Annotated in this window: 60 protein-coding genes (1 of these 60 only partly in view); 16 read left to right on the forward strand and 44 right to left on the reverse strand. The window is 73.6% G+C overall.

From position 1 onward, the window contains the following. The 17 genes from rplP to QWY28_RS12805 form a co-directional block, all read right to left on the reverse strand. Window positions 1–167, reverse strand: the beginning of a protein-coding gene (gene rplP, locus QWY28_RS12725; protein WP_137065147.1) for a 50S ribosomal protein L16. Its footprint begins 253 nt before the window's first position; only the first 167 of its 420 coding nucleotides appear in the window; it begins with the start codon at window positions 165–167; its stop codon lies beyond the left edge, outside the window. 4 nt (window positions 168–171) lie between these two features. Next, window positions 172–1011, reverse strand: a complete 840-nt coding sequence (gene rpsC, locus QWY28_RS12730; RefSeq protein WP_300952927.1) for a 30S ribosomal protein S3 — start codon at window positions 1009–1011, stop codon at window positions 172–174. Next, window positions 1011–1451, reverse strand: a complete 441-nt coding sequence (rplV, locus tag QWY28_RS12735) for a 50S ribosomal protein L22 (RefSeq protein ID WP_300952928.1) — start codon at window positions 1449–1451, stop codon at window positions 1011–1013. The genes rpsC and rplV overlap by 1 nt, the downstream gene beginning before the upstream one ends. Further along, window positions 1448–1729 carry a 30S ribosomal protein S19 gene (gene rpsS, locus QWY28_RS12740; protein ID WP_154615500.1) on the reverse strand — a complete coding sequence of 94 codons (282 nt, stop codon included), beginning with the start codon at window positions 1727–1729 and terminating at the stop codon, window positions 1448–1450. The genes rplV and rpsS overlap by 4 nt, the downstream gene beginning before the upstream one ends. A gap of 5 nt (window positions 1730–1734) precedes the next feature. After that, window positions 1735–2571, reverse strand: coding sequence for a 50S ribosomal protein L2 (gene rplB, locus QWY28_RS12745; RefSeq protein ID WP_300952929.1), 837 nt, complete (start codon window positions 2569–2571; stop codon window positions 1735–1737). A gap of 31 nt (window positions 2572–2602) precedes the next feature. Then, on the reverse strand, window positions 2603–2908 hold the full coding sequence (rplW, locus tag QWY28_RS12750) for a 50S ribosomal protein L23 (RefSeq protein WP_171896989.1): 306 nt from the start codon (window positions 2906–2908) through the stop codon (window positions 2603–2605). Continuing rightward, entirely contained in the window at window positions 2905–3576 is a 672-nt protein-coding gene (gene rplD, locus QWY28_RS12755) for a 50S ribosomal protein L4 (RefSeq protein ID WP_300952930.1), read from the reverse strand. The genes rplW and rplD overlap by 4 nt, the downstream gene beginning before the upstream one ends. A gap of 2 nt (window positions 3577–3578) precedes the next feature. Further along, a complete protein-coding gene (rplC, locus tag QWY28_RS12760) occupies window positions 3579–4253 on the reverse strand; it encodes a 50S ribosomal protein L3 (RefSeq protein WP_300952931.1) in 675 nt (224 codons plus the stop codon). Window positions 4254–4264: 11 nt separating this feature from the next. Then, a complete protein-coding gene (gene rpsJ, locus QWY28_RS12765) occupies window positions 4265–4573 on the reverse strand; it encodes a 30S ribosomal protein S10 (protein WP_154615492.1) in 309 nt (102 codons plus the stop codon). Window positions 4574–4982: 409 nt separating this feature from the next. Continuing rightward, a complete protein-coding gene (gene trmB, locus QWY28_RS12770; RefSeq protein WP_300952932.1) occupies window positions 4983–5705 on the reverse strand; it encodes a tRNA (guanosine(46)-N7)-methyltransferase TrmB in 723 nt (240 codons plus the stop codon). A 114-nt stretch (window positions 5706–5819) separates the two neighbouring features. Further along, window positions 5820–7013: an elongation factor Tu gene (gene tuf / locus QWY28_RS12775; RefSeq protein ID WP_300952933.1), complete on the reverse strand. Its 1194-nt coding sequence runs from the start codon at window positions 7011–7013 to the stop codon at window positions 5820–5822. Window positions 7014–7111: 98 nt separating this feature from the next. Next, window positions 7112–9223 (reverse strand): elongation factor G, encoded by a 2112-nt coding sequence (fusA, locus tag QWY28_RS12780; protein WP_300952934.1) that lies wholly within the window; start codon window positions 9221–9223, stop codon window positions 7112–7114. 75 nt (window positions 9224–9298) lie between these two features. Next, window positions 9299–9769 (reverse strand): 30S ribosomal protein S7, encoded by a 471-nt coding sequence (gene rpsG, locus QWY28_RS12785; RefSeq protein ID WP_300952935.1) that lies wholly within the window; start codon window positions 9767–9769, stop codon window positions 9299–9301. A 1-nt stretch (window position 9770) separates the two neighbouring features. After that, complete coding sequence (gene rpsL / locus QWY28_RS12790) at window positions 9771–10145, reverse strand: 30S ribosomal protein S12 (RefSeq protein WP_011757353.1); 375 nt, start codon at window positions 10143–10145, stop codon at window positions 9771–9773. Window positions 10146–10337: 192 nt separating this feature from the next. After that, window positions 10338–11642 carry an MFS transporter gene (locus tag QWY28_RS12795; RefSeq protein ID WP_300952936.1) on the reverse strand — a complete coding sequence of 435 codons (1305 nt, stop codon included), beginning with the start codon at window positions 11640–11642 and terminating at the stop codon, window positions 10338–10340. After that, window positions 11639–12085, reverse strand: a complete 447-nt coding sequence (locus QWY28_RS12800) for a MarR family winged helix-turn-helix transcriptional regulator (protein ID WP_300952937.1) — start codon at window positions 12083–12085, stop codon at window positions 11639–11641. The genes QWY28_RS12795 and QWY28_RS12800 overlap by 4 nt, the downstream gene beginning before the upstream one ends. Window positions 12086–12193: 108 nt before the next feature. Continuing rightward, complete coding sequence (locus QWY28_RS12805; protein WP_300952938.1) at window positions 12194–13630, reverse strand: NCS2 family permease; 1437 nt, start codon at window positions 13628–13630, stop codon at window positions 12194–12196. A gap of 48 nt (window positions 13631–13678) precedes the next feature. Here QWY28_RS12805 and QWY28_RS12810 point away from each other — a divergent pair, with 48 nt between their 5' ends. Beyond that, the gene (locus QWY28_RS12810) at window positions 13679–13972 is read left to right on the forward strand and encodes a DUF2530 domain-containing protein (protein WP_300952939.1); all 294 of its coding nucleotides are present in this window, start codon (window positions 13679–13681) and stop codon (window positions 13970–13972) included. Further along, window positions 13965–14573 carry a class I SAM-dependent methyltransferase gene (locus QWY28_RS12815; protein ID WP_300952940.1) on the forward strand — a complete coding sequence of 203 codons (609 nt, stop codon included), beginning with the start codon at window positions 13965–13967 and terminating at the stop codon, window positions 14571–14573. Before QWY28_RS12810 ends, QWY28_RS12815 begins: the two co-directional genes overlap by 8 nt. 9 nt (window positions 14574–14582) lie before the next feature. On the opposite strand, the gene QWY28_RS12820 is transcribed toward QWY28_RS12815, so the two are convergent. Next, window positions 14583–15395 (reverse strand): DUF3027 domain-containing protein, encoded by an 813-nt coding sequence (locus tag QWY28_RS12820; protein WP_439117253.1) that lies wholly within the window; start codon window positions 15393–15395, stop codon window positions 14583–14585. A 53-nt stretch (window positions 15396–15448) separates the two neighbouring features. Between QWY28_RS12820 and QWY28_RS12825 the strand changes: the two genes are divergently transcribed. After that, entirely contained in the window at window positions 15449–17017 is a 1569-nt protein-coding gene (locus QWY28_RS12825) for an MFS transporter (protein ID WP_300952942.1), read from the forward strand. Between the two features lie 12 nt (window positions 17018–17029). Here QWY28_RS12825 and QWY28_RS12830 read toward each other — a convergent pair whose 3' ends face one another. Both QWY28_RS12830 and QWY28_RS12835 read right to left on the reverse strand, forming a co-directional pair. After that, window positions 17030–17425 carry a cold-shock protein gene (locus QWY28_RS12830; RefSeq protein ID WP_300952943.1) on the reverse strand — a complete coding sequence of 132 codons (396 nt, stop codon included), beginning with the start codon at window positions 17423–17425 and terminating at the stop codon, window positions 17030–17032. Between the two features lie 103 nt (window positions 17426–17528). Continuing rightward, on the reverse strand, window positions 17529–18164 hold the full coding sequence (locus QWY28_RS12835; protein ID WP_300952944.1) for an HAD family hydrolase: 636 nt from the start codon (window positions 18162–18164) through the stop codon (window positions 17529–17531). 99 nt (window positions 18165–18263) lie between these two features. Between QWY28_RS12835 and QWY28_RS12840 the strand changes: the two genes are divergently transcribed. Further along, complete coding sequence (locus QWY28_RS12840; RefSeq protein WP_300952945.1) at window positions 18264–20414, forward strand: S8 family serine peptidase; 2151 nt, start codon at window positions 18264–18266, stop codon at window positions 20412–20414. Here QWY28_RS12840 and QWY28_RS12845 read toward each other — a convergent pair whose 3' ends face one another. From QWY28_RS12845 to QWY28_RS12865, 5 genes are read right to left on the reverse strand one after another with little or no spacing between them, the layout of a single operon-like run. Next, window positions 20415–20822 carry an SRPBCC family protein gene (locus tag QWY28_RS12845; protein ID WP_300952946.1) on the reverse strand — a complete coding sequence of 136 codons (408 nt, stop codon included), beginning with the start codon at window positions 20820–20822 and terminating at the stop codon, window positions 20415–20417. It abuts the gene before it with no gap. A 10-nt stretch (window positions 20823–20832) separates the two neighbouring features. Further along, entirely contained in the window at window positions 20833–21447 is a 615-nt protein-coding gene (locus QWY28_RS12850; RefSeq protein WP_300952947.1) for a histone deacetylase, read from the reverse strand. 3 nt (window positions 21448–21450) lie between these two features. Then, entirely contained in the window at window positions 21451–22725 is a 1275-nt protein-coding gene (locus QWY28_RS12855) for an RDD family protein (protein WP_300952948.1), read from the reverse strand. Further along, window positions 22725–23936 carry an FHA domain-containing protein gene (locus QWY28_RS12860; protein ID WP_300952949.1) on the reverse strand — a complete coding sequence of 404 codons (1212 nt, stop codon included), beginning with the start codon at window positions 23934–23936 and terminating at the stop codon, window positions 22725–22727. The genes QWY28_RS12855 and QWY28_RS12860 overlap by 1 nt, the downstream gene beginning before the upstream one ends. Next, window positions 23933–24754 carry a PP2C family protein-serine/threonine phosphatase gene (locus QWY28_RS12865; RefSeq protein WP_300952950.1) on the reverse strand — a complete coding sequence of 274 codons (822 nt, stop codon included), beginning with the start codon at window positions 24752–24754 and terminating at the stop codon, window positions 23933–23935. Before QWY28_RS12865 ends, QWY28_RS12860 begins: the two co-directional genes overlap by 4 nt. 24 nt (window positions 24755–24778) lie before the next feature. Here QWY28_RS12865 and QWY28_RS12870 point away from each other — a divergent pair, with 24 nt between their 5' ends. The 4 genes from QWY28_RS12870 to serA all read left to right on the forward strand — a co-directional run bounded on the left by QWY28_RS12870 (window position 24779) and on the right by serA (window position 30648). Beyond that, window positions 24779–27064, forward strand: coding sequence for a helicase C-terminal domain-containing protein (locus QWY28_RS12870; RefSeq protein WP_300952951.1), 2286 nt, complete (start codon window positions 24779–24781; stop codon window positions 27062–27064). A 9-nt stretch (window positions 27065–27073) separates the two neighbouring features. Beyond that, entirely contained in the window at window positions 27074–27598 is a 525-nt protein-coding gene (locus QWY28_RS12875; protein WP_300952952.1) for a CGNR zinc finger domain-containing protein, read from the forward strand. Between the two features lie 7 nt (window positions 27599–27605). Next, window positions 27606–29246, forward strand: coding sequence for a DNA repair helicase XPB (locus QWY28_RS12880; RefSeq protein ID WP_300952953.1), 1641 nt, complete (start codon window positions 27606–27608; stop codon window positions 29244–29246). Window positions 29247–29448: 202 nt separating this feature from the next. After that, window positions 29449–30648, forward strand: a complete 1200-nt coding sequence (serA, locus tag QWY28_RS12885; protein ID WP_300952955.1) for a phosphoglycerate dehydrogenase — start codon at window positions 29449–29451, stop codon at window positions 30646–30648. Between the two features lie 51 nt (window positions 30649–30699). Here serA and QWY28_RS12890 read toward each other — a convergent pair whose 3' ends face one another. The 3 genes from QWY28_RS12890 to QWY28_RS12900 all read right to left on the reverse strand — a co-directional run bounded on the left by QWY28_RS12890 (window position 30700) and on the right by QWY28_RS12900 (window position 32755). Then, on the reverse strand, window positions 30700–31143 hold the full coding sequence (locus QWY28_RS12890; RefSeq protein ID WP_300952956.1) for a rhodanese-like domain-containing protein: 444 nt from the start codon (window positions 31141–31143) through the stop codon (window positions 30700–30702). Beyond that, on the reverse strand, window positions 31140–31694 hold the full coding sequence (locus QWY28_RS12895; RefSeq protein WP_300952957.1) for a hypothetical protein: 555 nt from the start codon (window positions 31692–31694) through the stop codon (window positions 31140–31142). The genes QWY28_RS12890 and QWY28_RS12895 overlap by 4 nt, the downstream gene beginning before the upstream one ends. 176 nt (window positions 31695–31870) lie before the next feature. Next, window positions 31871–32755 carry an aldo/keto reductase gene (locus QWY28_RS12900; protein WP_300952958.1) on the reverse strand — a complete coding sequence of 295 codons (885 nt, stop codon included), beginning with the start codon at window positions 32753–32755 and terminating at the stop codon, window positions 31871–31873. A 97-nt stretch (window positions 32756–32852) separates the two neighbouring features. Here QWY28_RS12900 and QWY28_RS12905 point away from each other — a divergent pair, with 97 nt between their 5' ends. Next, entirely contained in the window at window positions 32853–34022 is a 1170-nt protein-coding gene (locus QWY28_RS12905; RefSeq protein WP_300952959.1) for an RtcB family protein, read from the forward strand. A 72-nt stretch (window positions 34023–34094) separates the two neighbouring features. Here QWY28_RS12905 and QWY28_RS12910 read toward each other — a convergent pair whose 3' ends face one another. Both QWY28_RS12910 and QWY28_RS12915 read right to left on the reverse strand, forming a co-directional pair. Then, complete coding sequence (locus tag QWY28_RS12910; RefSeq protein ID WP_300952960.1) at window positions 34095–34850, reverse strand: hypothetical protein; 756 nt, start codon at window positions 34848–34850, stop codon at window positions 34095–34097. Beyond that, window positions 34850–35326, reverse strand: coding sequence for a sigma-70 family RNA polymerase sigma factor (locus QWY28_RS12915; protein ID WP_300952961.1), 477 nt, complete (start codon window positions 35324–35326; stop codon window positions 34850–34852). Before QWY28_RS12915 ends, QWY28_RS12910 begins: the two co-directional genes overlap by 1 nt. 136 nt (window positions 35327–35462) lie before the next feature. Here QWY28_RS12915 and QWY28_RS12920 point away from each other — a divergent pair, with 136 nt between their 5' ends. Next, window positions 35463–36338: an oxygenase MpaB family protein gene (locus tag QWY28_RS12920; RefSeq protein WP_300952962.1), complete on the forward strand. Its 876-nt coding sequence runs from the start codon at window positions 35463–35465 to the stop codon at window positions 36336–36338. 56 nt (window positions 36339–36394) lie between these two features. Then, the gene (locus tag QWY28_RS12925; protein WP_300952963.1) at window positions 36395–37645 is read left to right on the forward strand and encodes a carboxypeptidase-like regulatory domain-containing protein; all 1251 of its coding nucleotides are present in this window, start codon (window positions 36395–36397) and stop codon (window positions 37643–37645) included. A 29-nt stretch (window positions 37646–37674) separates the two neighbouring features. On the opposite strand, the gene QWY28_RS12930 is transcribed toward QWY28_RS12925, so the two are convergent. Further along, window positions 37675–38049 (reverse strand): nuclear transport factor 2 family protein, encoded by a 375-nt coding sequence (locus tag QWY28_RS12930; RefSeq protein ID WP_300952964.1) that lies wholly within the window; start codon window positions 38047–38049, stop codon window positions 37675–37677. 35 nt (window positions 38050–38084) lie between these two features. Here QWY28_RS12930 and QWY28_RS12935 point away from each other — a divergent pair, with 35 nt between their 5' ends. After that, window positions 38085–38708: an HD domain-containing protein gene (locus QWY28_RS12935; RefSeq protein ID WP_300952965.1), complete on the forward strand. Its 624-nt coding sequence runs from the start codon at window positions 38085–38087 to the stop codon at window positions 38706–38708. Here the strand turns inward: QWY28_RS12935 and QWY28_RS12940 are convergent. Genes QWY28_RS12940 through QWY28_RS12960 form a run of 5 tightly spaced genes read right to left on the reverse strand, consistent with a single transcriptional unit; the run spans window position 38705 to window position 40962 of the window. Next, window positions 38705–38965 (reverse strand): DUF4031 domain-containing protein, encoded by a 261-nt coding sequence (locus QWY28_RS12940; RefSeq protein WP_300952966.1) that lies wholly within the window; start codon window positions 38963–38965, stop codon window positions 38705–38707. The genes QWY28_RS12935 and QWY28_RS12940 overlap by 4 nt on opposite strands. A 10-nt stretch (window positions 38966–38975) precedes the next feature. Beyond that, entirely contained in the window at window positions 38976–39689 is a 714-nt protein-coding gene (locus QWY28_RS12945) for a copper homeostasis protein CutC (protein ID WP_300952967.1), read from the reverse strand. A 9-nt stretch (window positions 39690–39698) separates the two neighbouring features. Next, window positions 39699–39923 (reverse strand): hypothetical protein, encoded by a 225-nt coding sequence (locus QWY28_RS12950; protein WP_300952968.1) that lies wholly within the window; start codon window positions 39921–39923, stop codon window positions 39699–39701. Next, the gene (locus tag QWY28_RS12955; protein WP_300952969.1) at window positions 39920–40639 is read right to left on the reverse strand and encodes a hypothetical protein; all 720 of its coding nucleotides are present in this window, start codon (window positions 40637–40639) and stop codon (window positions 39920–39922) included. Before QWY28_RS12955 ends, QWY28_RS12950 begins: the two co-directional genes overlap by 4 nt. Continuing rightward, window positions 40639–40962 (reverse strand): hypothetical protein, encoded by a 324-nt coding sequence (locus QWY28_RS12960; protein ID WP_300952970.1) that lies wholly within the window; start codon window positions 40960–40962, stop codon window positions 40639–40641. Before QWY28_RS12960 ends, QWY28_RS12955 begins: the two co-directional genes overlap by 1 nt. A gap of 94 nt (window positions 40963–41056) precedes the next feature. On the opposite strand from QWY28_RS12960, the gene QWY28_RS12965 reads away from it, so the two are divergent. Then, window positions 41057–41398 (forward strand): DUF8819 family protein, encoded by a 342-nt coding sequence (locus tag QWY28_RS12965; RefSeq protein WP_300952971.1) that lies wholly within the window; start codon window positions 41057–41059, stop codon window positions 41396–41398. 66 nt (window positions 41399–41464) lie between these two features. Here QWY28_RS12965 and QWY28_RS12970 read toward each other — a convergent pair whose 3' ends face one another. The 4 genes from QWY28_RS12970 to QWY28_RS12985 all read right to left on the reverse strand — a co-directional run bounded on the left by QWY28_RS12970 (window position 41465) and on the right by QWY28_RS12985 (window position 45990). Beyond that, the gene (locus QWY28_RS12970) at window positions 41465–41851 is read right to left on the reverse strand and encodes a DUF4287 domain-containing protein (protein ID WP_300952972.1); all 387 of its coding nucleotides are present in this window, start codon (window positions 41849–41851) and stop codon (window positions 41465–41467) included. 29 nt (window positions 41852–41880) lie between these two features. Continuing rightward, window positions 41881–42585: a GntR family transcriptional regulator gene (locus QWY28_RS12975; RefSeq protein WP_300952973.1), complete on the reverse strand. Its 705-nt coding sequence runs from the start codon at window positions 42583–42585 to the stop codon at window positions 41881–41883. Window positions 42586–42706: 121 nt separating this feature from the next. Continuing rightward, window positions 42707–45244, reverse strand: a complete 2538-nt coding sequence (locus QWY28_RS12980) for an ABC transporter permease (protein ID WP_300952974.1) — start codon at window positions 45242–45244, stop codon at window positions 42707–42709. Continuing rightward, the gene (locus QWY28_RS12985) at window positions 45241–45990 is read right to left on the reverse strand and encodes an ABC transporter ATP-binding protein (protein ID WP_300952975.1); all 750 of its coding nucleotides are present in this window, start codon (window positions 45988–45990) and stop codon (window positions 45241–45243) included. The genes QWY28_RS12980 and QWY28_RS12985 overlap by 4 nt, the downstream gene beginning before the upstream one ends. A 96-nt stretch (window positions 45991–46086) precedes the next feature. Between QWY28_RS12985 and QWY28_RS12990 the strand changes: the two genes are divergently transcribed. Beyond that, the gene (locus QWY28_RS12990) at window positions 46087–46725 is read left to right on the forward strand and encodes an alpha-ketoglutarate-dependent dioxygenase AlkB (protein WP_439117252.1); all 639 of its coding nucleotides are present in this window, start codon (window positions 46087–46089) and stop codon (window positions 46723–46725) included. A 60-nt stretch (window positions 46726–46785) separates the two neighbouring features. Continuing rightward, on the forward strand, window positions 46786–48147 hold the full coding sequence (locus tag QWY28_RS12995; RefSeq protein ID WP_300952976.1) for an MFS transporter: 1362 nt from the start codon (window positions 46786–46788) through the stop codon (window positions 48145–48147). Here QWY28_RS12995 and QWY28_RS13000 read toward each other — a convergent pair. From QWY28_RS13000 to QWY28_RS13015, 4 genes are read right to left on the reverse strand one after another with little or no spacing between them, the layout of a single operon-like run. Then, the gene (locus tag QWY28_RS13000; RefSeq protein WP_300952977.1) at window positions 48125–48898 is read right to left on the reverse strand and encodes an SRPBCC family protein; all 774 of its coding nucleotides are present in this window, start codon (window positions 48896–48898) and stop codon (window positions 48125–48127) included. The genes QWY28_RS12995 and QWY28_RS13000 overlap by 23 nt on opposite strands. Further along, entirely contained in the window at window positions 48898–49758 is an 861-nt protein-coding gene (locus QWY28_RS13005; protein ID WP_300952978.1) for an FAD binding domain-containing protein, read from the reverse strand. The genes QWY28_RS13000 and QWY28_RS13005 overlap by 1 nt, the downstream gene beginning before the upstream one ends. Continuing rightward, window positions 49755–52247 carry a xanthine dehydrogenase family protein molybdopterin-binding subunit gene (locus QWY28_RS13010; RefSeq protein WP_300952979.1) on the reverse strand — a complete coding sequence of 831 codons (2493 nt, stop codon included), beginning with the start codon at window positions 52245–52247 and terminating at the stop codon, window positions 49755–49757. Before QWY28_RS13010 ends, QWY28_RS13005 begins: the two co-directional genes overlap by 4 nt. Further along, the gene (locus tag QWY28_RS13015) at window positions 52244–52714 is read right to left on the reverse strand and encodes a (2Fe-2S)-binding protein (RefSeq protein WP_300952980.1); all 471 of its coding nucleotides are present in this window, start codon (window positions 52712–52714) and stop codon (window positions 52244–52246) included. The genes QWY28_RS13010 and QWY28_RS13015 overlap by 4 nt, the downstream gene beginning before the upstream one ends. Window positions 52715–53384: 670 nt before the next feature. On the opposite strand from QWY28_RS13015, the gene QWY28_RS13020 reads away from it, so the two are divergent. Continuing rightward, a partial coding sequence (locus tag QWY28_RS13020; RefSeq protein WP_300952981.1) for a hypothetical protein occupies window positions 53385–53567 on the forward strand: 183 nt, incomplete at its 3' end.

Here is a 53567-nt window from a genome sequence, read left to right on the forward strand (position 1 = left end):
CGGGTCATCGCGATACGCGCCGACTCGATCTGGCGGTTGGTCACGTAGTGACCCTCGACCGCCTGGATGCCGAAGTCGCCGAAGGCGAGCTTCGTGCCACCCTTCGCGACACCGGTCCGCTTGGGGTGGTGCTGCTTGCGGTGCTTGACACGACGGGGCATCAGCATGAGGTCAGCCCTCCTGGGTCTCGGCCGGGGTCGTGGCCTGGGCGGTGTCGCCGCCGGCCGGCGCCTCGGTCACGGCCGGGGCGTCGCCGCCACGGTCGGCACGGGTAGGACGGTCACCGCGCGAGCCACGGCTCGGGCGCTCGCCGCCACGGGACGGACGGCCGCCGCGGCCGGGGACACCGGCGCGGGCAGCGGCCTGGGCCTGGCGCTCGGCACGGCTGCCGGAGACCTCGCCCTTGTAGATCCAGACCTTGACGCCGATGCGGCCGAAGGTCGTGCGGGCCTCGTAGAAGCCGTAGTCGATGTCCGCGCGCAGGGTGTGCAGCGGGACGCGACCCTCGCGGTAGAACTCGGTCCGCGACATCTCGGCGCCGTTGAGGCGGCCCGAGCACTGGATCCGGATGCCCTTGGCACCCGAGCGCATGGTCGTCTGCATCGCCTTGCGCATCGCGCGGCGGAACTGCACACGGCCCGAGAGCTGCTCGGCGACGCCCTGGGCGACCAGCTGCGCGTCGACCTCGGGGCTCTTGACCTCGAGGATGTTCAGCTGCACCTGCTTGCCGGTGAGCTTCTCCAGCTCGCCGCGGATGCGGTCGGCCTCGGCGCCACGGCGACCGATGACGATGCCCGGACGCGCGGTGTGGATGTCGACGCGGACCCGGTCACGGGTGCGCTCGATCTCGACCTTGGAGATGCCGGCCCGCTCCATGCCCTTGGAGAGCAGCTTGCGGATCGCGACGTCCTCGCCGACGTAGGACTTGTACAGCTTGTCGGCGTACCAGCGCGACTTGTGGTCGGTGGAGATGCCGAGGCGGAAGCCGTTCGGGTTGATCTTCTGGCCCATCAGGCACTCTTTCCGTTCTTCCGGGCGGTCTTCTTCGCCGCGACCACGGCAGCCGGCTGGACGACCAGCGTGATGTGGCTCGTGCGCTTGTTGATGCGCGTCGCACGACCCTGGGCGCGGGGGCGCCACCGCTTCATCGTCGGACCCTCGTCGACCTGCGCGACCGAGACGACCAGGTCGGCCCGCTCGAGGCCCTCGGTGGTCTCGGCGTTCGCGACGGCGCTCTCGAGGACCTTGTAGACGGTCTCGGAGGCGGCCTGGGGCGCGAACTGGAGCAGGGCGAGCGCCTCATCGACGCCCATGCCGCGGACCATGTCCACGACACGACGCGCCTTCATCGGCGTGATCCGCGTGAAGCGGGCGCTGGCGAACGCGCCCGGCTGGTCGCCGAGGAGCGACTCGCGGCGCGCGCTCGTGCGCTGACGTTCGGTGACACTCATCGACGGCGTCCCTTCCGGTCTTCCTTGACGTGCCCGCGGTACGTGCGGGTCGGGGCGAACTCGCCGAGCTTGTGGCCGACCATCGAGTCGGTCACGAAGACCGGCACGTGCTTGCGGCCGTCGTGGACGGCGATCGTGTGGCCGATCATCGCCGGGACGATCATCGAGCGGCGCGACCAGGTCTTGATGACGTTGTGGGTGCCCTTGTCGTTCTCGGCGTCCACCTTCTTCATCAGGTGGTCGTCGACGAAGGGGCCCTTCTTCAGGCTGCGAGGCATGTCAGTTACTTCCTACCCTTGCCGGACTTGCGGCGACGAATGATCTGGGAGTCGGACGCCTTGCGCTTGCGCGTGCGGCCCTCCGGCTTGCCCCAGGGGGACACCGGGTGACGACCACCCGAGGTCTTGCCCTCGCCACCACCGTGCGGGTGGTCGACCGGGTTCATGACGACACCGCGGACGGTCGGGCGCTTGCCCTTCCAGCGCATGCGGCCGGCCTTGCCCCAGTTGATGTTCGACTGCTCGGCGTTGCCGACCTCGCCGACCGTGGCGCGGCAGCGCACGTCGACGAAGCGCATCTCGCCCGACGGCATGCGCAGCGTGGCGCGGCTGCCCTCACGGGCGACCAGCTGGGCGCTGTTGCCGGCGGAGCGGGCGATCTTGGCACCGCCGCCGGGCCGGAGCTCGACGCAGTGGATCGTCGAGCCGACCGGGATGTTGCGCAGCGGCAGGTTGTTGCCGGGCTTGATGTCGGCGTTCGGGCCGGACTCGACCGCGGTGCCCTGCGTCAGGCCCTTCGGCGCGATGATGTAGCGCTTCTCGCCGTCGGCGTAGTGGAGCAGCGCGATGCGCGCGGTGCGGTTGGGGTCGTACTCGATGTGAGCGACCTTGGCCGGGACGCCGTCCTTGTCGTAGCGACGGAAGTCGATGACGCGGTAGGCACGCTTGTGACCGCCGCCCTGGTGCCGGGTGGTGATCCGGCCCTGGTTGTTGCGGCCGCCCTTCTTGGGCAGCGGGCGCGTCAGCGACTTCTCCGGCGTCGTCCGGGTGATCTCGACGAAGTCGGCGACCGACGAGCCACGACGGCCCGGGGTGGTCGGCTTGTACTTGCGGATAGCCATTTAGCTCAGTCCTCTAGTCCTGGGTGCCCGGTCAGGAGACCGGACCTCCGAAGATGTCGATGCGGTGGCCCTCGGCGAGGCTGACGATCGCGCGCTTGGTGTCCTTGCGCTTGCCGGTGCCCGTGCGGGTGCGGCGCGTCTTGCCGGGGCGGTTGATCGTGTTCACGGAGGTGACCTTGACGCCGAAGACCTTCTCGACCGCGATCTTGATCTCGGTCTTGTTGGCGTCGGGGCGCACCAGGAACGTGTACTTGTTCGCGTCGAGGAGCCCGTAGCTCTTCTCCGAGACGACCGGCGCGAGCAGGATGTCGCGGTGGTCCTTGTGCAGGGTGCTCACTGGGAGACCTCCTCGTTCTGCGCGTCGGCGGCCGGGGCCTCGACGATGGTGGCCTTGCGCTCGGAGGCGCGGGCGGCACCGGTGACGAACGCGTCGTACGCGCCCTGGGTGAAGACCACGTCGTCGGCGGCCAGCACGTCGTAGGTGTTGAGCTGGTCGACGGCGACGATGTGCACCTCGGGGACGTTGCGCAGCGACAGCCAGGTGAGGGTGTCGGCGCGCTCGAGGACCACGAGGAAGCGGCGGCGCGTGCTCAGGCCGGTCAGCGCGGCGAGGGCGGCCTTGGTGGAGGGCTTGGCGCCCTCGACGATGCCCTCGACGACGTGGATGCGGTCGTTGCGTGCCCGGTCGGAGAGGGCACCGCGCAGGGCGGCGGCCTTCATCTTCTTGGGGGTGCGCTGGTCGTAGCTGCGCGGCTGCGGGCCGTGGACGGTGCCACCGCCGGCGAACTGCGGAGCGCGGGTCGAGCCCTGACGGGCGCGGCCGGTGCCCTTCTGCTTGTAGGGCTTGCGGCCACCACCGCGGACCTCGCCGCGGGTCTTGGTGGCGTGCGTGCCCTGGCGGGCAGCGGCCTGCTGGGCGACGACGACCTGGTGGATCAGCGGGACGTTGACGGCAACGTCGAAGATCTCGGCAGGAAGGTCGACCTTGACGGTCTTGGCGGCCATGCTCAGGCCTCCTTGCCAGTAGAGAGAGCAGAGTTCTTGGCGGCCGAGCGGAGGACCACGAGGCCACCCTTCGGGCCGGGGACGGCGCCCTTGAGGAGGATCAGGCCCTTCTCGACGTCGACGGCGTGGATGGTGACGCCCTGGGTGGTGACGGTGTCGTTACCCATGCGGCCCGACATCCGGGTGCCCTTGAACACGTGGCCCGGCGTGGCGCAGGCGCCGATCGAGCCGGGCTTGCGGTGGTTGCGGTGGGCACCGTGCGAGGCGGAGACACCGGAGAAGCCGTGACGCTTCATCGTGCCGGCGAAGCCCTTGCCCTTGCTCGTGCCCGTCACGTCGATCTCCTCGCCGGCGGCGAAGGTGTCGACGGAGAGCTCCTGGCCCACGGTGTACGACGTGGCGTCGGCCGTGCGGATCTCGAGCAGGTGGCGGCGGGGAGTCGTGCCGGCCTTGGCGAAGTGCCCGGCCTGCGGCTTGGTGACCTTGCGGCCCTCGATCTCGCCGAAGCCGACCTGGACGGCGTTGTAGCCGTCGGTCTCGGGGGTGCGGACCTGGGTCACGACGTTGGTCGCGGCAGCGACCACGGTGACGGGGACGACGCGGTTGTTCTCGTCCCAGAGCTGGGTCATGCCGAGCTTGGTGCCCAGCAGGCCCTTCACGTTGCGTTCGATAGTCATCTCGTCAGACCTCAGAGCTTGATCTCGATGTCGACGCCGGCCGGGAGGTCGAGGCGCATGAGCGAGTCGACGGTCTTCGGCGTGGGGTCGATGATGTCGATGAGGCGCTTGTGCGTGCGCATCTCGAAGTGCTCGCGGGAGTCCTTGTACTTGTGCGGCGAGCGGATGACGACGAAGACGTTCTTCTCCGTCGGCAGCGGCACCGGGCCGGCCACGCGGGCGCCCGTGCGGGTCACCGTGTCAACGATCTTCCGCGCCGAGGTGTCGATCACCTCGTGGTCATAGGCCTTGAGCCTGATGCGGATCTTCTGTCCCGCCATAGGTCTCTCTCGTCCTTACTTCTCATCTGCCGCGTGCATGTCCCGGGACGTCCCCCGGTTTGGGTCGGTCCCGCCCTGGCCCCACCATCCTCGACCCCGGCCCCCGCGGTCGGGCGTGTCGCGACCTCTGGACGTGACACAGGACCGGGATCCTGCTGGGTTTCGGTGCTGGCACCCGACGGTTCGTCGGGCTGATCGGGTCTCCTGGTCCGGTGCGGCGCACAGCCGACCACCGAAGCTCGTTCCGACCCGGCGGACCGGGGATGAGGAGACGCGATTCAGAAGTCAAGATGTGCCGCACCCCGGCGACCCGCCGGAGCAACCGGACCATCTTGGCAGAGATCGGGGACGGGACCAAATCGCCCGGGCACTACCCGGTGCCGCACTCCGACGGCGTACGACACGCCGGTCAGGTCCGCCGGTAGCACAGGTCGGTGATCGTCCGCCCCGCCTCGACGCCCTTGCGCTCGAAGCGGGTGACCGGGCGGTCGGCCCACCGCTCGACGACGCCGCCCTCGAGCGACGGCTCCGCGCCGAGCACCTCGATCATCTGCTCGGCGTAGTCGGCCCAGTCGGTGGCCAGGCGCCAGATCGCTCCGGGCCGCAGCCGGCTGGCGGCCAGCCGCGCGAAGTCGGCCGACACCAGGCGACGCTTGTGGTGGCGCGCCTTGCGCCACGGGTCGGGGAAGAACGTCCACAGCTCCTCGACGCTCCCCTCCCCCAGCAGGTGCTCCATCGACCAGACCGCGTCGACCCCGCAGAGCCGGACGTTGTCGGCGCCGGCGTCGGCGAGCTTCCAGAGCGTGTCGGCCACGCCGGGGCGCCAGACCTCGAAGGCGAGCACGTCGTGAGCCGGTCGGGCGGCCGCCAGCGCGGCGGTCGCCTCACCGACGCCCGACCCGATCTCGACGACCAGCGGGGCGCGGCGGCCGAACCACCGCTCGAGGGAGAAGCCGGGGCGGTCGACCGCCTCGTCGGGGATCACCCACCGCTCCTGGTGCGCCGCCCACGCCTCGGCCTGCCGGGGGGTGAACCGGCTTCCCCGGCGGGAGTAGCTGAGCACCTCGCGCATCCGCCGACCGTCCTCGGTCAGCTTGTGGTGCGGGCGGGCGGGGGTGACGGGGCGCTCCATGGTTCCTTCCGGGGCGGGGCTGGGCGGGGAGGGCTGTCGGGAAAGCAGATCGGCCCCGGACCACAGGGTCCGGGGCCGATCTGGTGTGTCAGGTGCGGTCAGCGACCGCGGGGATCACTTGGTGATCTTGGTGACCCGGCCGGCGCCGACGGTGCGGCCACCCTCACGGATCGCGAACCGCAGGCCCTCGTCCATCGCGATGGGCTGGATGAGCTCGACCGACATCTCGGTGTTGTCACCCGGCATGACCATCTCGGTGCCCTCGGGAAGGGTCACGACGCCGGTCACGTCCGTCGTGCGGAAGTAGAACTGCGGGCGGTAGTTGTTGAAGAACGGCGTGTGGCGGCCGCCCTCCTCCTTCGAGAGGATGTAGACCGAGGCCTCGAAGTTGGTGTGCGGGGTCGTGGTGCCCGGCTTGATGACGACCATGCCGCGCTCGACGTCCTCGCGCTTGGTGCCACGGAGGAGCAGACCGACGTTCTCACCGGCCTGGCCCTCGTCGAGCAGCTTGCGGAACATCTCGACGCCGGTGACCGTGGACTTCATCGAGCCCTCGCGGATGCCGACGATCTCGACCTCCTCGTTCACCTTGACGATGCCGCGCTCGATGCGACCGGTGATGACGGTGCCACGACCGGTGATCGTGAAGACGTCCTCGACGGGCATGAGGAACGGCTTGTCGGTCTCACGCTCGGGGGTCGGGATGTAGTCGTCGACCGCCTGCATGAGCTCGGCGATCGAGTCGCCCCACTTGGCGTCGCCCTGGAGAGCCGGGAACGCCGCGACGCGCACGACCGGGATGTCGTCGCCCGGGAACTCGTACTCGCTGAGGAGCTCGCGCACCTCCATCTCGACGAGCTCGATGAGCTCCTCGTCGTCGACCATGTCGCACTTGTTGAGCGCGACCACCAGGGCGGGGACGCCGACCTGGCGCGCGAGCAGCACGTGCTCGCGGGTCTGCGGCATCGGGCCGTCGGTGGCGGCGACCACGAGGATCGCGCCGTCCATCTGGGCCGCGCCGGTGATCATGTTCTTGATGTAGTCGGCGTGACCCGGGCAGTCGACGTGCGCGTAGTGACGCGACTCGGTCTGGTACTCGACGTGCGCGATCGAGATCGTGATGCCGCGCTGACGCTCCTCGGGAGCCTTGTCGATGTCCTCGAACGCCGAGGCGGCGTTCAGGTCCGGGTGCTTGTCGTGCAGGACCTTGGTGATCGCCGCGGTCAGCGTGGTCTTGCCGTGGTCGATGTGACCGATCGTGCCGATGTTGACGTGCGGCTTGGTCCGCTCGAACTTCGCCTTAGCCACGGTGGGCTCCTCCTGGTGTGGTTGTTACCTGACTCGTACTAGCTGGGTGGTGCCGAGGGTCCGGCCCCCGGACGATGTCGCCCGGGGACCGGCGAGGATCACTCGCCGCGGACCTTCTTGATGATCTCGTCGGCGATGTTCGTGGGAACCTCGGCGTACGAGTCGAACTCCATCGAGTACGACGCCTGGCCAGAGGTCTTGGACCTCAGGTCGCCAACGTACCCGAACATCTCGGAGAGCGGCACGAGGGCGTTGACGACGATGTCGCCGTGACGCTCCTCCTGCGCTCGGATCTGGCCCCGTCGGCTGTTGATGTCGCCGATGACCGTGCCGAGGAAGTTCTCCGGCGTGGTCACCTCCACGGCGAACATCGGCTCGAGCAGGACCGGCTTCGCCATGCGGGCGGCCTCCTTGAAGGCCTGGTTGCCGGCGATCTTGAAGGCCAGCTCGGAGGAGTCGACGTCGTGGTAGGCGCCGTCCTCGAGCGAGAACTTCACGTCGACCATGGGGAAGCCGGCGAGGATGCCGAACTCCATGGCCTCCTGGCCACCCTGGTCGACCGAGGGGATGTACTCCTTCGGCACGCGTCCACCGGACACGTTGTTCACGAACTCGTAACCCGCACCGGTGCCGGTCTCGGGGTCGATGTTCGGGCCGAGGGAGACGACGACCTTCGCGAACTGACCCGAACCACCGGTCTGCTTCTTGTGGGTGTAGCTGTGGTTCGCGACGTCCTTGCGGAGGGTCTCGCGGTAGGCGACCTGCGGCTTGCCGACGGTCGCCTCGACGCGGAACTCGCGCTTCATCCGGTCGACGAGGATCTCCAGGTGGAGCTCGCCCATGCCGGCGATGATCGTCTGGCCGGTCTCCTCGTCGGTCTTGACCGTGAAGGTCGGGTCCTCGTCGGAGAGGCGCTGGATCGCGAGCCCGAGCTTCTCCTGGTCGGACTTGGTCTTGGGCTCGATCGCGACCTCGATCACCGGGGCCGGGAAGGTCATCGACTCGAGCACGACCTGGTTCTGCGGGTCGCAGAGGGTGTGCCCGGTCTTGGTGTCCTTCAGACCCATGACGGCGACGATCTGCCCGGCGCCGACCGACGCGATCTCCTCACGCTTGTTCGCGTGCATCTGGTAGACCTTGCCGATCCGCTCCTTCTTGCCGTTGACCGAGTTCACCACGGTCGAACCGGCCTCGAGCTTGCCCGAGTAGACGCGGACGTAGATCAGCTTGCCCAGGTGCGGGTCGGAGGCGATCTTGTAGGCGAGGCCGGAGAACGGCTCGTCGTCGGAGGGCTTCCGCGCGATCTCGACCGCCTCGTCCTTGGGCGAGTGGCCGATGATCGCCTCGATGTCGAGCGGCGAGGGCAGGTACTTCACGACGGCGTCGAGCAGGGGCTGCACGCCCTTGTTCTTGAACGCGGTGCCGCACAGGACCGGGTTGACCTTGTCGGCCAGGGTCGCGCGGCGGATCGCGGCCTCGAGCTCCTCGACGGAGAGCTCCTCGCCCTCGAGGTACTTCTCCATGACGGCGTCGTCGGCCTCGGAGAGGGTCTCGAGGAACTTCTCGCGGTACTCGGCGGCCAGGTCGGCCATCTCCGCGGGGATCTCCTCGACCGAGTAGTCCTCACCCATCTTGGTCTCGCCGCGCCAGGTCAGGGCACGCATGCCGACCAGGTCGACGACGCCGAGGAAGTCGCTCTCGGCACCGATGGGGAGCTGCAGGACCAGCGGGGTGGAGTTCAGGCGCTCGACCATCATGTCGACGCAGCGGAAGAAGTCCGCACCGGTGCGGTCGAGCTTGTTGACGAAGCACATGCGCGGGACGGAGTACTTGTTCGCCTGACGCCACACGGTCATCGTCTGCGGCTCGACACCGGCGACACCGTCGAACACCGCGACGGCGCCGTCGAGGACGCGCAGCGAGCGCTCGACCTCGGCGGTGAAGTCCACGTGGCCGGGGGTGTCGATGATGTTGATCTGGTGGTTCTTCCACCAGCAGGTCGTCGCGGCGGACGTGATGGTGATGCCGCGCTCCTGCTCCTGCTCCATCCAGTCCATCGTGGCAGCGCCCTCGTGGACCTCACCGATCTTGTAGGTGATGCCGGTGTAGAACAGGATGCGCTCGGTGGTGGTGGTCTTGCCGGCGTCGATGTGCGCCATGATGCCGATGTTGCGGACCTTGTTCAGGTCCGTCGTGATGTCGACTGCCACGTTAGTCAGCGTCCCTTGAAAGAAGTGGGTGGTTGCGGGTGGAGCGGGGGCGACCTGCGCCGCCCCCGCCCGAGGTCACCAGCGGTAGTGCGCGAAGGCCTTGTTCGACTCGGCCATCTTGTGGGTGTCCTCACGCTTCTTCACCGCGGCACCGAGGCCGTTGGAGGCGTCGAGGATCTCGTTCATCAGGCGCTCGGACATCGTCTTCTCGCGACGGTCCTGCGCGTAGCCGACGAGCCAGCGCAGCGCGAGCGTGGTGCCGCGCGTGCCCTTGACCTCGATCGGGACCTGGTAGGTCGCGCCACCGACACGGCGGGACTTGACCTCGATGGCCGGCTTGACGTTGTCCATCGCGCGCTTGAGCGTCACGACGGGGTCGGTGCCGGTCTTCTCGCGGCAGCCCTCGAGCGCCGAGTAGACGATGCGCTGCGCGACCTGCTTCTTGCCGTCCTGCAGCACCTTGGAGACGAGCTGGGAGACCAGCTGCGACCCGTAGACCGGGTCGACGTCGATCGGCCGCTTCGGGGCCGGACCCTTGCGCGGCATGTCAGCTCTTCTCCTTCTTCGCGCCGTAACGGCTGCGGGCCTGCTTGCGGTTCTTCACGCCCTGGGTGTCGAGCGTGCCGCGGATGATCTTGTAGCGGACACCGGGGAGGTCCTTCACCCGGCCGCCGCGCACGAGCACGATCGAGTGCTCCTGCAGGTTGTGACCCACGCCCGGGATGTACGCCGTGACCTCGACGCCGCTGGACAGGCGCACGCGGGCGACCTTGCGGAGGGCGGAGTTCGGCTTCTTCGGGGTGGTCGTGTAGACGCGCGTGCAGACGCCTCGGCGCTGCGGCGAGCCCTTCAGGGCAGGCGTCTTGTTCTTCGACACCTTGTCCTGGCGGCCCTTGCGGACCAGCTGCTGAATGGTGGGCACCGGGTGGTTCCCCTTCTTTGTCGGCTCTCAGTACGCGGCACGGTGCTGCGCACGATGTCCTGCTGGTGTGCCGGGTGGTGCTACCAACCGGCGCTGCTCGCCCCCGAGGTCGGGCGTGTCGCCCGGCACACGCCACCACCGAGGCGGTGGCGGGAGCATGCGCACCGGAGTCCGACGGTCCGTTCCCGCCGACTACTTCCGAGCACGCGCAACGGCCTGGTTGTCCCAGACACGAGGACCGAGGTTACCCGCCGCCCCTACGGGGGTCAAAACGCGCGAGAGGCCTCCGGAGCGGGCCGCGTACCACAGCACCGCGAGCCCCACGCCCAGCAGGGTGATCCCCCCTCCCCCGACCAGGGTCCAGCGGGCACCGAAGGTCTCGCCGACCCAGCCGACGACCGGCGCACCGAGCGGCGTCCCGCCCATGAAGATCATCAGGTACAGCGCCATCACCCGGCCCCGCAGCGCCGGCGCGGTCGAGACCTGCATCAGGGTGTTGGCGGCGGTGATCATCGTCAGCGCCGACAGGCCGAGCAGGGGCATCCACACCGCGAACGCGACGTACGTCGGCAGCAGCCCGGCGACGATCTCCGCGAGGCCGAAGAGCACCGCCGCGCCGACCACGAGCCGCAGCCGCACGACGGGGCGCCGGGCCGCGAGCAGGGCACCGGTGAGCGAGCCGACCGCCATGTAGGTGCCCAGCAGGCCGTAGTCGGTCGCTCCCCTGCCGAACACGTCGGTGGCCATCAACGCGGAGGTCATCTGGAAGTTCAGGCCGAAGGTGCCGACGACGAAGACGACGATGAGGACCAGCACCAGGTCGGGCCGCCCGGCGACGTACCGCACCCCCTCGCGGACCATGCCGGGGTGGCGCCGCTGCACGGGCGCCGGGGTCAGCCGGCGCGGGTCCATGCCACGCAGGGCCAGGATCGGCGCGAGGTAGCTGACCGCGTTGGCCATGATCACCCAGCCGGTCGCCTCCGTCCCGCCGCCGAGCGCGCCGATGAGCACGCCGGCGAGCGCCGGCCCGACGACGCGGGCGGCGTTGAAGGACGCGGAGTTGAGCCCGACGGCGTTGGTGAGGTCGTCGGGCGTGACGATCTCGCTCACGAAGGACTGGCGCGCCGGGGCGTCCATCGCGGTGCCGATGCCGAAGACGAGGGCCAGCACGTAGACGTGCCAGACCTCTGCGGCACCGGTCGCGGCGAGCAGGCCGAGGACGAAGGCCGGCACCGCCATCATCACCTGGGTGACCTGGAGCAGCTGGCGCTTGGGGAACCGGTCGGCGACGACGCCGGCGAAGGGCGAGAGGAGCAGGGCGGGCAGGAACTGCAGACCGGTCGTGATGCCGACGGCGGTGCCGCCGTTGGTGGCCAGGTGCAGCACCAACCAGTCCTGGGCCACGCGCTGCATCCAGGTGCCGGTGTTCGAGACGACGGCGCCGGTCGCGTAGAGGCGGTAGTTGGGGTTGGCGAGGGAGCGGAAGGTGGGACTCAAGCGTTGGCCAGTCTTTCCAGGATCGGGGCGGCCCGGCGCAGGACCGCACGTTCGTGGGGGGTGAGCTCGCGCAGCCGCTGGGCCAACCACTCGTCGCGGCGCCGGCGATCGGCGAGGACGGTGGCGCGGCCCTTCTCGGACAGCTCCACCACGACCTGGCGGCCGTCGGTCTCGTGCGGGCGCCGCGTGACGTAGCCGCGCTCCTCGAGGCCGTTGACCGTGCGGGTCATGCTCGGCGGCTGCACCCGCTCGGCGGCGGCGAGCTCGCCGAGGGTGAGGCCGTCCGTGCGGTGCAGGCAGCCGAGGACGCCCATGTGGGCGATCGACAGCTCGTTGTCGGGGTGCCGCTCGCTCGCCAGCCGGCGGCGCAGGCGCATCACCGACAGGCGGAGCTCCGACGCCAGGCCGGCGTCGGTGCGGGCGATCTTCTCCACGGTGGGCATGTCGTTAGCCTAACTCATTACTCACGCTAACTATTCCACCGACGAGAGGCCCTCCCCCGGTACGGGAGAGGGCCTCTCGTGCCTCCCGGCGCCGGCCGGTGTGGCTGCTCAGGTGAGCCAGTCGGTCAGCGGGTCGATGGCGAAGTAGATGACGAACAGCAGGCCGACCACCGCCATCAGCGGGTGGATGTCGCGGGTCCTGCCCACGACGAGCTTGATGAGCAGGAAGGCCAGGAACCCCGCGCCGATGCCCGCGGTGATCGAGTAGGTGAAGGGCATCAGCACGATGGTGAGGAACGCCGGGATCGCGATCTCCGGGTCCGCCCAGCGGATCTCGGTCACCTGCTGCATCATCAAGAAGCCCACCAGCACGAGCGCCGGCACGGCCGCCTCCGACGGGATGACCCGCACGATCGGCGTGAAGAACGTCGCCAGCAGGAACAGCACGCCGGTGACGACCGAGGCCAGGCCGGTGCGCGCGCCCTCGCCGACGCCGGAGGCCGACTCGATGTAGGAGGTGTTCGACGAGACGCCGGCCAGGCCGCCGGCCGCCGCGGCGACCGAGTCGACGACCAGGATCCGCTCGGCGTTCGGCGGGACGCCCTCGGCGTCGTTGAGCCCGGCCTCGGCGCCGATGGCGGTCATCGTGCCCATCGTGTCGAAGAAGTCGGCCAGCAGCAGCGAGAAGACCAGCAGGATCGCGGCCACCACGCCGATCGAGGAGAAGGCGCCGAAGAGCGAGAACTCCCCCAGGGTGCCGAAGTCGGGCACGTCGACGATGCCGTCGAAGTGGGGCACGGTCAGCGACCAGCCACCGGGGTTCTCGGCCGACCGGCCGCCGAGGTCGAGGATCGCGTCCAGCACGAACGCCAGGACGGTCGCGGCGACGATCGCGATGAGGATCGCGCCCTTCACGCGGCGTACCCACAGGGCGACGAGGAGCAGCAGGCCGACGACGAAGACGAGGACCGGCCAGCCCTCGAGCTGCCCGCCGGTGCCGAGCTGGACCGGGACGGTGCTGTTGCTGGCGTCGGGGATGCGGCTGACGAAGCCGGCGTCGACGAAGCCGATGAGGGCGATGAACAGGCCGATGCCGACGCTGATCGCGACCTTGAGCTGGGTCGGGACGGCGTGGAAGACCGCCTGCCGGAAGCCGGTGAGCACCAGCACGAGGATCACGAGGCCCTCGAGGACGACCAGGCCCATCGCGTCGGCCCAGGTCGACTGCGTCGCGATCGCCACCGCCACGAAGGCGTTGAGGCCGAGGCCGGCGGCGAGCGCCAGCGGGAAGTTCGCGACGGCGCCCATGAGGATGGTCAGCACGCCGGCCACCAGGGCCGTGCCGGCCGCGATCGCCGGGAGGTTGGAGCCGTCGCCGGCGCCGCCGGCGAGGAAGTTCCCCTCGGAGTCGGGGATGTAGCCGAGGATGAGCGGGTTCAGGACGATGATGTAGGCCATCGTCAGGAAGGTCACGACGCCGCCGCGGACCTCCTGGCCGATCGTCGAACCGCGCTCGCTGATGCGGAAGTAGGAGTCGATGCTCACGGGCGGTCAGCATGTCAGAACCGGCGGGCCCCGAGTACGTTGTCTCGCGTGGAGCTCCGCGACGACCAGCCGACGCAGCACGAGTTCGGCAAGCGCACCTTCCTCGTCGCCGACGTCGCCCCGCTGGACGTCGACGGCGTCCGCACGGTCGAGGTCGGCGTGGCCCTGTGGCTCGTCGGCTTCCTCGCCCTGCTCCCCTTCTACGGCCGGCTCGCCGACGAGGGCCGCACCTGGTGGCTGTGGACCTGCCTGGCGGGCTTCGGGCTGGGCCTGTTCGGCCTGGAGTACTGCCGCCGCCGGCGCCGTGCACGGCTCGCCCGCGACGAGCAGCGGGATGGCTGAGGCGCCGCCGCCCACCCGCTGGGCCGCGGCCGGTCCGGCGCGCGGCGGGTACGCCGAGAACTTCGCGCGCCTGGTCGCCTCCGGCGCCGACGTCGACGGGGAGGCCCGGCTGGCCGACGCGCTGCTGCCCCGCGGCGCCCGCGTGCTCGACGTCGGCTCCGGCATGGGCCGGGTCGCCGCCGCTCTGGCCGCGCGCGGGCACGACGTGGTCGCCGTCGAGCCCGACCCCGACCTCGTGGCCCAGTCGCGGCGTACCTATCCCGACCTGGAGGTGCTCGAGGCCGACGTCCTGGCCGTGTCGGCCGACGACGTCGGCACCTTCGACCTCGTGGTGTGCGTCGGCAACGTGCTGGTCTTCCTCGCCGAGGGCACCGAGCGGCCGGTCCTCGAGCGGCTGCGGTCGCTGCTGCGGCCCGGCGGGCGGGTGCTCGCCGGCTTCCACCTGCGGGGCGCTCCGCCGGCCGCGCGGCGCTACTCCCCCGAGGCCTTCATCGTCGACGCCGAGGCGGCCGGGCTCCGGGTGGACCTGCGGGCGGGCAGCTACGAGCTGCACCCACCGACCGACGCGTACGCCGTGTGGCTGCTCTCGGCGGCCGGCTGACCGCGAGGCTCAGAAGCGCTCGAGGTCGTCGGGGTTGATGGTGTCGATGACCGGCTCGGGCAGCGGCTGGGGCTCGTGCTTCTTGGCCAGCCGCACCTCGGAGTGCGCACCGCAGCCGTGGTCGAAGGAGACGACCCGGCCGTCGTCGTTGGCGTCGCCATTGGCGCAGACGCCGAACATCTCCGAGAGCGGGCCGTTGATGCGGAGCAGGAAGCCGCAGGTCGTGCACGAGTCCGGCGCGGCCTGGGCCAGCGGGGAGGACGGGCCCTGGTCGCCGTCGTACCACCGCTGCGCGGCGGCGTCGCGGCCCTCCGGAGAGAGCGTGCGGACCCGGCCGAGGCCGAGCTCCTGGGCCACCTGGCGGACCTGGGCGCGGTCGTCGGCGTCGAGGGGGTCGTCGCCGTACGCGTAGGTGGGCACGAGCCGCGGGTCGTCTTCCTCCACGGGGAGGAGGTCGCCGGGGCCGAGGTCACCGGGCTGGATGCGCTCGCGGTAGGGCACCCACGGCGGCGCGACGATCGCGCCCTCGCCGGGGATGAGGACGACCTCGTCGACGGTGACGTGCTTCTGGCGGGACGCCCGGGTGACCGTCACCGACCAGCGCCAGCCGCGGTAGCCCGCGCGCTCGCAGGTGAACAGGTGGGTGACCAGCCGCTCGCCCTCGACCACGTGGCCGAGGTGCTCGCCGACGTCCGCGGCGCCGACCTCCTCCAGGAGGGCGGCGCGGGCGACGTCGACCGCCGCCACGGCGGCGGAGTCGGGCTTGGCGCGCACGAGAGTCGTCACGACGGAAGTGTGACTGATCCCCCGCCCCGTCGCCATCTCGGGGCGGGTGTCGGCGCCGGCCCCAGCGGGGCGCACGGCAGGATGTGCCCATGACGTCCGACCGTCCCGAGCCCGACCCGGCCCCGGACGGGGACCCGCACGCACGGCCCGGCGGTCGCAACCTCGGCGCCGGTGTGGGCGCCGGTCTCGGCACCGGCGCGCGCGCCACGGTCCGCGGAGTGGCCGCGGCCGGCCGCGCGACCGGGCGGGCGAGCCGGTACGTCGGGCGGCAGGCCACCCGCGCGGCGAACGCCGAGGGGGCCGGCGAGTCGGGCCTCGCCCGGCTCATCCAGATGCACTTCTTCAACACCGCGGGCGACGCCGCGGTCGCGATCTCGCTGGCGGGGTCGCTGTTCTTCCAGGTGCCCTCGGGCGAGGCGCGCGGCCAGGTCGCGCTGTTCCTCGGGCTCACGATGCTGCCGTTCGCGGTGGTGGCCCCGCTGATCGGACCGTTCCTCGACCGCTTCGCCCACGGGCGCCGGTGGGCGATCGGCGCGACGATGGCCCTGCGGGCGTTCCTGTGCTGGGCGCTGGCCACCTCGGTGACCGGCGACTCGCCGTGGCTGTTCGCGGCGGCACTCGGCGTGCTGGTCTCCTCCAAGGCCTACGGCGTCACCCGGGCCGCCGCGGTGCCGCGGCTGCTCCCGGCGGGGTTCACGCTGGTCAAGGCCAACGGCCGGGTCAGCCTGTCCGGCATCGTCGGCGCGGCGGTCTCCGCCCCGATCGCGGGGCTGGCCTCGCTGGCCGGGCCGGAGTGGAGCCTGCGCTACGCGTTCCTGCTGTTCGTGCTCGCGACGGTCTGCGCGATCCGGCTGCCGGCCGCGGTCGACTCCAGCGCCGGCGAGGGCGACCTAATCCTCACCGGCTCCACCGAGGCCGAGCCGGGCCGGCGGACCCGCACGCGCATCCCGCCGGCCGTGGCGTTCGCGCTGCGCGCCAACTGCGGGCCGCGGTTCCTGTCGGGCTTCCTGCTGATGTTCATGGCGTTCCTGCTGCGCGAGAACCCGCCGGACACCTCGCTGTCGGCGGAGGTGATGATCGCGGTCGTCGTGGGCGCGGCCGGTGCCGGCAACACCGCCGGTGTCGCGGCGGCATCGATGCTGCGGCGGATCAACCCCGCGGTGACGGTGGTGCTGGCGCTCGTCGCCGACCTGGTCGCGGTGCTGCTCGCGACGCTGTTCTACGGCGTGCTGTGGCTGGCCGTGCTCGGGCTCACCGCCGGTCTCGCGCAGTCGCTGGCGAAGTTCTGCCTCGACTCGACCATCCAGCGCGACATCCCCTCCCGCGTGCAGGCCAGCGCCTTCGCACGCAGCGACACCACGCTGCAGCTGGCCTGGGTCGTCGGCGGGTTCATCGGCATCGCGCTGCCGCTCGAGCCCGCACGGCTCGGCCTGGGCGTCGCGGTGGCGGTGCTCGGCGGCTGGACGGCGTACGTCCTGCTCGGCCGCCGGTCGGCCGCCCGCGCCGGCACCGCCCGGCCGCCGGAGGACGGCGCGCCCCTCTCCCCCGACTCGACCGCCACACGTGACGACTCGACGGTCAGGGGTGATGACTCGCCGTACGACGACCTGCCGGACACCCAGCCGATGCCGCGGCTGCGGCGCGACGGGCCGGCCTGACCCGGGAGGGGCTCAGAGCTCCAGCTCGTCGGCGAGGGCGCGCAGCAGCTTGGCGGTCGGGGCGGCGGTGCGCGCGTCGGGGTGCCGACCGTGGCGGTAGGCCTCGCCCGTCTCGTCGAGGAGCCGGATCAGGTCCTCCACGATCGGGACCATCTCCTCGGGCCGCTTGCGCCGGGCGGCCTGCTGCTTGCGGGAGACCGAGGCCGGCTTGTCGAGGATGCGGACCTGCAGCGCCTGGTCGCCGCGGCGGCCCTGGGCGATGCCGAACTCCACGCGCGTGCCCGGCTTGACCGTGGTGATTCCCTCCGGGAGGGCGTCGGCGTGGACGTAGACGTCCGGGCCGTCCTCCTGGGACAGGAAGCCGAAGCCCTTGCCCGCGTCGAACCACTTCACCTTGCCAGTGGGCACGGCCTGACCTCTTCTGCTCGCTGCGCGCCGGCGACCTGCCGGGCGACGGCACAGCCTACGAGGGGCGCCAAGCCCCGGGCCACCGGTATGAGAGGGCGTGGGATCAGCGCTCGGCGAGGTGCCCGTCGAGCCAGGCGGGGAACTGCGTGAGGCTCTCCAGGACCACGTGCGTGCCGGCGTCGAGCAGCTCCTCGCGGGTGCAGCCGCCGGTGAGCACCGAGACGCTCAGCACGTCGGCGGCCAGCGCGCCCTCGACGTCGTGGACGTGGTCGCCGACGTAGATCGAGGCACCCTCGCGGCGCATGACGTCGGCCTTGCCCACGCCCCACACCCAGCCCTCGAGGTGGTCGACCTCCAGGCCGAGGTGGTCGAGGTGGAGACGCGCGTTCTCGGGGAACTTGCCGGTCACCACGATGGTCCGGCCGCCGCGGCGGCGTACGGCGTGCAGCGCCTCGCGGGCGCCCTCGAGCAGCGGGACCGACACGATCGCGTGGTCGGGGTAGAGCGCGCGGAACCGGTCGCCCGCGGCGGGGATCGCCTCCGCCGGCAGGTAGGGCTCGAGCAGCAGGTCCAGCGGCGGTCCGAGCCGGGCGGTCATCTCCTCGACCGGGAAGTCCACGCCGAGCTCCGCGCCCAGCGCGCGGAGGACCGATCCGAACCCGGGGACGGTGTCGATGAGGGTCATGTCGAGGTCGAAGCCGACCACCAGGCGGGCGGCGGCGGGACGGTCGGCAGGCACCCGGCGAGGGTAGTCGGCGGACGGGCGTCCCACGGTTCCCTGCCCGCGGCGGGGGGACGTGGGCCACAATGGACGACTCCTGGGACGGAAGGGGCACCAGTGAGGCCGAGCACCACGCGCGTACGCCGCGTGCTCGCCGCTGCCCTGGCGCTGCCCGTGCTGGTGGTCCCCGCCCTCGCGGCGACCGGCTCCCCGGCCAGCGGCGACGCCTCCGACGCCCCGGACGCCGGGGGCCGCCTCCACCTCGTGACGCTGGCGGGACCGGGCGTTGCGGGCTATCGCGGCCCGCTGCCGGACTCCTACGTGCGCGTGGCGATGCTGCGCGAGCAGGACGCCCTCCTGGAGTCTGTCGGCGCGCCGGCCACGGCCTACCGCTGGACCACGACGCTCAACGGCTTCGCCGCCCGGCTGACCCCCGCGCAGGTCGGGGCGCTCCGCGCGGACCCCGACGTCGTCGCCGTCGAGCGCGACGAGGTCCGTCCGCTCGCCGGTGTGCCCGCGCGCGGGGCGGCGGCGGCACCCCGTGGCCGCCGGACCGGTGGCCCAGCCGGCTCCGGCGTGGTCATCGGGGTCGTGGACTCCGGCCTCGCGCCCGAGAGCCCGGTCTTCTCCGGCGCGCCCCGTCTCGGCCGGGCACCGGACGGGTTCGGCGGCGCCTGCGTCACCGCCGAGGACTGGCCCGCGGAGCGTTGCACGCGCAAGGTCGTCGGCGCCCGGTGGTTCGTCCGCGGCTTCGGCGAGGACGCCGTGCGGGCGGGCGCGTCGCTGAGCCCGCGCGACGACGACGGCCACGGGACCCGGTCGGCCTCCATCGCGGCCGGCAACAGCGGCGTCACCGTCCGCGTGGGCGAGCGCCGCGTCGGCCGCTACAGCGGCGTCGCCCCGCAGGCGCGGCTCGCCGTCTACAAGGCGTGCTGGACCGCACCCGACCCGAGCGACGACGGCTGCGCCACCTCCGACCTCGTGGCGGCGGTGGACCAGGCGGTCGCCGACGGCGTCGACGTGCTCTCGCTGGCCGTGGCCGGCGGGGAGGGGTACGACGCGCTCGAGCGGGCCCTGCTCGGCGCCGCCGAGGCCGACGTGGTCGTCGTGGCCGCGGCCGGCAACGACGCGCGCACGGCGTACGCCGCCCACCCCGGGCCGTGGGTGACGACCGTCGGCGGGGCGGCGGGGCCGCAGCGCCGCGGGCGGGTCGTCCTCGCGGGCGGCCCGACCCTGCTCGGCGCCAGCTCGGCGGGCCGGCCGGTCGGACCGACGCGCGTCGTCCGCGGCGCCGAGGTGGCCGCGCCGAGCGCCTCGCCCGCGCGCGCCCGGGCCTGCGCGCCGGGCAGCCTGGACGCGGGCGCCGTGGCCGGGCGGATCGTGCTCTGCGCACGCGGCGGGCACGTCCCGCGGTTGGAGAAGTCCCGAGCCGTCGAGCTCGCCGACGGCGCCGGCATGGTGCTGGTGAACGTCGCGCCGGGGTCGACCGACGCCGACTTCCACCACGTGCCGACCGTCCATCTCGACCGGCGGGCCGCCCGGCTGCTCGGGCGCCGGCTCGACGAGCGGCCGGGCCTGCCGGTGGCCCTGCGCCCCGACGGGACGGCCCCCGCCGCCGAGCGGGTCCTGCCCTGGTCCAGCGCCGGCGACCCCGCGGGCGACCTGGTCAAGCCGGACGTCGTCGCGCCCGCGAGCGGGCTGCTCGGCGCCGTCCCGGCCGCCGGCCGGCCGGCCCCGTGGGACCTGTCCTCGGGGACGTCTGCCGCGACGGCGTACACCGCCGGCGTCGCGGCGCTCCTCCGCCAGCGCCACCCCTCGTGGTCCGCGGCGGCGGTCCGCTCCGCCCTCGCCACGACCGCGGGCCGGCTCGACGCGCCGGTGCTGCGCGCCGGGGCCGGGCGGGTCCGGCCCGGCGCGGCGGTGCGGCCCGGCCTGGTGCACCTGGTCGAGCCCGGGGACTACCGCGCCTGGCTGGACGGCGACCTGCGCGGGGACCTCAACACCCCGTCGGTGCTCCTGCGCGGGGGCGAGACGCGGGCCACCCGCACGATCACGAACGTGACCGGCCGCGCGCGCTACTTCTCCTCGCGGGTGACCGGCTTCGGGCGCCGCGTGCAGGTCCGGCCCGCAGCGGTCCGGCTCGGGCCGGGCGCGAGCGCGACGTACACCGTCACCGTCCTCGGCGCCGGCCCCGACGAGGGGCACGTCGTGTGGCTCGGCGGGTCCGGCACGCTCACCCGCGTCCCGGTGGTCGTCAGCGGCCGCTGATCAGCCGCGCTCGGCCAGGGCGGCCAGGCGCTCCAGCGCCACCGGGGCGTCACGCGTGACCATCGGGCCGATGTCGGCGGCGCCCGGCCCGCTGATCGTCGTGCGCACCGTGACCGCCGCGCCGTCGCCGTCGGCGCGCACGACGTGGTCGATCTCGATGACCAGCTCCCCCATCGTCAGCCGGTCGAGGTAGCGGGCACCGGGCTCGACCACCTCGAGGGTGAACGGCACCTCGATCCCGCCGGCCAGCGTCATCGTGCCCGCGGCGCCCTCGGCGAACCGGCCCTCGAGCGCCACCGCCTCGACCGCCGGGTCCCACGCGTGCCAGCTGCCGACGTCGGACCACAGCGCCCACACCGCGGCGGGCGGGGCGGTCGTCGTGGCCGACTCCTCGTGCTCGAACGTCATGCCGAGCAACCTAGGGGGTCAGGGCGGGCAACGGGTCGAGGCCGGGCTGGAGGGAGGCGAGGTACGCCGCCGCCTGCTCGACCGTCCAGCCGCGCGCCTCGCGCAGCCCGGCGGCCATCACCGCGAGGTAGGCGTCCGAGGGGCGGGTGTGCGGCACGTGGTCGGCGCCGTGGGGCGCGGTGAAGGTCAGCAGCGGGTGGCCGTCGCGGGCACCGACCTCGACGAGCGTCTCGTAGTGCCCCGGCCCCGCCTCGTGCCGACCGCCCTCGAGCCGGTCGAGCACCAGCTCCTCGATCGGGTCGCCGTCGGCGGGCAGCCGGTACATCTCCTGGGCGGCGATGTCGGCCAGCTGCGCGGCGGTCACGAGGTAGGCACGGGCCGCGGTGCGACCAGGGTGGGCGTGGTCGTAGAACGCCACGCCGCCGCCCCACTGCGGCGAGCGGCCGGCGAAGTACGTCGTGCCGGGGAGGTCGACCGGGGCGCTCCGCAGCGGCGGCGAGGTGTCCCGCGCGCCCGGGTTGCGCCGGCTGCCGCCGGGCGGGCAGCCGCCCTCGAGGTAGCAGGCGAGCCGTTCGGCGGCCATGTTCGAGCCGTAGGAGACGTACCAGACCAAGCCGTCCGCCACCGGTCAGCCCTCCTGGGCGACCGTCATCTGCCGGTCGCCGAACCGGACGAGGTCACCGGCCAGGAGCGTGGTCGGCTTCCCGGCCGACAGCGGGCGCGAGACACCCTGGCGCACGAGGATCGAGCCGTTGGTCGAGCCGCGGTCCATCACGACGAGGACGCCGTCGGGCGCGACCTGCAGCTGGGCGTGGGTCTTGGACAGCGACATGTCGGTCGAGCGCAGCGGCACCAGGTGGCGCACCGGCTCGCCCTGCCGGGCCTCGGGCCGGCGGCCGACCAGCGCGAGGCCCTCGACCACGAACGACTCGCCGCTGTCGAAGGCCACCCGCCACCGGGACGGCCCGGCGGCGGCCGCGCGGATGACGGTGCGCTCGGCGGTCGTGTGCGGGGTGGGCTGCGGCGCGGCATGGGCCGGGGCGGCGTGGGCCGGGGCCGGCGTGCCCTGGCCGATGGTCCCGGCGGTCTCCGGCGGTGGCGCGGGCGGGTCGACCAGGGGCGGCCCGAGCTTGCGGCGCTTGGCCGGCGGCGGGGCGCTGGGGGGTGCCGGGGGCGGGGCGCTGGGGGGTGCCGGGGGCGGGGCGCTGGGGGGTGCGCTCGGAGGGGCGCTCGGAGGGGCGCTCGGAGGGGCGGCGGTCGGGGGCACCGGCACCGTCGGGGCGGGGACCACGGAGCGGGGAGGCGTCGTGGGGCGCGGCACCCGGGGCGGCACGGCAGGCGTCGTCGCCGCGGGCGGCGGCGTGGGGACCAGCCGCATCGCGGTGAGGTTGACGATCTGGCGCGGGGCGGCGACGACCTCCTCGACGACCAGCGGCGCCGGGCGCACGTCGACGACCGCCGCGTGGGTCAGCCGGTCGTGCACCCCGCGGCGGCGGCCGCTTCCGTCCATGACCGCCGTCCACGCGAGCGTGGCCAGCCCGAAGCCGAAGGTCGGCAACGCGGCCGCGCCGAGGACGAGCGAGCGGAGCAGGGCGGCCGGCACGCCGATCGGCGCCCCGGTGGACTCGTGGACGACGCGCAGACCCAGCAGGGCCCGGCCCGGCGAGGTGCCGCGGAGGCCGAGCAGCAGCGAGAAGACGAGGGACACCAGCAGGACCGCCCCGACGACCACGCCGAGGCCGGCCCACGTCTCGCCGCGGTCGATGAGGAACCACCACGCGAGCACCCCCGCGACGGCGTACGTCCCCCAGGCGACGAGCCGGTCGACGGTGAAGGCGTAGAAGCGGCGGTCGAGCTCGGCTGCCGGGTACGTCGTCGCGGCCGATGGGGTCTGGCCGGCCATCAGGGCTTGGCGACCTGGATGGTGACGCCGTCACCGAGGTCGATGACCGCGCCCGGGATCAGCTGGACGGCGACGCCGGGCTGGAGGTCCTCCGGCCCGAGGCCGGGCTGGACCAGCACGGTGCCGTTGGTCGAGCCGAGGTCGGTGACGACGGCCAGCCCGTGGTCGGCGCCGGAGCCGGGACGCACCTCGAGGTGGGTCGAGGAGATCTCCTGCTGCGGGCTCGGCACGGTCACGAGGCGCGGCTGTTCGGTGGAGGTGAACCGGCGCGCCTCCGGAGCGCGGCCGACGAGCACCGCGCGGTCGACGTCGACGGTCTCGCCGCTGGAGATCACCAGGCGGGCGACCGGACGGGAGGTGACCGCCGGCGCCTGCGGCTGACCCGGGATGCCGGAGGGCTTGCGCTGGAACGGCGTCGGGTCGAGCGCCCCGGTCCGGGTCTCACCGTCGTGGTCGGCCGAGGCCGGCGGCGCCGGGGGTGGACCCGGCGGCGGCGGCACCGACGGCGGGACCGACGGCGGGGGAGGAGGCGGCGACGACGGGGGCGCCGGCGGGGGCGGAACGGCCGGTGGGGGGAAGGACGGAGGCGGGGGCGGCGACGCGGGCGGCGGGGTCGCGGTCGGGGACCCTGCGGTCGGCTCGTCGTCGGGCTCGTCGGGGCCGTCGGGCTCGTCGGGCTCGTCGTCGACCTCGCGCAGCTCGGTCTCGTGCTCCGGGCCGAACTCCGGCTCGTCGGCGACGGGCACCGCGACCGGTCCGGTGCCGGCGGCGCCGGCGGGCTCCTGCAGGCGGGCCAGGCGCACCAGGCCGTCGGCGGCGAGGAGGTCGGGGCCGGCCGGCCGCTCGTCGAGCACGACCGAGAACGCCTCGACGCTGACCCAGGACCGCTCCACCCAGGTCGTCGCGGACGCGCCGTCGACCTCGACGGTCTCGCCGTCGGCCGCGACCCGCACGCGGACCCGTCCGCGCACCAGCAGCCGGGTCGCCCCGTCGTCGGCGGTGGTCGCCAGCACGAACGTCGGGAGCGCGCGGAGCCCGTCGGAGAGCAACGCGTCGAGGAGGACGTCCGCGCCGGCGCCGTCGTCGACCAGCGACCAGAGCGCAGCGGCGCGCGCCTTCTCGCCCGGCGGCAGCAGCACGATGGCGTGCGCACCGAGCACGCCGAACCACTCCCCCGGCCGGTAGGACCGGGTCGTCGTCTGCTCGCTCACGGAAGGGCACCCAGTTTCTGCTCGAGACTCACCCGTTGGGCGTCGGAGTCGTAGGAGAACTCGCTGACCAATCCCACCACATCGACGACGACGACCGTCGCGTTGTCCTTGCCGCCCGCCGCGAGGGCCGCGCCGACGAGCTGGTCGGCGGCGTCGCGCGGGTCGTCGACCCGGCCGAGGATCGTGGCCATCTCCTCGTCGTCGATCATCCCCGTGATGCCGTCGGAGCAGAGCACGAGCCGCTCGACCGAGGCCAGGGGCAGCAGGAAGTAGTCGGCCTCGGCGGCGTCGGGACCGCCCAGCGCGCGGGTGATGACGTGGCGCTCGGGGTGCACGGCGGCGTCGTCCTCGGTGATCGCGCCGGCCTCGACGAGCTCCTGCACGACGCTGTGGTCGACGCTGACCTGCTCGAGGCGGCCCTCGGTGAAGCGGTAGATGCGCGAGTCGCCGAGGTTGGCCAGCAGCCACTTCGGCTCGCCGTCGTCCTCGACGAGGAGAGCGACGACCGCGGTGGTCCCGGCGTGGAACCGGCCGGCTCCGCGGGCGCGCTGGGCGGCGCCGTACTCCGAGATCCGGCGCTGGCAGTCGCCCAGCGTCGAGGCGATGACGTCGGTGCCACGGGCCGGGTCGTAGCCGGCGTCGGCGAGACGGCCGAACTCCTCGACCACGATCGCGCTGGCGACGTCGCCGCCCTCGTGCCCGCCCATGCCGTCGGCGACGACGAAGACGGGCGGCGCGGCGAGGTAGGAGTCCTCGTTGACCTCGCGGACCAGGCCGACGTCGGTGGCCGCACCGTGGTGGAGCTCGACGGCCTTCACGGGCGGCTCGGTAGCGTTGAGGGGATGCCCGGACACCGCTCGCTCGCCGACCAGCTGCGCAGCTGGCCCGACGAGCGCCTGTCCCGGCTCCTGCACGAGCGTCCCGATCTCGCCACTCCCGCCCCTCATGACTCCGGCCAGCTGGCGTCCCGCGCGGCCACTCGATCGTCCTTGATGCGTGCGCTCGACAGCCTCACGAGGCTCGAGCTCTGTGTCCTTGATGCCCTCGTCGTCGCAGGTCAAACCACACCCGCGGAACTCGTCACCCTGGTCCGTGCCGCACCGGAGTCCACCACATCCGCGCTCGGCCGGCTGCTCGATCTCGCGCTGGCGTGGGAGTCGACCGGTGGGCTGCGCGCGCTGACCGGCGTCGCCGACGCCATGGCCGGGGTCCGCGGGGGCGGCACGAGCGGGCTCCACCCGCGCTCACCGGACGCCCCCGCCCCGGCCGAGGTGCAGCGGCGCCTGGCCGAGGTCTCGCCCGCGGCCCGCACCCTGCTCGAGCACGTCGCCGAGCAGGGCGGCGAGGCGACCACGGGCACGTCGCGGCACCACGTCAGCGTCGCCGACGCCGCCACCCCTGCCGAGGAGCTGCTCGCCCGGCGCCTGCTGGTGCCCCGCAGCGGCGGCGTCGTCGTGCTGCCCGGCGAGGTCGGGCTGGCCCTGCGCGGGGGCACGACCACCCGCGAGCCGGTCGACGAGGTCCCGGAGGTGGTCACCTCCGAGCGCTCCGTCTCGCTGGTGGACCGGGCCGCGGCGGGCGCGGCCTTCGAGGTGGTGCGCCGCGTCGAGCTGCTCCTGGACCAGTGGGGCACCGCGCCGCCGACGGCCCTGCGCAGCGGCGGCCTGGGCGTGCGCGACCTCAAGGCGGCCGCGGTGCTGCTGCACGTGGACGAGCCCACGGCGGCGCTGCTCGTCGAGGTGGCGTACGCCGCCGGGCTGGTCGCCACGACGGCCGACCGCGACGGCAATCCCGCGTGGGTGCCGACCGACCTGTTCGACACCTGGTCGGGCCAGGAGCTCGCCGCACGCTGGACCGGCCTGGTGCGGGCCTGGCTGGACACCCCGCGGCTGCCGAGCCTGGTGGGGCAGCGCGACCCGCAGGGCAAGGCGTGGAACGCGCTCCAGCCCGAGCTCGCCTCCGCCACGGCCGCCGAGGCGCGCCGGATGGCGCTCGAGGCGCTGGCCGACCTGCCCGACGGCCGGGTGGTGGCCACCGGGACGGGCCCGCCGTCGGTGGTGGCCCGGGTCGCCTGGCTGCGGCCGCGCCGGCCCCGCACGCGTGCGGACCAGGTGGCCGCGGCGCTCGTCGAGGCCGCGGCGCTCGGGGTCGCCGGGCTCGGCGGCCTGGCGACGTACTCCCGCGCGCTGCTGGACGGCGAGGACTCGGCCCCGTCGCTCGCGGCGCTGCTGCCGGAGCCGGTCGACCACGTGCTGCTCCAGGCCGACCTCACCGCGGTGGCGCCGGGCCCGCTGGAGTCTGCGCTGGCGCGGCGGCTGCAGGTGGTGGCCGACGTGGAGTCGCGGGGCGGGGCGACGGTCTACCGGTTCACCCCCGGCTCGGTGCGCCGGGCGCTGGACTCGGGCTGGACGGCGGTCGAGCTGCACGACTTCGTGGGGTCGGTCTCGCGGACACCGGTGCCGCAGCCGTTGACGTACCTGGTCGACGACACCGCGCGGACCTACGGCGCGGTCCGCGTGGGCGCGGTGGAGGCGTTCCTGCGCTCCGACGACACCTCCGCGCTGACCGAGCTGGAGCACCACCCCAAGGCGGCGGGTCTCGGGCTGCGCCGGATCGCGCCGACGGTGCTCGTGTCCACGACGCCGTTGGACGTCCTGCTCCCCCGGCTCCGCGAGCTCGGCGGCGCGCCGGTCGTCGAGGCGCCCGACGGCACGGTGCACGTCGCCCGGCCCGACGTGCTGCGCGCCCGGACCCCGAAGGACCGGCGCACTCCGTCCGGGAGCGCCCGCGCCGCCGCCCACCGGGCCGCCACCGCGTCGGCGGTCGTCACCGCGATCCGCTCCGGGGACCGGGCCGCCTCCAGCCGCCCGGCCGCCGGGGCCGGGGGCGCCGGGGTCGCCCCGCTGTCGCCGAGCGGCTCGCTCGCCGCCCTCCGCGAGGCCGTCGAGTCACGGACCCCGGTGCTCATCGCCTACGTCGACAACCACGGCACCTCGACCGAGCGGGTCGTCGACCCGCAGTCGGTCGAAGGCGGCCAGCTGGTCGCGCACGACCACCGCAGCGACGACGTCCGGACCTTCGCCGTGCACCGGATCACGAGCGTCCGACCCGTTGAGGGCTCTCCGTAGACTCGGCAGGTGGACTTCATCCGGTACGCCGAGCAGTCGGCCGCGCTGCTCAATGCGCAGCTCGACGACGTCGAGGCGCTGCGTGCCCACCTGGCCGCGCGGCCGTGGCTGCAGGAGCAGTGCACCGACCGCGACTGCATGCTGCTGCGCAAGCACCAGCGCGAGCTGCGGCCGGTCTTCGAGGCGTCCGCGGCCGGTGACGTCACCGGCGTGGTCGACGGCCTCAACGAGCTGATGGCGCGCCACCCGGTCAGCCCGCGGATCTCCGACCACGACGGCCACCTCCACGTCCACGTCGCCAGCCGCACCGCCTCGGTGGCCGAGCTGCTCGTCGGCGAGTCGCTGCTCGGGCTGATGACGCTGGTCTGCGACCTCGGGCCGAACCGGCTCGGCGTCTGCGCGGCCGCCCCGTGCCGCCAGGTGTACGTCGACACCTCCCCCAACCAGTCGCGCCGCTACTGCTCGGACCGCTGCTCCTCGCGGGCCAACGTGGCGGCGTACCGAGCCCGGCAGAAGGCAGTCGCCCCGGCATGAGCGCCGCATGAACGACGGACCCCTCATCGTCCAGTCCGACAAGACCCTCCTCCTCGAGATCGACCACGAGCGGGCGGCCGACTGCCGCAAGGCGATCGCGCCGTTCGCCGAGCTCGAGCGGTCACCGGAGCACGTCCACACCTACCGGCTCACGCCGCTGGGGCTGTGGAACGCCCGGGCCGCCGGCCACGACGCCGAGCAGGTCGTCGACACGCTGCTGGAGTACAGCCGCTACGCCGTGCCGCACGCGCTGCTCGTCGACGTGGCCGAGACGATGGCGCGCTACGGCCGACTGCGGCTGGACAAGCACCCCACCCACGGCCTCGTGCTCACCTCGACCGACCGGCCGGTGCTGGAGGAGGTGCTGCGCGCCAAGAAGGTGCAGGGCATGCTCGGCGCCCGCATCGACGACGACACGGTGGTCGTGCACGCCTCGGAGCGCGGCAACCTCAAGCAGGCGCTGCTGAAGATCGGCTGGCCCGCCGAGGACTTCGCCGGGTACGTCGACGGCGAGGCGCACCCGATCTCGCTGCTCGAGGACGACTGGACGCTCCGCGACTACCAGCGCGACGCGGCCGAGTCGTTCTGGCACGGCGGGTCCGGCGTGGTCGTGCTGCCGTGCGGCGCCGGCAAGACGCTGGTCGGCGCGTCCGCGATGGCGCACGCGCAGGCGACCACGCTGATCCTGGTCACCAACACCGTCTCCGCGCGCCAGTGGAAGGACGAGCTGGTGCGTCGTACGTCGCTCACCGAGGACGAGATCGGGGAGTACTCCGGGTCGGTCAAGGAGGTCCGGCCGGTCACCATCGCGACGTACCAGGTGCTCACCATGAAGCGGAAGGGCGTCTACCCGCACCTCGAGCTGCTCGACGCGCGCGACTGGGGGCTCATCGTCTACGACGAGGTGCACCTGCTGCCCGCGCCGATCTTCCGGATGACCGCCAACCTGCAGGCGCGGCGACGGATCGGGCTGACCGCGACGCTCGTGCGCGAGGACGGCCGCGAGGGCGACGTGTTCTCCCTCATCGGGCCCAAGCGGTACGACGCGCCGTGGAAGGACATCGAGGCGCAGGGCTGGATCGCGCCGGCCGACTGCGTCGAGGTCCGGGTGACGCTCCCGACCGACGAGCGGCTGGTGTACGCCGTCGCCGAGCCCGAGGAGCGCTACCGGCTCGCCTCGTGCACGGCGGAGAAGACCCGCGTGGTCCGCGACATCGTCGCCTCCCACCCCGGGCAGCCGACGCTGGTGATCGGGCAGTACATCGAGCAGCTCGACGAGCTCGCCGCGTCCCTCGACGCCCCCGTCATCAAGGGCGACACCCCGGTCAAGGAGCGACAGCGGCTCTTCGACGCGTTCCGCTCCGGCGAGGTCGGGCTGCTCGTCGTCTCCAAGGTCGCGAACTTCTCCATCGACCTGCCCTCGGCCGAGGTCGCGATCCAGGTCTCCGGCTCCTACGGCTCGCGGCAGGAGGAGGCCCAGCGCCTCGGCCGGCTGCTGCGCCCCAAGTCGGAGGGGAAGACCGCGCACTTCTACACGATCGTCTCCCGCGACACCGTCGACGCCGACTTCGCCGCCAACCGGCAGCGCTTCCTCGCCGAGCAGGGGTACGCCTACCGGATCGTCGACGCCGAGGACCTCCCGGCCTGAGCGCTCGGCCGGCCCCGCTGCCTGCTGGGGGCCACTCCGCGGCCTTTCCTGATGGTTCGCGGCCATGGCGATGGCCGCGAGGCTTCAGCATCCCAAGTTCACTTGGGATGCTGAAGCTCCGCGGCCTTTCCTGACGGCCCGAGCCGTCTCACGCCCCCGCGACGAATCGGAGGAGAAGGGGCGGCGGTCCTAGGGTCGGACCGTGAAGGCACTGCTGCTGGAGAACATCCACCAGGTGGCCGTCGAGTCGCTCGAGGCCAAGGGGTACGAGGTCGAGCTGCTGTCGCGCTCGCTCTCGGAGGAGGAGCTGGTCGAGGCGCTGCCGGGCGTCTCGCTGCTCGGCATCCGCTCCAACACGAACGTCACTGCCACGGTGCTGGCCAACGCGCCGGACCTCCTGGCGATCGGCTGCTTCTGCATCGGCACCAACCAGGTCGACCTGGCGGCGGCCAGCGAGCGCGGCGTGGCGGTGTTCAACGCGCCGTACTCCAACACGCGCAGCGTCGTGGAGCTGGTCATCGGCGAGATCATCGCGCTGGCCCGCCGGCTGCCGGAGAAGATCGAGAAGATGCACGCCGGCGTGTGGGACAAGTCGGCCAAGGGCAGCCACGAGGTGCGCGGGCGGACGCTCGGCATCGTGGGATACGGCAACATCGGCACCCAGCTGTCGACGGTCGCCGAGGCGCTCGGCATGCGGGTGGTCTTCTTCGACACCGCCGACCGGCCGGCGCACGGCAACGCGCGGCGGATGTCGACGCTCGACGAGCTGCTCGCGGTCTCCGACGTGGTGAGCCTGCACATCGACGGCCGGCCGGGCAACGCCGGCCTCTTCGGGCACGAGCAGTTCTCGAAGATGAAGCCGCGCGCGATGTTCGTCAACGCCGCCCGCGGGATGGTCGTCGACACCGAGTCGCTGCGCGAGCACATCCTGTCGGGCCACATCGCCGGCGCCGCGATGGACGTCTTCCCGGTCGAGCCCAAGGCGCAGGGCGATCCGTTCGAGTCGCCGCTGCGCGGCCTGGACAACGTCATCCTCACCCCTCATGTGGGCGGCTCGACCCAGGAGGCGCAGGAGGAGATCGGCTGGTTCGTCGCCGGCAAGCTCGCCGCGTTCGCCCTGCACGGCAGCACCGCGCTGTCGGTCAACCTCCCCGACGTCAACGTCCCCGAGCTGCGCTCGGGCCACCGGCTGGGCTTCCTGCACCGCAACGTCCCCGGCGTGCTGGCCCGGCTCAACGAGATGCTCGCCGAGCAGGGCGACAACGTCGTGCAGCAGCAGCTGGCCACGCGCGGCGAGGTGGGGTACGTCGTCACCGACGCCGCCGCGCCGCTCTCGGAGGGCTCGTTGGAACGGCTGGCCGCCTCCGAGAACGGCCTCTGGGTCCGCACCTGGTCCGCCTGAGGCGTACGCCGCCGGGCGGCCGTCCCGCCTGACCGGTCGGCCGAGGTGTCCCTAGGCCGCTCCGGGCCTCGTCGGCACGCCGCCGGCGGCCAGCCACGCCTGGAACCCGCCGGCGAGGTCGGTGGCCCCGGACAGCCCGAGCCGCTGCAGCGTGGCGGCGCCGAGGCTCGAGCTGTAGCCCTCGTTGCAGACCACGACGACCCGCCGCGACGGGTCGTGGTCGATGCCGGCCAGGCGGTGCGGGCAGGTCGGGTCGAGGCGCCACTCGAGCACGTTGCGGTCCACGACGACCGCGCCGGGCAGCCCGCCGTCGCGGTCGCGCTGCTCGACGGGGCGGGTGTCGACGACGAGGGCGCCGGCGGCGACAGCGGCCGCCAGGTCCTGCGGCCGGACCCGGTCGAGGTCGCGCCGGCACGCCTCGAGCAGCCCGTCGACCGCCGCCGGGGTCGGCGGGGTCGCCGCAGCGAGGGCCGCGACGGGCGCCTCGGTGGTCACGACGTCGTCCGGCCGCCGGCGGGCCCGCCGACCGCGGAGCGGGGCAGCGGAGCGACGTCGGCGACCCGGCCGGGCCGGGCGGCGGCGTGACGCTGGCCCGGGCCCGGTCCGCTGCGGGCGGCCAGCGCGTCCGCGACCAGGCCGGTGACGGCGGCGTACACGCCCTTGTGGAGCAGGTCGACGGCGAGCTCGCCGCGCGGCCACGTCTGCGGCGGGGCACCGACGCCGGTGGCGTTCTCGAGCACCTGGTCGGTCGTGAGGCGGATGACCGCGAACTTCGCCGAGGCGACCGGGCCGCGCAGCCCCGCGTGCGCCATGACGGAGCGGACGACGCCGACGAGGGCGGCCTGGCCGTGGTGCATCGCCCAGTTCGCGGCGAGCGACCGGGCGCCGGTCTGCTCGGGTGTGCCGGTGAGCCGCTCGAGGACGCGGGCCGGGACGTAGGAGTCGGGCCGGCCGGTCAGCCGCTGCTCGAGCTTCTCGCCCAGGGTCATCACCGCGACCCCGGTGGCGCCGGCCACGAGGCCCTCTCCCACGATGCGTCGGATCATGCCGGCGCGGTACCCGCGGTGGTGGGCTCCAGTCGACGACGAGGGCGCCGGCGGCCCCGGCCGGGAGGCCCTCCGGCCGGTCGCGGCGAGACGAACCGCGACCGACACACCTCCCGGGTCCGGCGGAGCGCCGCCGGCGGCTCCTCGTCGTACCCGTCCACCACCACAGGGACGTCCTAGTCGGCGTTCAGCCGGGCGAGCTCGTCGTCGCTGAGCTCGATGTCGGCGGCCGCGGCGGAGTCGGTGATGGACTCCGGCCGCTTCGCGCCGGGGATCGGGATGACGCACGGGGACTGGGCGAGCTCCCAGGCCAGCGCGACCTGCTGCGCGCTGACGCCGCGGGCCTCCGCGACCGCGGCGAAGGCCGGGTGCTTCTCGGCGAGCGACTTGGCGTCACCGAGACCACCGAGCGGGCTCCACGGCAGGAACGCCAGCCCGAGCTCCTCGCACACGTCGATCTCGGGGCGGCTGGAGCGGAACGCCGGGGAGAACTGGTTCTGCACGCTGGCCAGCGCGGGGCCGAGGACCGCGTGGGCGGACCGGATCTGGTCGGGGTCGGCGTTGGAGAGCCCGACCATGCGGACCTTCCCGCTGTCGGCGATCTCCTTCAGGGTGCCAATGACCTCGTCGTAGGGCACCTGCGGGTCCGGCCGGTGGTGCTGCCACAGCGCGATCTGCTCGACGCCGAGCCGCTGCAGGCTGGCGTCGACGGCCTCGCGCAGGTGCTCGGGGGAGCTGTCGGTGTCCCAGCCGCCGCCCTCGGTCCGCACGTGGCCGCCCTTGGTCGCCAGGAACACCTGGCTGCGCACGCCGAGCTCGTCGAGCAGGCCGGCGACGAGGAGCTCGTTGGCGCCCTGCGCATCGGCCCCCTTCTCCTCGCCCGGCCCGTAGGCGTCGGCGGTGTCGAAGAGCGTGACGCCGGCGTCGAGCGCCGCGCGGATGGTCGCCGCGAGCTGCTCGCGCGGCTGGCTGCCGGACTGGTCGAAGGTCATCAGCCCCAGGCCGATCGCCCCGACCTGCACCTGTCCGACGTCGTCGTTGCCGATCGCTCGTGTCCTCACCGCCGCTCGGTGCCCGCGGACCGCCGCACCGAAACGCCGGGACACCGACGGCACACGGGACGGCACAGGTGAGGCACGACGGGGTACGGGCCGTCGCGTGGAAAGGATCGGCCCCACCCTGCTCAGCTGGGCGTCGGTGCTCGAGGAGGGCACCCGCGCCCAGGCCCTCACGACCGCGTCGATGCCCTTCGTCCACCCCCACGTCGCCCTCATGCCCGACGCGCACCTGGGCCTCGGCGCGACCGTCGGCTCGGTGATCCCGACGAAGGAGGCGATCATCCCCGCGGCCGTCGGGGTCGACATCGGCTGCGGGATGATCGCGGTGCGCACCCAGCACTCCGCGGGCGACCTGCCGCACGACCGGCGCCGGCTGCGGGAGGCGGTCGAGAAGGCGGTCCCGCTCTCGGCCGGCGCCCGCAACGACGCGGTCACCCGCGACCACACCCGTGAGCGGCTGGCCGTCCTGCGGCGCGAGGCCGACGCGATCGGCCTGGACCCGGCGACGTACGCGAAGCACTGGGAGCTGCAGCTGGGCACCCTGGGCTCGGGCAACCACTTCATCGAGGTCAGCCTCGACGAGGAGGACCGGGTCTGGCTGTTCCTGCACTCCGGCTCCCGCGGCGTCGGCAACAAGATCGCGCAGAAGCACGTCGCGGTGGCCCGCAAGCGGTGCGAGCGCGAGGGCATCGAGCTGCCCGACCGGGACCTCGCCTGGCTGGCCGAGGGCACGCCCGCGTTCGACGCCTACATCCGCGAGATGCAGTGGGCGCAGCACTACGCGCTGCTCAACCGCGAGGAGATGATGGACCGCCTCGTCGCCGAGGTGGAGCGGTGGACCGGCGAGCCCGTGCAGCGCGTCGAGGAGATCAACTGCCACCACAACTACACCGAGCGCGAGCGCCACTTCGGCGTGGACGTGTGGCTCTCGCGCAAGGGCGCGATCAACGCCGAGGCGGGCCGTCCGGGCCTCATCCCCGGCTCGATGGGGACGGCGTCGTACGTCGTGGTCGGCCGCGGCGACGCCGACTCGCTCCACTCGGCGCCGCACGGGGCGGGTCGCAGCTTCTCCCGGACCCGGGCGCGCAAGACGTTCTCCCAGGACGACCTGCGTGCGGCGATGACCGGCATCGAGTACCGCGACACGGCCGCCTTCGTCGACGAGATCCCCGCGGCGTACAAGGACATCGACGTGGTGATGGCCGACGCGGCCGACCTCGTCGAGGTCCGCCACGTCCTGCGGCAGATCGTCAACGTCAAGGGCGACTGACCCGGTCGCGGTCCGCGGCCGGGTCAGTCCGCCCAGAACTGCCCAGAACTGCTCAGAACAGCTCAGAACGGCTCAGAACGGCGTGGCCGTCGAGAGCACGGTGCCGTCGGCGTCGTACGCCGTCGCCCGCACGTCGGCCAGCTCCGGCGACGTGAGCCCGTCGGGCAGCCAGAACATCGCCACGCCCCCGCCCACCGCGGCCTCCAGGACCTCGCCGTCCACGTCCACCGTGACCTGCTCGACGTCGGGTCCGACGCGGAGCGCACCGGCGACGTCGCGGGTGGGCCCGTCGGGGTCGTCGGACGCGGCGGTCAGGCCGATCAGCCCGACGTCCGCAGCGGGCCGCAGCAGGTCCCAGCGGCCGGTGACCGCGCTGCGCAGCCGGGTCCCGCGCCGGGCCTCCTCCTGGAAGGTGCAGAGGGCGTAGCTCCCCTCGACCCGGTAGACCGCGACGGTCTGCCCCCCGCGGGTGTCGGCCGCGACCGGGGCGGAGCCGGGCGCCAGGTCGACGCCGAGGTCGCGCACGTGCCGCGCACACTCGCGACCGGTCTCGCCGGCCTCCGCATCCGCCAGGTTCACCATCGCCGGTCCCCACGCGGCGCGGGCCTCCGGCACCAGCGGCGAGCTGCCCGGCGGCGCCACCACCGACGCACCGAGCATGCCCACCGCGCCGACGGCGGCCGCGGCCACCACGCCGCCGGCGACCGCCCGGCGGCGGCGCCGGCCGAGCCGGTCGCCCCGGGCGAGGATGCTCTCGACGGGTGTCTCCATGGTCAGGTGCGACGTCTGCTCCTGCAGCGCGCCCCGCACATCCCTGCTCGTGTCCATCAGTGGCTCCTCTCGGGTTGGTTGAGGTGTGAGCGGAGCGTCGCCAGCGCCCGGTGGAGCTGGGAGGCGACCGTCCCCGGTGCGATGCCGAGCCGGACGGCGGTCTGCTCGGTGTCGAGGTCGAGCAGGTACCGCAGGACCACCACCTCGCGCTGACGGGGCGGCAGCAGCCGCAGGGCCGCGACCAGGTCGGCGCGGTGGTCCTCCCCGGCCGAGACGGCGTCGAGCGGCTCGGCCGCCGGTGACTCCCGGCGCCGCTTGCGCCACCAGGAGATGTTGGCGTTCACCGCGGTCCGCACGACCCATGCCTCCGGAGCCTCGAGGGTCCGCACCCTGCCCCAGCGCGACCAGGCCCGGGCGAACGCCTCGGCGAGCGCCTCCTCCGCCTCCTCGGGGCGCATCCCGGTCCCGACCACGGCCCGGAGGCACCGGTCCTTGCTGGCCCGGTAGAACTCGCTGAACTCGACGCTGCTCACACTCCGGTGACGCGCGGGAGGCCGGATCCCTTGCACGCGTGTTCCCCTTTCTCCCGGGCCGCTCGGGTCGTGTCCTCGGGCGGCGTCCCGACGGCGTCCCCGGGGCCGTGAAGGTCCGGACCGTACGCTCGGAGAGGTGACCACGGTGCGCGAACGGCTCGGCGAGGCCCTCTTCCTGCGGGTCGCCGGCCCCGACGGCGCGAAGCAGGCGGCGCGGATCCACGGCCGGCCGGGCCCGCGCTGGTTCGAGCCGGACAGCGCGATCGCGCGCGTCCACGGCGACGCATCGATGTTCGTCGGCGGCATCCGCGCGCTGCTGCTGCAGACGCTGCACCCCGCGGCGATGCGGGCGGTCTCCGAGCACTCCGGCTTCCGGGGGGACATGTGGGGCCGGCTCGCGCGGACCAGCACGTTCCTCGCGGTCACCACCTTCGGGCACGCCGACGACGCCCAGCAGGCGGTCGACGCGGTGCGCCGCATCCACGACCGGATCACCGGCACGATGCCGGACGGCTCGACGTACGCCGCCAGCGACCCGCACCTGCTGCGCTGGGTCCACGTCGCGGAGGTCGACAGCTTCCTGCTGGCTCACACGACGTACGGGGCGGAGCCGCTGGACCAGGCCGGCCGCGACGAGTACGTCGCGCAGGTCGCCGAGGTCGGCCGCCGGCTCGGCGTCGTCGACCCGCCGACGACCGAGGCCGAGCTGCGCGAGGCGCTCGCGGCGTACCGTCCCGAGCTGCGCGGCACCCCCGAGGCCCGCGAGGCGGTGCGCTACCTGCTGTTCAAGCCGCCGCTCCCGCTGCCGGCCCGCGCGCCGTACGGCGTGCTGGTGGCCGCCGCGGTCGGGCTGATGCCGGCGTGGACCCGCCGGCACCTGCTGCTGCCGTGGCTGCCGGTCTCGGAGCGGACCGTCGTGCGCGTGCTCGGCTCGTTCGCGGTCGGCACGATCCGCTGGGCGATGACGCCGCCGTCCCAGCGGGCGTCGGCCGCCGCCTCCGGCGATTCTTGAGCGAACGCTGAGCCGATCTTGTGCGGGGCGGGGGTCGCGCTTCCTACGCTGTCCGCATGGGGACCCTCACCGCCCGCCGCCGGGCCTCGGCGCTCGCGCTCGTCGTCGGCCTGCTCGCGTCGCTGGTGGTCGCGCTGGTGCCGGCCGCGCCGGCGCAGGCCGCGAACGGCAAGGTGGTCGGTGAGGTCATCGGCAGCCAGGGGCGCGGCGTCAACGTCAAGATGCTGTGGTTCGACAAGGACTGGCGCTACCTCGGTGCCCGCAGGGTCCAGGGCAACATCTACTCGCTGTCGCTGAAGCCGGGCACCTACCACCTGCAGTTCGTCGACCAGCGCCCCTCCTACGACGTCACGAAGTACGCCCCGAGCGACGTCCGCGTCGTCGTGCGCTCGGGCGTCGTCGTCCAGCGCAACGTGAAGATGCGCCGCGGCGCCGCGATCACCGGGACCGTCCGCGCCGGCGGCCGGACGGCCGGTGGTGCCCGGGTGGTCGCCGCGAACGGCAACGAGCAGTCCTACGAGGTCAAGGCCAACCGCAAGGGCCAGTTCGCGATCGGCGGGCTGCCCGCCGGCAGCTACTCGGTCTTCACCTTCGACCGCCAGGAGACCTGGGTCGGGAAGTCGCTGTGGGTGCCGGGCCTCAAGCGCGGCCAGGCCTCGAACGTCCGGATCGCGCTGACCAAGCGCGGCGGCAGCCTGCTGGTCCAGCTGCGCCGCCCCGACGGCGGCAAGATGCCCGGCTCGTTCTTCGTCACCGCGGTCAGCAAGGTCACCGGCCAGTTCTGGACCCAGCGCGCCCGCCGCGGCGAGGTCGCCTTCCGCAACCTCTTCCCCGGCGGCTACCGGCTCGTCGCGCCGGGCGTCGGCAACTACTTCGCCCGCACCGCCAACATCCAGGGCGCCCGCGTCCACGCCGGCCGCGCGGACCTGGCCAGCTCCTTCCGGTGGAGCCAGCGCGGCGCCTGGATCACCGGCACCGTCGTGGACGAGGCGGACGCCGAGACGCCGATGGCGCGTGCCCAGGTCATGCTCTTCGACAAGTTCGGCACCAAGCTCGACGAGACCTCGACCAGCAGCAGCGGGCGGTTCACCCTCGACGGCCAGCTCGCCACGCAGAGCGGGCTGAAGATCGTGGTCAACCCCGAGCCGAACGGCGGGGGCTGGATGGCCGGCGCGGAGTGGTGCCAGTTCGAGGGCACCACGTCGGGCCCGTGGTCGGTCTTCACCGGTGAGCAGCTGCCGATCGACGAGCCGATCCTGCTCCCCCACCGGATCACCAAGGACACCTCCGAGCAGTGCCTCGTCTGATCCCCGGCCGGCCACCGACCGGTCCGGGCTCAGACGACCGACATGTCCGCGTCGCCCCAGTAGGCGCGCATGCTGGTGATCCTGGCGTCGTCGTCGAAGGTCATCACGTCGAACGGCGCCAGCACGTAGGTCTGGTCACCGGCCCTGGTGCGCACCTCGAACGCGAAGACCGCCTCGCCCGCGACGACGCGCGCGTCGACCAGCCGGGTCTCCTGGTCGAGCCCCTCGAGCGTCGCGTAGAACGCCCGGATCGCCTCGCGGGTGGTCAGCGGCTCGCTGCCCACCGGGTCCTCGACGGTCGCCCCGTCGGCGTACAGGTCGACGATCTCGTCCGCGGTGCCGGTCGCGACCAGCGCGACGTACCTCTCGACGACGGCGCGGACCGCTTCGTTGCTCGCTGGCATGGCTCGCACCGTAGCGGCTTTGCCACACTGGGCGGGTGGACGACGACCATCTGCACGCCTCCTGGCCCCTGACCACCGGCGAGGAGGTGCGCGACGCGCTGGCCGCGGCGTACGCCGCGAGCGACCGCGACTACCACGACACGCGGCACCTGGCGGAGGTGCTGGCCCGGCTGGCGGAGCTCGCCGACCGGGGAGCGGCCTACGACCCGGTGCCGGTGCTGCTGGCCGCGTGGTTCCACGACGGGGTCTACGACGGCGAGCGCGACGCCGAGGAGCGCTCCGCCGCCTGGGCCGAGGACGCCCTCGCGGGGCTGGTCCCCGAGCCGGTCGTGGCCGAGGTCGCGCGGCTCGTGCGGCTCACCGAGACCCACCGCCCGGCCGACGACGACGCCAACGGCTGCGCGCTCTCCGACGCGGACCTGGCGATCCTGGCGGCGCCGCGGGCGCGGTACGACGAGTACGTCGCCGCCGTGCGCCGGGAGTTCGCCCATCTCGACGACGACACCTTCCGCGAGGGCCGCGCGCAGGTGCTGCGGTCGCTGGCCGCCAAGGAGCACCTGTTCCACACGCCTTGGGCGCGCGAGCACTGGGAGGCGCCGGCCCGGGCCAACCTGGCCCGCGAGCTGGAGGAGCTCGCCGGCGCAGCGGCCTCCGCCTAGCGGCCGGTCTTGCGGCGTCGCAGCCCCGCCGCGACGAGCCGTGCGACGAGCTCGCGGGAGCTGACCGGGTGGGCGCCGGAGGAGACGACCCGGTCGTACCACTCCGCCGGCACGTCGTAGTGGTCGCGGTCGAAGCCGCGCTCGGGGAGACCGAGCGTGCGGGCGAACGCGTGCAGCTCCTCGAAGGAGGCGTCGCTGGCGACGTGCGACCACAGCCGGCCGTGGCCGGGGGCGTTCGGCGGGTCGATGAGGATCACCGGCCGACCCTCACCCCAGCAGCCGGCGCCAGGAGCGGACGTGTCCGGCGTCGACGTAGGAGCGGTACGACGCGCCGGGTCGCACCTGGGTGTCCACCGCGAGCTGGCGCACCCCGGCGCGCAGCAGCCACGGGACGTGCTCGGCCAGGAGCCCGCCGCCCGCCACGACGAGTCGCGCGACGGCCGGGTCGGCGGCGGTGGCCAGCAGGTCGTCGTACCCGACGGCCATCCCCTGCGGCGACCCCGCGGAGCGGACGCCGACGAGCCCGGGCAGCGTGCGGACGCGGCGCCAGGAACGGCGGGGGTCCAGGGAGGCGTCGAAGGCGTCGGAGAAGGTCCACGGCAGGCCGTCGGGCAGCCGCTCGGCCAGGTGCGTGCACACGGCGAGGTCGACCTCGAGGTCGGCGTCGAGGAACCCGAAGGAGAAGCCGGCCGCACCGCACGCGGCGTAGTCGGCGGCCAGACCGACGAGCCGGGCCAGCTCGCCGCCGGTCGTCGTCCAGGAGTCGGTCAGCCGGAGCTCGACGTGGACGGGCAGGTCGGACTCGCGGCAGACCGCCGAGACCACGGCGGGCTCCGGGGAGAGCCGGCCGGGCGCCGCCAGCCGGATGCGGTGCGCCCCGCCCTCGGCGGCGCCGGGCACGTCGCGCTCGTGCGCGACCGCTACCTCCAGCACCGGCGCGAGCGCCGGATCGCGCGCCGGGTCGAGCACCGTGTCTCCCACGGGCCCAGGCTAGGGCCCGGTGCCCGTCACCGGCGCCCACCGGCGCGCCACGTCGGCGAGGACCCGCCCGACCAGCGCCGGCGGCGGCCGCTCCCAGACCTCCTCCCAGCTGGTGCGCCCCTCGCGGACCCGGGTCCCGATGGCCTTCAGCTCGACCGGCGCGTCGCCCCCGCAGGCGGCTGCCAGCGACTCGCGCATCCCGTCGTCGAGCCGCTCCCCCGCGTCCGCGGTCACGCCGCCAGCTCCTCGAAGACCGCCAGCCGGTCGTGCTGGACCGCGGCCCAGTCGGCGACGGTGCGGTGCAGGTCCACGACGGTCTCGACGAGGCCGACCACCCGGCGCACGTCGTCGACGATGTCGGTGACGGCGTCGAGGCCGCGGAGCGCGAGCTCACCGGCGAACGTCGCCCAGCCGGCGGGGCCGCCGACCCGGGCCAGGAGCCGGCGGGCGAGACGCGCGATGGCCTTGCCGAGGTCGACGAGCAGCTCCTCGACCCGCACGCCGAGGCGCTCGGAGACGTCGGCGATCTCCTCGAGCAGCAGCGAGCCGCGGCGCACCACCTCGGCCAGCCCGCGGGCCGCGACGGCCTGGACGCCCAGCCGGGCGGTGAAGGCGGTCCCGGCGAGCCCGTCCCACCGCGGGTCGACCGTCGCGGCGACCCGCAGCAGGTTGCCCGTCCACGTGCCGAGCGCGGCGGCCACCTGGTGGCACGCCGCCGCGTTCTGCCGGATCGCGCCGTAGTCGCCGGTCAGCGGGAGGACCAGCAGCTCCTCCAGCGAGCCCTCCGGCAGCAGCGGCAGCCCGGCGCCGACCTGGTTGAGGGTGCGGATGCCGGTGTTGACGACGTCGCGCAGGGCCGAGACGGAGGCGTCCCACAGCTCGAACGTCGCGTCGTGCCGCAGCTCGGGCAGGCCCGGCTCGGGATCGACCAGGTGCAGGCCGACCAGCATCACGCCACCTCCGGCAGCGGGGGCAGGCACTCCGGGACCGCCGCGTCGGACGCCTCGATCTCCCGGGCGGCCGCCTCGACGCCCTGGACCAGGTCGGCGAGCGCGTCGACCGCCGTACGCCCCGCCGCCTCGAAAGCTGCCCGCACGCCGTCCATCGCCTCGGCCAGCGGCCGCAGCAGGCACACCGGGCTGGGCTCGAAGCCGTCGCGCCGCGCCACCCAGGCCACCGCGTGCGCGGTGATGTCGGCGGCCTGCCCGGCCGCCTCGTCGAGGACGCCCGGCAACCGCCGCAGCTCCTCCCAGTCCCTCACGAACAGGTCCATCTCCCACCTCCCGAGCGGGGGTCGCGCAGCGCGACCCGGTCCCCCGGGATTGCCCGGCGCGGGCGGGCCTTGAAACGCGCGCCACGATGGGCCTGTGGACAACGCGCTGCTGATGAACGCCCGGGCCCGGGTGCTGGCCGACCTGGAGGCGCGTCGGCACGCCACGGCCGCCGCCGTCTCGGCGCTGGAGGACGCCTGCTCGGCGCGGCAGTGGTGGGCGGAGCAGTGGCCGCAGGGCGAGGTGTACGTCGCCGGGCTGGTCGCCCAGGACGTGCAGGACGCGCTGCTGGAGACCGCGGGCCGGTGGCCGCTGTGCCTCAGCTGCGAGGACGCCCCCGAGCACGCGCTCTACATCCAGCCCGACCTCGGCGGACCGGACCCGGTCTGGGTGTGCGAGGAGTCCGGCCAGGCGATCGCGCCGCTGGGCGGTCTGTAGCCGCCGGCCGTGCCCGCCCGGCGGCTGTGCCCGGCTGTGCCCGGCTGTGCCGCCGGGCCCGCGGGGTCAGGCGTCGGGGCGGGTGGCCCGCCCGTCGAGCCAGAGCGTGTCGGAGGCGTCGCGGTGGCTGCCGCTGGTGCCGACGTGCTTGCTGCTGATCCGCGGGCCCTTGACCACCACGTGGGCGAGCGCGGCGGCGTGCCCGTGGCCGAGCCCGTGCTCGGCCTTGAACCACGCGATCACCTCGCTGGTCCGCGACGAGGTGTCGAGGCCGTGGGCGTTGGCCTGCTCCACCAGCGCCCGGGGGGTGAGCCCGGTCTGCTCCTCGGCCTTGTCGAGATAGGCCTGGAAGGACATGGCGCGCTCCTGTCGTCGGTGCCCGGGCGGCACGGTCGAGGTGGCCGACCGGCGCCGGGCGGCGTACTCATCGCTCGCGGGCGTGGGACGTCCCACGGGTGACCCCGACAGGCCGAGGAAGACCCTCAGGACTCCTGGCCGAGCTGCACCCAGAGGGTGAACCGGTCCGCGCGGTAGACGGTGCGCGAGACCTCGACGACCTTCTCGCCGGCGATCGCGCGGCGGGAGTGCCGCAGGACCGAGGCACCGGCCTCGACCTCGAGCAGCGCGGCCTCCTCGGTGGTGGCCTTGTCGGCGGTGATGGAGTCCTCGGCCCAGGTCGGGCGCAGGCCGCGCGACTCCAGCGCGTCGTACAGGCTGGTCGGCATGCCGCTCTGCAGGAAGCCGGGCAGGAGCACCTCGTTGAGATAGGCGTCCTCGAGGCACATCGGCTTGGCGTCGGCGCGACGCAGCCGGCGCCAGTGGATGACGGCGTCGCCCTCGCTGAGGCTGAGCGCTCGGGCGACGCCCGGGCCGGCCTGCTCGCGGCGGGCGAGGAGGGTCTGGGACTCGGCGAGGAGGCCCCGCCGGTTCATCTCCTCGGTGTAGCCGGTGATCTTGCTGGCGGTGCGGCGCGGCCGCGCCACGAACGTTCCGCGGCCGGGGATCCGCTCGAGCAGACCCTCCACGACCAGCGCGTCCATGGCTTGGCGCACGGTCATCCGTGCGACGCCGAAACGGTGGACCAGCTCACGCTCCGAGGGAGCGGGCGATCCGGGAGCGCACCCGGTGACCAGGGAACGCACGTACTCGCGCACCTGGACGTGCTTGAGCGCACGTCCATCAGTCACCAGCACTTCGTCCACGAGGGTGAGCGTAGGCGGACCAGACCACCCCTGTCCCCGGTTTGGCGAAGGAAACGCGGACGTGAGGCAGCGGACGCCGTCCGGAGGCCCGATCCGGCCGGTCCGGTCAGTCGGTCGCGATCGCGCGCAGGACGTCGAGCCGCGCCGCGCGGCGCGCCGGCAGCACGGCGGCCAGCACGCCGACGACCACCGCGACCGCCAGGAACGCCGACAGCTGCCCGACCGGCACGCTGACCACCTCCAGCCCCTCGTCGCGAAGGGCCCGCATCAGCACGACGCCGAAGAAGGTGCCGAGCACGACCCCGAGCACCGCGCCGAGCACCGCGATGACGACCGACTCCAGCGTGATCATCAGGCGCAGCTGGGCCCGGCTGAGGCCGATGGCGCGGAGCAGGCCGACCTCGCGGGTGCGCTCGATGACCGAGAGGGCGAGGGTGTTGACGATGCCGAGCACCGCGATCACCAGCGCCAGGCCCAGCAGCGCGAAGACCATGAGCACCAGCTGGTCGATCGGCTCGCGCTGCTCCTGCGCGAAGCCGGCCTCGTCCTTGACCGTCACCACGGGGTTGGCGGCGACCACCTCCTCCAGCCGCTCCTGCACGCCGGTCGCGCCCGGCTCGGCGTCCACGACGACGTAGTTGTCGCGATCGGGGAACCCGGCCGCCAGCAGCGTCCCGGTGGTGGTCAGCAGCGGGAAGAACACGATCGGGTTGTCCTCGAAGACGCCGACGACCTCCCACGACGTCTCCCCCGCCGGCAGGTCGAGGGTCACGGTGTCCCCGACGGCGATGCCCTCGTCGGCGGCCCACGACTCCTCGACGAGGACCGTCTCGTCGCCGAGCGGGTCCGCCGAGCCCTCGACCAGCCGCAGGCCGAGGTCGTCGACGCTGCCGGGATCGGTCGCGGCGACGCCCTGCCCGTCACCGTCGCGCTCCCCGAACGCGAACCGCTCGCGCAGCACGGAGGCGACGCCGTCGACGTCGGCCATCCGATCGGCGACGGCTGGGGAGAACTCGCCGCCGAAGGCGCTGCTGACGACGTAGTCGCCCACGAAGCTCTCCGCCACCTGGCGGTCGACCGTGGCCTTCGCCGAGTCGCCGAGGATCGCCATCGTGCAGGCGAGGGTCAACCCGATCATCAGCGCCGACGCGGTCGCGGTCGTGCGGCGCGGGTTGCGCAGCCCGTTCTGCCCGGCGAGGTTGCCGACGGCCCCGAAGACCCGGGCGTACGCCGCCCGCGCGGCCGCCAGGAACGGCCGGCTGAGCACCGGGCTGGCCGCGGCCACCCCCAGCAGCACCGCCAGGACGCCGAGCCCGACCCACCAGCCGGCGCGCGGCACGTCGGCGAACAGGCCGGCCGCGAGCACGGCCAGGCCGACCACCGCCAGCGCCAGCCCAGCGACGAGCCGGCGGCGCAGCGAGCTCTCCGGCAGCGCCACGTCGTCGCGCAGCGCCTGGACCGGCGCGATCCGCCCGGTGCGCCGGGCCGGCAGCCAGGCCGCGGCCATGGTGACGAGCACGCCGACGGCGTACGCCGCGACGACGGTGCGCGGCTCGAAGACCAGGCCCTGCCCGGTGAGGTCGAGGCCGAAGGTCGCGGTCACCGCCCGGATGCCCATCGCGAGCAGCACGCCGAGGCCCAGGCCGGCACTCGCGCCGACCGCGCCGAGCACGAGCGCCTCGAGCAGGACCGACCACGTCACCTGCCGGGTGGAGGCGCCGAGGGCACGCAGGAGCGCCAGCTCGCGGCTGCGCTGCGCGACGAGGATCGAGAAGGTGTTGACGATGAGGAAGGAGCCCACGACCAGCGCGATACCGGCGAAGATCAGCAGGAAGGTGGTCAGGAACGAGACCGCCTCGAGCAGGTCCGAGGCGCTCTCGTCGGCGGCGTCGTCGCCGGTCACCGCCTCGACGCCGTCGGGCAGCACCTCGCGGACCCGCTCGGCGAGCTCCTCCTGGGTGACCCCGTCCTCCGCGGTCACCCACACGTCGTTGTAGACGTCGCGCCCGTCGAGGAACAGCTCCTGCGCCGTAGCGGTGGCGAACTGCGCGAGCGTCGCGCCGTTGAGCGAGCCGCCCTCCGCGAACTCGGCGATGCCGACCAGCTCCGCCTCGAGCTCGGGGCGGTCGGTGGAGGTGACGAACGGGACGGTGTCGCCGACGTCGTACCCGGCGCGCTCGGCGGTCCGCTGGTCGAGCACCACCTCGCCGGCCCGCTGCGGCTCGCGGCCCTCCTGGACCACCAGGCCGGTGAGGCCGTGGCCCGCAGGGGCGTCGTTCCAGTTGCCGCCGAGCGCCGGCGGGCCCAGTCCGCCCACGACCTTGCCGTCGGTGTCGACCACGAAGACCCCGACCGCGGTGACGTTGCCGTCGGCGCGGGCCGCCCCGGGGACGTCGGCGAGCTCCCCGACGAGCGCGGCCGGGAGCGTCCGGGTCGAGGGCGCACCCTGGGCGGTCGTGCCGCCCTCCGGCCGGACCACCACGTCGCCGACGGTGGAGGCGAACAGCGCCGTGAAGCTGCGGCCCAGGGTGTCGGAGAAGACCAGCGAGCCGGCCACGAAGGCGACGCCGAGCACGATCGCGAACGTGCTCATCAGCAGGCGCAGCTTGCGCCCGAGCAGGCTCCTGAGCGCGACGCGGATCATGCGGGTGCGCTCATCCGGGCCATGACCTCGAGCACCTGCTCGCGGTCGGGCCGCCGCAGCTCGTCGACCACGCGGCCGTCGGCGAGGAAGACCACCCGGTCGGTGTAGGCCGCCGCGACGGGGTCGTGGGTGACCATCACGACCGTCTGGCCGCCGCCCTCCTCGGGCGGGGCGTCCACGCTGCGGCGCAGCAGCCCGAGCACCTCCGCACCCGAGCGCGAGTCGAGGTTGCCGGTGGGCTCGTCGGCGAAGACGATCCGCGGGCGGCTGACCAGCGCGCGGGCGACGGCGACGCGCTGCTGCTGCCCGCCGGAGAGCTCGGTGGGCCGGTGGTGGAGCCGGTCGCCCAGCCCGACCGCCGCGACCACGGCGTCGTACCACTCCTGGTCGGGGCGGCGGCCCGCGATGGACAGCGGGAGCACGATGTTCTCCCCCGCGGTCAGCGTGGGGACCAGGTTGAAGGACTGGAAGACGAAGCCGATCTCGTCGCGCCGCAGCCGGGTCAGCGCCTTGTCGCCCATGCCGGTCAGGTCGCGACCGCCGATGAGCACCTCGCCGGAGTCGGCGGTGTCGAGCCCGGCGCAGCAGTGCATGAGCGTGGACTTGCCCGAGCCGCTGGGCCCCATCACCGCGGTGAACTCGCCCGCGGCGAGGTCCAGACTGACGTCGTCGAGGGCGCGCACGAGCGCCTGGCCGGTGCCGTAGGTCTTGGTCAGGTGGCGCACGCGGGCGGCCGGCTCGGTCATGGGTCCCACGATCGCGCCCCGCACCGACACCGCGCCACCCGACGTTCCTCCTTGCGGGTGAGCGCGCGTCGAACACCCGTTCGATAGCCTGGGTGGGTGGACTTCCAGACCTCGCTGTTCCAGGCGGAGGCTCCGGCGCAGGAGCCGCCCCGCGCCACCCTGGTCGCGTCCCTGGCGCGGACCGAGCGGATGCCGCTGACCGAGGGCGCCTGGGTCGACGTGTGCCGCAGCTGGCTGCCGCGGGCCGACGAGGTGTTCGAGACGATGGTCGCGCAGGTGCCGTGGCGGGCCGACAAGCGGCAGATGTACGACCGGCTCGTCGACGTGCCGCGGCTGCTGCACACCTACATGATCGGCGAGGAGCTCCCGCACCCCGTGCTCACCGACGCCCGCGAGGCGCTGAGCGAGCACTACCTGCCCGAGCTCGGGGAGCCGTTCCGGACGGCGGGCTGCTGCTGGTACCGCGACGGGCGCGACAGCGTGGCCTGGCACGGCGACACCATCGGCCGCGGCTCGACCCGCGACACGATGGTCGCGATCGTCTCCGTCGGCGACCCGCGGAGGCTGCAGCTGCGACCGCGCGGCGGCGGTGAGTCGATCTCGATCGAGATGGGCCACGGCGACCTGCTCGTCATGGGCGGCTCCTGCCAGCGCACCTGGGAGCACGCCGTGCCGAAGGTCGCGCACGCGGGGCCGCGGATCTCGGTGCAGTTCCGCCCGTTCAACGTCTTCTGAGCGCCGGGGCCGAAACCCGCGTGCCGGACGTCGGCGGCCGCTGGGACACTTGTTCCCCTCATGAGCAGCTCGGACCCGACGTCACGCCTGACCCTCTCCTCCTTCTGGCACGACCTCCCCCGAGAGGGGAAGCTGCTGCTCTCGGTGGTCGTCCTGGAGTTCCTCGGCACCGGCCTGGTGCTGCCGTTCCACGTCGTCTACCTCAACGAGGTCCGCGGCATCGCGCTCAGCGACGTGGGCCTGCTGCTGGCGGTGCCGCCGCTGGCCGGGCTGCTCGTCGTCGGCCCCAGCGGCACCGCCATCGACCGGTTCGGTGCCCGCCGGATCCTCATGGGCACGCTCGTGCTGCTCTCGGCGGGCAACGTGCTCCTCGCCTCGGCCACCGACGCGCTCACCGCGGGCGTCGCGCTCGCGATGACCGGCATCGCGGCCGGCGTCTCCTGGCCGGCTTCGCAGAGCCTCATCGCCGCCGTGGTGCCGCGCGGGCTGCGCCAGCGGTACTTCGGGGTCAACTTCACCCTGCTCAACCTGGGCATCGGGATCGGCGGGGTCGTCGGCGGCGTGGTGGTCGACGTCGAGGAGGTCGTGACGTTCCAGGCGATCTACCTCGCCGACGCGGTCAGCTACCTGCCGGCGCTGGCGCTGCTGGCGGTGCCGCTGCGCCACGTCGCGGGCCGCCCCGAGCACGACGAGGACGCCGCGCAGGAGCCGTCGTCGTACCTCGCGGTGCTGCGGCGCCCGGCGGTCGCCTCGCTCATGGCGCTCGGCTTCGCCGCCTCGTTCGTCGGGTACGCCCAGCTCAACGCCGGCATGCCGGCGTACGCCCGGGCCGTCGGCGAGGTGTCCACCCAGGGCCTCGGGATCGCGTTCGCCGCGAACACGCTGGTCATCGTGGTGCTCCAGCTGGCGGTGCTGCAGCGGATCGAGGGGCGGCGGCGGACCCGGGTGATCGCGGTGATGGCGCTCGTGTGGGCCGGCGCGTGGCTGCTGCTCGGCGGCTCCGGCCTGGTGCCGGGCACGGTCGGCGCGACCGTGCTCGTCGCCGCCTGCGCCTCGGTCTTCGCCCTCGGCGAGACGCTGCTCCAGCCGACGATCCCGGCGCTGGTCAACGACCTGGCCCCCGACCACCTGCGCGGCCGCTACAACGCGCTGAGCTCGGCCGCGTTCCAGTCCGCCCAGGTCGTCGCGCCGCCCGTCGCGGGCTTCCTCGTCGGGCACTCGCTGGGCGATGCGTACGTCGGCGTGCTGGTCGCCGGCTGCCTCGGCGTCGCCGTGCTCTCCGTCGCACGGGTCGAGCGGCAGCTGCCGCCGGGGGTGAACGGCGTCCGGGCGCCGGCTCCGCTGGAGGAGACGGCGCCCGCCGTGGCCGGGGCGACCGGCGAGCCGTTCGCGGGCCCGGTCAGCGGTGCCGGCGGCGCCTGAGCAGCACGAGCAGCAGCACGACGAGCAGGCCGACGCCGGCCTGCCTGCCGTACGACTTCAGCAGCACCGGCAGGACCGACGCGCCCAGGTCGAGCGCGTCGTTGCCCCCGCCCGGCGCCGGGCGGGTCGCCGGCGCCGGCCGGGGCGCGACCGGCTGCGCGTCGGTGCCCGAGACGACCGGCGCGACCTCGTCCGCGGTCACCTCGTCGTCGGGGGACGTCGCCGTCCCCGAGGCGAGCGACTCCGCCGCGGACTCCTCGGCCGGGGTCGGGGTCGTCGCGGGGGCGGCCTCGGGCTCGGGCTGGGCCGACAGCCGCTGCTCGAGGCAGGCGACGAACTGCCCGAGCAGCTTGTCGGAGACGTCCTGCATCACGCCGCGGCCGAACTGCGCCGGCTTGCCGGTGATCGACAGGTCGGTCACCACGACGACGTCGGTCGCGCCGCTCTCGCCCGACGGCGCCATCGTCAGCGTGACGGTGGCGCCGGCCGTCCCGTTGCCGCGCTTGTCCTTGCCCTTGGCCTCCACGACGAAGGAGTGCGCGGTCTCGTCCTTCTCCACGAACGTGCCGGAGCCGCCGTACACGAGCGCGATGGGGCCGAGCTTGACCTTGACCGTGCCGGTGAACGTCGTGTCCTCCACCGAGGTGACGACCGCGCCGGGGAAGCACTCGGCGACCGACGCGATGTCGTTGAAGTGCGCCCAGGTCTCCTCGACGCCGGTCGGGACGGTGAACTCGTGCCGGAGGTCCATCAGCCGCCTGCTCCTGCCGCGGTCAGGACGGCCCGCCGGGTCAGGACCGTCGCGAGGTGCCGACGGTAGTCCGCGTCGCCGTTGAGGTCCGAGGGCGGGTTGGTGCCCTCGGCGGCGTGCGCGGCGGCTGCCCGGACGGCGTCCTCGGTGGCCGGCTGACCGGCGAGGGCCTCCTCCACCGCACGGGCCCGTAACGGCGTGCTGCCCATGTTGGTCAGCCCGATCCGCGCCTCGGCGATCGTGCCTCCCTCCACCCGGACCGCGGCGGCCACGGCGACGATCGGCCACTGGTGGGCGACGCGGACGAACTTCTCGTAGTGGGCGCCCCAGCCGGTGTGCTTGGGCAGCCGGACCTCGGTGAGGATCTCGTCCTCGCCGATCGCGGTCTCAAAGAGGTCGACGAAGAACTCCTCGGCCGGGACCGTCCGGGTCCCGCCGGGGCCCTGGACGACGAACTGCGCGCCGAGCGCCAGCGTCGGCGCACCGAGGTCGCCGGCCGGGTCGGCGTGGGCCAGCGCCCCGCCGAAGGTGCCGCGGTGGCGGATCTGGGCGTCGGCGAGGTGCTCGATGGCCTTGCTCACCAGCGCGGCGTGCTCGGCGACCAGCAGGTCGGAGCCGACCACCGTGTGCGGCGTCATCGCGCCGACGACGACCGCGTCGCCGTCGTCGCGGATCCCGCGCAACGAGGGGATCCGGCCGAGGTCGATGACCATCTCGGGCGCGTTGAGCCGCATCCGGAGCACCGGCAGCAGGCTCTGCCCGCCGGCGAGGATCTTGGCCTCGTCGCCGTGCTGGGCCAGCGCGGCGAGCGCCTCCTCGACGGTGGTCGGGGCGAGGTAGTCGAACTGTGCGGGGATCACTGGGCACCTCCTGCGGTCCGGTCGACGGTGCCGTCCATGCCCGTCGACGCGTCGAAGTGCGGGGCCGCCGCACCGGTGGTCGGCTCGCCGCCCGAGCCGGCGTCCTGGATCGCCCGCCAGACCCGCTCGGGCGTGCAGGGCATCCGGATGTCGTGGATGCCGAGGTGGCGCACCGCGTCGACGACCGCGTTGACGACCGCCGGGGTCGAGGCGATCGTGCCGGCCTCGCCGACGCCCTTGGTGCCGAGCGTGTTGGTCAGCGACGGGGTCGTCGTGTGGTCGACCTCGAAGCTGATCGTGTCGGCCGACGTGGGCAGCAGGTAGTCGACGAAGGAGCCGGACACCAACGTCCCGGAGTCGTCGTACACCGCTTCCTCCCACAGCGCCTGCGCGATGCCCTGCACCAGGCCGCCGTGCACCTGGCCGGAGACGATGAGCGGGTTGATGACGTTGCCGATGTCGTCGACGCAGGCGTACTTCCGCATCCGCAGCGCCCCGGTCTCGGTGTCGACCTCCATCGCGCACAGGTGGGTCCCGTGCGGGTAGTTGAAGTTGACGGGGTCGTACGTCGCGTCGGAGTCGAGCGAGGGCTCCATCCCGTCGGGCAGGTCGTGCGCGGCGAACACCGCGCCCGCGACGTCCTGGATCGCGACGCCCTGGTCGGTGCCGCGGACCGCGAACCGCCCGCCGGTGAACTCCAGGTCGTCGGCGGACGCCTCCAGCATGTGCGCGGCGACGACCTTGGCCTTCTCGACGACCTTGTCGGTCGCCTTGACCAGCGCCTCCCCGCCGACGACGAGCGAGCGTGAGCCGTAGGTGTCCAGGCCCTTGTGGGCGATCTGGGTGTCACCGTGGAGCACCTCGACGTCCTCGAACGGCACGCCGAGCCGGTCCGCGACGATCTGGCTGAACGCCGTCTCGTGGCCCTGTCCGTGGGCGCTCGCGCCGGTGACGACCTCGACCTTGCCGGTCGCGAGCATCCGCACGCTCGCGTGCTCCCAGCCGCCCGCGCCGTAGTCGAGCTGGCCCAGCACGCGGCTGGGGGCCAGCCCGCACATCTCGGTGAAGGTGGAGACCCCGATGCCGAGCTGGACCGGGTCGCCGGACTCGCGCCGCCGGCGCTGCTCGGCCCGCAGCTCGTCGTACCCGAAGAGCTCCTTGGCGCGGGCGGTCGCGAGCTCGTAGTTGCCGGAGTCGTACTCCAGGCCCGCCACCGTGGTGAACGGAAACTCCTCGTGCTTGATCCAGTTCTTCTCGCGGATCTCCAGCGGGTCGACCCCGACCTCGGCGGCCAGCTCGTCCATCAGCCGCTCGATCGCGAAGGTCGCCTCCGGGCGGCCGGCGCCGCGGTAGGCGTCGGTCCACGTCTTGTTGGTCAGCACCGTCTGGACGGCGAAGTGGTAGGCGGGGAACTTGTAGATCGCGTTGAACATGAACGCGCCGAGCACCGGCACGCCGCCGCCGACGAGCGAGACGTAGGCCCCGAGGTCGGCGAGCAGCTCGACCTTGAGGCCGGTGACCGAGCCGTCGGCGTCCGCCGCGAGGGTGAGCTTCTGCCACTGGTCGCGGCCGTGGTGGCCGGCCATGAGCGACTCGCTGCGGGTCTCGGTGTACTTCACCGGCTTGCCCGTGCGGCGGGCCAGCGCGACGGTGATCCACTCCTCCGGGGTCGTCTGGAGCTTGCCGCCGAAGCCGCCGCCGACGTCGGGGGCGATGACGCGGAGCTTGGACTCGGGGATGCCGGTGGTCGCGGCGAGCGCGAAGCGCAGGATGTGCGGGATCTGGGTCGCCGACCACACGGTCAGCTGCTCCCCGGTCGGGTCCACGACGGTCGAGCGCGGCTCCATGAACGCCGGGATCAGCCGCTGCTGGCGGTACTCCCGCTCCAGCACGATGCCGCCGCTCTCGCGGGCCCGCGCGATGGCCTCGTCGACGGCGCCGCCGGTGCCGGCCTCGGCGGAGTCGAAGACCCAGTACGCCGACTTGTTGGTGCCGAGGTCGGGGTGGGCCAGGACGGTGTCCGCCGCGGCCTCCTTCAGGTCGAGGGCGGCCGGCAGCTCGTCGTACTCCACGTCGACGAGCTCGGCGGCGTCCCGCGCCTCGGCGGCGCTGCGCGCGACCACGACCGCGACGATCTCGCCGGCGAAGGCGACCCGGTCGATGGCGACCGGGAGGTGCGTCGGTGTCTTCTGGTCCGGCGTGATCGGCCAGGCGTTGATGAGCACGCCCTGGGTCTCGGCGAGGTCCTGGCCGCTGACGACGTCGACGACGTTCGGGCTCTGCTTGGCCTCGGTCGTGTCGATGCTCGTGATCCGTGCGTGCGCGAACGGGCTGCGGACCATCGCCAGGTGCAGCATGCCCGGCAGCACGATGTTGTCGGTCCACCGGGTGCGGCCGGTGATCAGCCGCTGGTCCTCCTTGCGGCGCCGGTCCTTGCCGATCTCCCGCTCCGGCGCGGTGGCCTCCGGGCGGGCCTCGGTGGCGGTCATGCCTGGGCCCCCTGGCCCGCGGCGTGCTGCACGGCCTTGACGATGTTGTGGTAGCCGGTGCAGCGGCAGAGGTTCCCCTCGAGCCCGAGCCGGATCTCCTCCTCGGAGGGCTGCGGGTTCTCCTTGAGGAGGTCGACGCTCTGCATGATCATCCCCGGCGTGCAGTAGCCGCACTGCAGGCCGTGGCACTCCCGGAACGCCTCCTGCACCGGGTGCAGCTCGCCGTTCTGGGAGAGGCCCTCGATCGTCGTCACCTCGCCGCCGTCGGCCTGGACCGCCAGCACGTTGCAGGACTTCACGCTCGTGCCGTCGAGGTGGACCGTGCACGCGCCGCAGTTGCTGGTGTCGCAGCCGACGACCGTGCCGGTCTTGCCGAGCTTCTCGCGGAGGTAGTGCACGAGCAGCATGCGCGGCTCGACGTCGTCGGCGACCTTCGCGCCGTCGACGGTGAGGTTGATCCGGACCATGACTCTCCTCGGGTGGACGCCGGGTGTGACCCGGCTCACGCTAGGTCGCCACGGTTGGGTGATCGTTGGTCCGCCCGGCCGCGGTGGCGACCGCCTCCGCTGGTCGAGCTGGAGGCGCGCGAGCGCGGACGACGTCGCGACCCGGTGAGCGCCCCCTGGTCGAGCAGCGAGCGCCGGCGAGCGACGTCGAAACCCGCTGAGCCCCGCTGGTCGAGCAGGAGGCGCGCCAGCGCCGACGTCGTCGAGACCCGGTGAGCCGACCTCCCGCCTGCTGGCCGCGGGATGGTCGCGGTGGAGGCAGTTACGGGAGAGGTACGCCGCGACGTGCGGTAGGCGTCCGGCTCCCGGCTGGCCGAGGAGGTCGCTCAGCGACCGTCTCGAAACCCGCCGAGCCCCCGTTGGTCGAGCAGGAGGCGCGCCAGCGCCGACGTTGTCGAGACCCGGTGAGCCGACTGCGGCCTGCTGGCCGTGGGTGGTTGCGGTGGCGGCAGCTACAGGATGGGTGGGCGGGGGGGTTGCGGTGGTCGTCCGGCTCTCCGGCTGGTCGAGGAGGTCGCTCAGCGACCCTCTCGAAACCCACCGGAAGATCGCCCCAGACCGTTGTCCAACATGCGGCCTGACCTGGGGAAACAGCGGTCTGACTGTCGGTGGCGGGTGCTTGAGTGGAGTCATGGTCAAGGACTCGAGACACCACGCGCACACCGTGTGCCGTGCTGTCGCGAAGTCCCGCAGGAAGGTCCGCGCAGCGGCCACCTCGGACCTGTGGCGGATGTCCGACGACGAGGTCGCCGCCACGCTCCTGGAAGCCACCCGACTCCGCGCCCAGGCTGAGGCGCTCGAGCTGCGGTTGGCC

The organism is Nocardioides oceani (assembly GCF_030412965.1).
GTDB lineage: Bacteria > Actinomycetota > Actinomycetes > Propionibacteriales > Nocardioidaceae > Nocardioides > Nocardioides oceani.

Bases quoted from the DNA above. Each gene is read 5' to 3' on its own strand.
- rplD (WP_300952930.1), bottom strand. From the start codon at position 3,576: ATGGCCGCCAAGACCGTCAAGGTCGACCTTCCTGCCGAGATCTTCGAC.
- trmB (WP_300952932.1), bottom strand. From the start codon at position 5,705: ATGGAGCGCCCCGTCACCCCCGCCCGCCCGCACCACAAGCTGACCGAG.
- QWY28_RS12870 (WP_300952951.1), top strand. From the start codon at position 24,779: ATGCCCGGACACCGCTCGCTCGCCGACCAGCTGCGCAGCTGGCCCGAC.
- QWY28_RS12800 (WP_300952937.1), bottom strand. From the start codon at position 12,085: ATGCCCACCGTGGAGAAGATCGCCCGCACCGACGCCGGCCTGGCGTCG.
- rpsJ (WP_154615492.1), bottom strand. From the start codon at position 4,573: ATGGCGGGACAGAAGATCCGCATCAGGCTCAAGGCCTATGACCACGAG.
- QWY28_RS12820 (WP_439117253.1), bottom strand. From the start codon at position 15,395: ATGGCGACGGGGCGGGGGATCAGTCACACTTCCGTCGTGACGACTCTC.
- QWY28_RS12925 (WP_300952963.1), top strand. From the start codon at position 36,395: ATGGGGACCCTCACCGCCCGCCGCCGGGCCTCGGCGCTCGCGCTCGTC.
- QWY28_RS13015 (WP_300952980.1), bottom strand. From the start codon at position 52,714: ATGGTCCGGATCAACCTCACCGTCGACGGCGCGAAGGTCGCCGACGAC.
- QWY28_RS12845 (WP_300952946.1), bottom strand. From the start codon at position 20,822: ATGACGTTCGAGCACGAGGAGTCGGCCACGACGACCGCCCCGCCCGCC.
- QWY28_RS12980 (WP_300952974.1), bottom strand. From the start codon at position 45,244: ATGATCCGCGTCGCGCTCAGGAGCCTGCTCGGGCGCAAGCTGCGCCTG.
- QWY28_RS12910 (WP_300952960.1), bottom strand. From the start codon at position 34,850: ATGGACACGAGCAGGGATGTGCGGGGCGCGCTGCAGGAGCAGACGTCG.
- QWY28_RS12855 (WP_300952948.1), bottom strand. From the start codon at position 22,725: ATGGCCGGCCAGACCCCATCGGCCGCGACGACGTACCCGGCAGCCGAG.
- QWY28_RS13010 (WP_300952979.1), bottom strand. From the start codon at position 52,247: ATGACCGCCACCGAGGCCCGCCCGGAGGCCACCGCGCCGGAGCGGGAG.
- QWY28_RS13000 (WP_300952977.1), bottom strand. From the start codon at position 48,898: ATGGACCTCCGGCACGAGTTCACCGTCCCGACCGGCGTCGAGGAGACC.
- rplB (WP_300952929.1), bottom strand. From the start codon at position 2,571: ATGGCTATCCGCAAGTACAAGCCGACCACCCCGGGCCGTCGTGGCTCG.
- QWY28_RS12815 (WP_300952940.1), top strand. From the start codon at position 13,965: ATGGCTGAGGCGCCGCCGCCCACCCGCTGGGCCGCGGCCGGTCCGGCG.
- QWY28_RS12895 (WP_300952957.1), bottom strand. From the start codon at position 31,694: ATGATCCGACGCATCGTGGGAGAGGGCCTCGTGGCCGGCGCCACCGGG.
- rplV (WP_300952928.1), bottom strand. From the start codon at position 1,451: ATGAGTGTCACCGAACGTCAGCGCACGAGCGCGCGCCGCGAGTCGCTC.
- rpsC (WP_300952927.1), bottom strand. From the start codon at position 1,011: ATGGGCCAGAAGATCAACCCGAACGGCTTCCGCCTCGGCATCTCCACC.
- QWY28_RS12995 (WP_300952976.1), top strand. From the start codon at position 46,786: ATGAGCAGCTCGGACCCGACGTCACGCCTGACCCTCTCCTCCTTCTGG.
- QWY28_RS12985 (WP_300952975.1), bottom strand. From the start codon at position 45,990: ATGACCGAGCCGGCCGCCCGCGTGCGCCACCTGACCAAGACCTACGGC.
- QWY28_RS12825 (WP_300952942.1), top strand. From the start codon at position 15,449: ATGACGTCCGACCGTCCCGAGCCCGACCCGGCCCCGGACGGGGACCCG.
- QWY28_RS12880 (WP_300952953.1), top strand. From the start codon at position 27,606: ATGAACGACGGACCCCTCATCGTCCAGTCCGACAAGACCCTCCTCCTC.
- rpsS (WP_154615500.1), bottom strand. From the start codon at position 1,729: ATGCCTCGCAGCCTGAAGAAGGGCCCCTTCGTCGACGACCACCTGATG.
- QWY28_RS12930 (WP_300952964.1), bottom strand. From the start codon at position 38,049: ATGCCAGCGAGCAACGAAGCGGTCCGCGCCGTCGTCGAGAGGTACGTC.
- rplC (WP_300952931.1), bottom strand. From the start codon at position 4,253: ATGACTATCGAACGCAACGTGAAGGGCCTGCTGGGCACCAAGCTCGGC.
- QWY28_RS12960 (WP_300952970.1), bottom strand. From the start codon at position 40,962: ATGGACCTGTTCGTGAGGGACTGGGAGGAGCTGCGGCGGTTGCCGGGC.
- QWY28_RS12955 (WP_300952969.1), bottom strand. From the start codon at position 40,639: ATGCTGGTCGGCCTGCACCTGGTCGATCCCGAGCCGGGCCTGCCCGAG.
- rpsG (WP_300952935.1), bottom strand. From the start codon at position 9,769: ATGCCGCGCAAGGGTCCGGCCCCGAAGCGGCCGATCGACGTCGACCCG.